Below are 54,430 nucleotides of genomic sequence, written 5' to 3'. Positions count from 1 at the left end.
TTAGCATGAGTAGTTTTACAGGCAAAGCCGAAACGGATGATAACCACCTACTGAAGTAGGTGGTTTAGGGCTGAAAATAAAAAAACGCCGCATAATGCGACGTTTTTTCTAAACAAATGAGAGGCTTATGCAGCGTCTTCTTGCTCGCTATCTTCTTCAACAGCTTCAAGCTTCTTTGCTTTTTTTGGTGCAGGTTTACGTTTTGCACCCAGAGCGTAAAGCACTTCTTCTTTGTTTTGCGCAAGGAACATTGCAAGATCTTCTTGCTTACCTTCGTCTTCTAGAAGTTCACTTTTACCCAGCAGTGAGAATAACTCGTCTGCCATATCCAGCATTTTGTCGTATGCGTCAGCTTCCGCTTTAGAGGTAAAAGTCATTTTCTCTTCTCCATTGCGTTCTACCACGTACTTGACGATTACAGCCATGGTTGGTCCCCTAATTTGGTGTATTGATACTGGCTTTTTATACAGTTTTTGACCAATCAAGTCTAGCGACAAGCCTCAGAATGAGAGACACGTACAACTAACTGACTAGCATTTAAACTATCTTGGTTTCACTTTGCGGATTTGTCCGCCAAAGGAAGGTTTGTTGGTCGCTCCCAATCTTGGCAAAATTCGATAAACGTTTTGAGCAATGGGCTTTGATATTTCTCTTTATGAACCAGTAACCAGAAGCGACGTTTCATATCTAAAGGCATGTCGAGCAGTTTTACGCGGCCGTCACGAATAGCAGGTTCTGCAGACAAACGTGATAAGCAACCTAAGCCTAACCCTGCCGATACTGAGTTGATCAGCGCTTCGGTGGTATTGAGCTGAAAAGCTTCATGCCAATGTTCCAAGCGCGGCGCGACAACGCGCATAAAAAATTCGCGTGAACCAGATCCTGCCTCTCGCAATATCCATTCACTGTTTTCTAGCTCGGTTAAGTTTACTGGCCCTTCGTGCGCGGCTGGGTAATCGGGCGCGCAAATCACGCACATTTCATCTTCGCTAAACTGGGTAGACTGCAATTCAGGGTGAAGTGTTTTGCCCTCAATGAGGGCTATGTCTAACTCGTAATCGGTCAGCATGTCGCAGATTTGTGCGGAGTTAGAAATGAACAGGCTTTGAGAACGATGGTTCGTTTGCTGACGAAATTCGCTAAGCAAATAGGGCGCGACTTGGTTGCCAATGGTGTCGCTGGCACCAATGCGAAGTTGGCCCGATAGCGCTTGGTCACCATCGAAAATGCTCTCGATGTCTTTGGCTCGGTTGAGTAACTCATCCGCCAGTGGTAGCAGTTTTTGACCTTCTTGGTTCAAAATCAGTCGGTTATTAACACGATCAAACAAGTGATGGCCGATCTGTTTTTCTAATTCTGAGAGTGCCATGCTCACTGCGGCTTTCGATAAAAAGAGACTATCAGAAGCTGCTGTGAGCGTTTTGTGCTGCGTGATCGTCGTAAACACTTTCAGTTGTTTAAGAGAAATGTGACTTGCCATACCCCACCGTTAAGTAATTCTGAACGTTTGTTTTAAATAATTAGATATATCGGAACGAAGTGCAAGCGTATTATACGTCCCATCAAGAGTGAGTCTGGTTGAGGTCATTATGATTCAAAGAACAAAAGCAAAAGTAATGGGAGCACCAACTCCAATGGCGGGTTTGGCTCTTGGTATTGCAAGCTTGGGCTGGAGTTGGGAGAACTTCGCCGAATTACATGGCTACGGACAGTGGATTAGTGCGGGTATCGCGAGCATATTATTGGCTATATTGGCAACCAAGTTTTTGCTACATAATCATCTATTGAGACAAGATCTTGCTCATCCGGTTGTGGGCAGCGTGGTTCCGACATTTGCGATGGGAACCATGGTGGTTTCAAATTCTCTCGGCCATTTTTACCCATTAGCTGGCGATGCGCTTTGGCTGATTGCGGTGGTTTTGCACATCGTGTTCTTGGTGAGCTTTGTTTACCATCGCGCCAAAGATTTTGAATTGCACCACATGGTTCCTAGTTGGTTTGTACCGCCTGTGGGTATTATCGTTGCGGATGTGTCTTTCTCTGGCAACCCGATGTTAGCACCAGTGGCACAAGGTGCATTGATGTTTGGTATGGTGGCGTACGCGATCATGTTGCCGATGATGATTTACCGTTTCATGTTCACCCATGAAATTCCGGATGCAGCGAAACCAACAATGGCAATCATGGCAGCGCCAGCAAGTCTATCATTGGCAGGGTACTTAACGGTCACTGCGACACCATCACCAGTGATCATCGCTATGCTATTTGGTATCGCGGTATTGATGACAGCCATCATTTACCTCGCATTCTTTAAATTGCTTAGACTGCCATTTAGCCCAGGCTATGCGGCGTTCACTTTCCCGATGGTGATCGGTGCGACGGCGCTGTTTAAAATGGCGAATTGGATGGAGTTGCAAGGATTGGCTGCGCACTATGTTCAACAAGTGCGAGGCTTAGCTGGTCTTGAGTTGATTGTGGCAACATTTGTTGTCTCTTATGTGGCTTTACAATACATCAACAACTTATTGATTCAGCCACGCTTGATGCACGCTCATCACGCTTAAATAGCAGATAGGAAAAAGCCTCTTGGTCTTACAACCAAGAGGCTTTTTTATTTCAATCGGCGTCGATGTTGGACACTAGCCTTTTTTGTAAAATCGCGACATCTCATCCAGAGAATGACGAATGATATCGACAGGAACTTTCTGTTCTTTCTCGACTTTTAACTGGCGATTCAGTTGCTGAGAGTGCCCGCCAGGGTTTACCACAAGCATCAGTTCTTTGCCGACCAATGCATAGTTGTAGTAGCTGCCTGCAATATACCAATCGCGAGAGGCAGAGCTATCAAACAAGTTATGACCAACGCTGTATGAACTCGTTGTGCCTTGAACGTCAAACAGCGTATTCATCATGGTTGGCACGACGTCAAAATGGGTCGTGCGGTAATCAACTTGCTCTGGCTGACGATTTGGCATGTACACGTAAAGAGGCACATGTACTTGAACGTCACTGTAGTTACCCGTGTGGCCCCAATAGTTCATCTTATGGTCATTAAACTCTTCACCATGATCTGATGAAATCACCACAATGGTATTGTCTAAGTCGACGTTTTTCAGCACATCACCAATCAAGCTATCGATGTAGTACAACGAGTTTTTGTATCGATTATGGTAAAGCGAAGCGTCAAAATCGTTGTTGAGCAAAATGTGGTCAACGCGTTCCCAGTATGGTTTGAATTTCGCAAATTCAGGTTCGGGAAATACTGTGCCGTGGGCGGCATCGTAGAACAGAAAACCAAAGTACGGCTTGTCGCTATCCTGCTTTTGGAACTCGATGAACTTGTCTGTTATCTGCTGATCGCGCTCGACAGCTGTTTCCCCAGTTTGTTTCAGGGTCAAGTCCGACACTTTTTTGAATACCGTGCGAGAAAGTGGCGGGCTGGTGAGCGGTGCCGAGCCAAAAATGCCCATGCGGTAGCCTTCTGCTTGCAGCGTATCCATAAAAACAGGAGAGCGTTGACTTGCGTAAAAGCTTTCCCAGTAGGTTGCTGGCAAGCTGTAAAACAGGCTGAAAATACCCGCTTGAGTTGAGTTGCCGCCGCTCATATGTTGTGTGAAATTTACCGTTTTTTCGGCGAACTTGCTGACATTTGGCATGATTTCCGGCGTCGCATCACTGTAGCGCCACGCGTCAACCAAGATAAACAAAACATTGGGCTGTTTCTCTTTGCTTTGCACTTGAATCGGCGCAAGCGGGTAGTTGAGTGAGCTACGTTCAATGTTGGTTAACTCTACGCGGTTCTTCGATGCAATGTTCTCATCCACTAGGTCGTGTTTGTAAATAAATTTACGAGCCGTCAGCGGGTAGTAAAGTGGCCAGTTATTCGAAAACTGACTGACTTCATCGTCGTAAAGTGCGTTTTTGTACGCATGAATCATCTGCGTGCTAAGCAATACAGCAAACCAAACGCTGATCAAAACGAACTTAGCTCGGCTTTGTGCCAGTTTATTACTTACCCAAACGGTACAGGCGAGCCCGATCACCAGAACGGCAACTTCACTGACGAAGATAAGCCAACTCATCCAAGAAATATCGAAGACATCACCGCCACCTTCGAAAAACATACGGATTAATAGGGCGTTGATGTGAAGTTTGTATTGCTGAAAAACGAGGATATCGACTTTAAACATGATCAATAGACAGATCGCGATAGCGATCACGATACCTTTGAATGCTCGAGTCGGTAGAAAAGAGAGCAATAAACTCAACAACATAAATGGAAGAGCGATCAAGCCCAGCCAGCCATATTGAGTCGAAACCAAATAGTAACCTTGCAACAAGGTTAGCGGTTCATTCTGATTGTTAGACAACACAAAAGGATAACAAGCGATCGACAGGTACACTGCAAAGCAAGCAAAAAAAGCAATCAGCCAAGCGCTGTTGGAAGACAGTTTGCGAAACATACTTTTTGTTTGTTTATAAATTATGGGTAGAGGGAGTATAAAACAGTGTTTTTTATTATGGAACAGTTGCGACGAATGTCACATTTTGTATGGAAGTGTCAGACTTGATTGACATGTGAAAATTCAGAAGATTCATACTCTATTTGAGTGATATATAACCTTTTGTTTTTTCCGAACGCGAGATCACTGCGGGTTTAAATGGGGCTGTGCTAAGCTAGCTAACAGTTTCAATCGGCGCTCGGTATTCCCAATTTGTTTACTGTTTATCACTCCAACCAAGTTGACGTTCTTAAATCACTCCTTGTCGAACTGATTCGAATCAGTCCGCTGGAAAACCCGTTCGAAAAAGAACAAATTCTGGTTCAAAGTCCGGGCATGTCCCAGTGGCTAAAAATGGAATTGGCCAAAGAGTTTGGTGTTGCCGCGAACATTGATTTTCCGCTCCCTGCTACTTTCATTTGGGAAATGTTTACGCAGGTGTTGCCAGACGTGCCAAAACGCAGTGCGTTTAACAAAGAAGCGATGACTTGGAAGTTGATGCATCTGCTGCCGGGGCTTCTCAACCAAGAGGTGTTTTCGCCGTTAGCGCAGTACCTCAAAGATGACAGTGACCACTCTAAGCTGTATCAGCTGGCTGAGAAAATTGCCGATATTTTCGATGGTTACTTGGTGTATCGTCCGGAATGGATCGCAAGTTGGGAAGCTGGGCAGAGTGTGCCAGAGCTGGAAGATGAGCATCCGTGGCAGCCGATCTTATGGCAAGCGTTGTATGATCACACTGTGTCGTTAGGGCAGTCTCCATATCACCGTGCCAATCTTTATGAGCACTTTATCGACACATTAGCGAGTTTTAACGGCAATTTTGACCATTTACCCAAGCGTTTGTTTGTTTTTGGTATTTCTTCGTTGCCGCCTCGCTATATGGATGCGCTAAAAGCAATTGGTGAACACATCGACGTGCATCTGATGTTCACCAACCCGTGTCGTTATTACTGGGGTGAAGTTCGAGATCGCAAATATCTGGCTCGTTTGGCGGCGAAACATCGTCAGCACGTTGTGTGGCAGGACGATCACTCGGAAGTGCAAGGTGAAACTGAGCAACTGAAAGGATCACTGGAAGATAATGTGATCGATGAGCTGCACACCGATGTGGTCGGAAACAGTCTGTTGGCATCCATGGGTAAACTCGGGCGCGACAATATGTATCTGTTGTCTCAGCTGGAATCTCATGAAATTGAAGCCTTTGTTGATGTTGAGCGCGACAGTCTGCTCCATCAATTGCAAGCGGATATTCTCAATCTTGAAGAACATCAAGATGACCAACAGATTGAAAACAGTCATCACAAACAAGTGGTTAGCTTGGGTGATAAATCACTGAGCCTACACGCTTGTCACAGCCCGATGCGTGAAGTGGAAGTGCTGCATGATCAACTATTGGCGATGTTCGACGCTGACCCAACGTTAAAACCGCGCGATATTATCGTGATGGTCGCGGACATCAACGCTTACAGCCCTGCGATTCAGGCGGTCTTTGGTAACGCACCGGGTGAGCGTTTTATTCCCTATTCGATTTCTGACCGAACCGCCGATCAAGAGAGCCCAATTCTGGCCGCATTTATGCAGTTGGTGAACTTACCCAATACGCGCTGTTTGGCATCAGAACTACTCGAACTTCTGGAAACTCCAGCGATATTAAAGCGTTTTGAACTCAGCGAAGATGATTTCTTACAAGCCAAACAATGGGTTGAAGAATCGGGAATTCGCTGGGGGTTGGATGCCAATACCGGACGCGAATTTGAACTGCCGGAAACTCGTCAAAACACATGGCAATTTGGTATTCAACGAATGTTGCTTGGCTACGCGATGCCAGAATCCGCTGGTTTGTTTGAAACCGAGCAAGGCAGTTTGTCTCCGTACAACGAAGTGCAAGGCATGGGCGCAGAGCTGGCGGGCAAGTTGGCACACTTTATCCAACAAATTAGCACTTATCGAAGCAAACTTTCTCATGTTCAAACTATCGATGGTTGGCGAGAGACTTTGGTTTCACTGCTGGATGACTTCTTCTCTGTTGAGTTAGAAGGCGAAATGGCGCTCAAATCCATTCGCGATACGCTCAGCCAACTCAAAGAGCAATTAGCTGATGCCGCATTTGATGATGCGTTATCGCCGTCGATCATCAGCCAATACCTTCAAAACAAATTATCTGGCACACGAGTCAGCCAGCGCTTCCTTGCTGGTCAAGTGAACTTTTGTACTCTGATGCCGATGCGCTCTATTCCGTTTAGAACCGTTTGTCTACTGGGGATGAATGACGGCGTGTACCCACGCTCCATGCCGCCAGAAGGCTTTGACTTGATGACGGGAAGAACCAAGCTGGGCGACCGTTCGCGCCGAGATGATGACCGTTACCTATTCCTCGAAGCGATGTTGTCTGCACAGCAAACGCTCTACATCAGTTATGTTGGCCGTTCAATCCAAGACAACACCGAGCGAGTGCCTTCGGTTCTGGTTTCTGAGCTGATGGAATACTGTCACCAAAACTATTGTTTAAGTGGTGATGAAGCGTTGCCCGTTGATGAGTCTGGCGACAACTTATTAAATGCGTTGGTGAATACCCACGCCATGGTGCCGTTTAGCCCAAGGGCGTTCCAAGGCATGCACGCCAGCTACGCGAAAGAGTGGATTCCGGCGGCATTGACTCAAAGTAGTCAATCGCAAGGCTATGTTCGTCGTGATTTTAATCGGGCATTAGACGACTATCTGTTAGGAGCGACGTTCCCACTTGAGCTCGACTTAGTAGAGTTGCAACGTTTCTGGCGTTTACCAGTGCAGTATTTTTTCAATCGTCGTTTAAAAGTAATCTTTGAACCGCCACTACCGGTGATGGAAGACGACGAACCCTTTGTTTTAGGTGGTTTGGAAAGCTATCAAATGCGTGATGAGCTGTTAGAAACCTTGCTTGAAACGACATTGATGCAGCCAGAGAAAAAAACAGAGGTGCTTAAACACTTTATGAGTCAACAGCGCGCGCAAGGCAAACTGCCGGTGGGGGCGTTTGGTGATATCGAGTTTGAAACCAACCGAGTTCAGGCGGAAGAGCTGGTGGATAAACTGGCGTTTTTATCTGGTGCGCCTCAAGACGATTTGGAAATCGACCTGACGTTTGATTCCTTGTTTGAGCGAAATGAAGGCGAAGAGAAAAACGTTCGCCTAACAGGTTGGCTAACTCAATGCTACCAATCCGGTTTGATTCGCTATCGAAGCGGTAAGATTCGCTCGCAGGATTACCTTGCTGCGTGGATCGATCACCTTGCCATGTCGGCGTCGGGTCATGCTAAGAAAACCCACATCATTGGTTACGATCGTAAAGAAGGCGCGCTGCATTTGATCTACCCAGAAATTGCCGATGCTCAGTATGCCAAACAGCTACTGACTGAATTAGTTCGCTTACTCTTCGAAGGCATGACTAAGCCTTTGCCTTATTTCCCGAAAACGGCGTTGGCTTGTGTTGAAGCGGGCTTTAGTCGCGGTCAGTGGGTAGATGACGAAGAGAAATCTTTGAAGAAAATGGCTGACGCATTCAATGATGGCTTCATGAGCCCGGGCGAAGGCAATAATGCGTACATCTCTCGAATTTGGCCTGCTTGGAATGATGAGTTGGCCTCAGAAGTTCGTTTGCTGACAGCATTAGTTTTGCAAGGTGCGCGCTTAGCGGTTCAAGACGCTGATGACGTAAAAGCGTAATAAAGACAGTTGGATAAAGAGAAGGAAGAGTAGGGTGGCCGCCAGAAAATCATTATTTTTTGTAGGGCGTTCGCTGTACGGCCACAAGGTCAGAGGGACCATGATACTTTTGTTTAATTCATTTGAGTTGTGCCGCCAAAAGGTTTGGCTTATCTCGTGGGGCGCATACTAACGGTACGTCTTATGGATAACCGTGAGAAAGATCTCACAAAGCTCTAAATTATCCAACTTGTTAAACATATTAATAGAATTTTTAACTATAGATCACATTTATTAGGTGATACGTCCTAGTAAATAATCCGGAGAGATTCAGCGTTATGGATCAAATGTCAGGTGCAGAGTGTCCTCTACATACATTAGACCGCACAGAGCAACCTCAACCAACGCCACTAGAACCGATGACGTTTCCTCTGCATGGTGCGAGGTTAATCGAGGCATCAGCAGGTACAGGTAAAACCTTCACTATTGCAGGTTTATATCTGCGCCTTTTGCTTGGTCACGGCAGCGCGGAAACTCGACATCGCGTACCGCTTACGGTCGACCAAATTCTGGTCGTAACCTTTACCGAAGCGGCAACTGCGGAATTACGCGATCGTATCAGGGCAAGAATCCATGATGCGCGAATCGCGTTTGCGCGTGGACAGAGTTCCGATCCGGTGATCCAACCTTTGCTTAATGAGTTTGACGATCACAAGCAAGCCGCAGAAATTTTATTGCAGGCAGAGCGTCAGATGGACGAGGCGGCAGTCTACACCATTCACGGTTTTTGCCAACGTATGCTAACGCAAAATGCGTTTGAATCTGGCAGCCGATTTAATAACGAGTTTGTGACCGATGAAAGTCACCTAAAAGCGCAAGTTGTAGCCGATTACTGGCGCCGCAATTTCTACCCGTTGCCATTTACTTTGGCTGGAGAAATTCGCCAGCTATGGGGCTCTCCATCTGCGTTGTTGTCTGACATCAGCAATTACTTAACTGGTGCGCCGTTAAGCCTTTCTGTTCCGGCAATGAAAGGCAGTTTGGCTGATCTTCATACTGAAAATCTGAAAAAAATTGATGAATTAAAAGCACAGTGGCGAGAAAGCCAAGATGACTTCTTCACGCTGATTTCAGATTCAGATATTAACAAACGTAGCTATACCAAAAAGTCTCTGCCGACGTGGTTGGAGGCGGTAAACGCTTGGGCGGCAACGGAAACTACAGGTTACGATTATCCAGACAAGCTGGAGAAATTCGCGCAAAACGTCTTGTTGGAAAAAACACCGAAAGGCAGTGCGCCGCAGCATGCGGTATTTGAAGCCATTGAAACATTTCTTGCCAATCCAATCAGCTTAAAAGCGCCACTGCTTGCTCATGCGATTGAACATTGTCGTGTGATGCTGGCCAACGCGAAAAATCAAAAACAGTGGCTCTCTTTCGATGATTTGCTGACGCAACTTTCTGCTTCTATCGATACGGACGAAAGCGAGCTTTTAGCGGCGCGTATTCGTACTTTGTACCCTGTCGCAATGATTGACGAGTTCCAAGATACCGACCCGCTTCAATACAGTATTTTCAGCCGTATTTATCTGAACAACCCGGAATGTGGTTTGTTTATGATCGGTGACCCCAAGCAGGCGATTTATGGCTTTCGTGGCGCAGACATTTTCACCTATATCAAAGCGCGTAACCAAGTAAGTGCCCACTACACGTTAGGAACCAACTGGCGTTCTAGCGCAGATATGGTGCAGGCGGTAAACCAAGTATTTGCTTTGCCAGACAGCCCATTTATCTATGATTCGGACATCCCGTTCTCACCCGTTAAGTACAGTCCCAATGCCGAAAAACGCATTTGGACTATGGGTGGTCAAAAGCAACCCGCGCTGACTTATTGGTTGCAAGAAGCGGACGATAAGCCGCTACCAAAAGGCGAGTATCTGACTCGAATGGCAGAGGCGACCGCAAGCCAAATCCAAGCTATTTTGACGCAGGCTCAACAGGGGCAAGCGTGTCTGGTGAATGGCGAAAAACAGAAAGCGGTTCAAGCGGGCGATATCGCGGTGTTGGTTCGAACAGGTAGTGAAGGTCGAATGATCAAACAAGCGTTGGCAGACCAAGGCATTGCCAGCGTGTACCTGTCTAACCGAGACAGTGTGTTTACCAGTTCGGTGGCGCAGGATCTACAGCGTCTGCTGCAAGCGGTGCTGGCTCCAGAAAATGACCGTGCACTGCGTGCAAGTCTTGCCTCTGAGCTGTTTGCCCTCGATGCAGCAAGTTTGGATGCGCTTAATAACGATGAAGTGGTGTGGGAAAACGCTGTTAACGAATTCAAAGAATATCGCAAACTTTGGGTTCAACGTGGTGTGCTGCCGATGTTGCGCGCTGTGATCAGCAAACGCCATATTGCCGAGCGATTACTAGAAGAAGGCGCGAGTTCACAGGGTGAGAATGGTGAGCGAGTACTTACCGATTTAATGCACATTGGTGAACTGCTTCAACAAGCCAGTAATGAACTGGATAGCGACCACGGTCTGCTGCGTTGGCTCGCTCAGTCTATCAGTGATGCGGAAAACGGTTTGGGTGGCAGTGATGACCAAATCCAACGTTTAGAATCGGAACGTAACTTAGTGCAGATCGTAACTATTCACAAATCAAAAGGCTTGGAGTATGACCTTGTATTTCTGCCGTTTGTGTTCAGCTATCGAGAAGCCAGCGAAGCAAAATATTACGATGCAGCCAATGACCGCACGGTACTGGATATCACTGGCAACGATGCGTCCATGAAGCAAGCGGACAAAGAGCGTTTGGCGGAAGACTTACGCTTGATATACGTGGCACTAACGCGTGCTGTGTATGCGTGTTTTATTGGAGCCTCGCCTTTGCGCAATGGTCGTTCGACCAAAGAGCCAACTGGCGTACACCGCAGTGCGATTGGCTATTTGATTCAGAATGGTCAAGAAGGTGGCATCAACGATTTGCACCAAGGTTTAACAAAGCAACAAGACGAGCTTGATTGTGTCGTCGTGGCCGATCCGCCGCAGAAACTCGAAGAGAAGTACGTAGCGCCACAAGAAGAAGTACACGATCTTAGTGCGAAAGAACTGCAAAACCCTATCGACAGAAACTGGCGCATCACCAGTTACTCTGGCTTGGTCAAGCAAGGCTCTCATCACGCCGAGCATGATGCCACGATTGAGATTACGGGTTTTGATATCGACTCATCTGAAGAGCAAGACGAAGCGGATTTGGTGGAGCCAGAGCGCTCTATTTTTACCTTCCCTCGTGGTGCGCGTCCGGGTACGTTCCTGCACAGCTTGTTTGAGGAAGTTGAATTTACTCAGCCAGCCACTACGGAAGAGAATACACAAATCATCCTTGGCTTGATGGAAAGCGAACAGCTCGATGAAGAGTGGCTACCTATTTTACAGCAATTGATTGATACCGTACTCGCAACGCCGTTGGATGGTAAGTCTTTGCTGCTGAATCAAAAAGCACCGTCGCAACGTTTGGTGGAGATGGAATTTTTGTTGCCGATTGAAGTTTTGTCTGCACCGGCGTTAAACCGAGTCATTCAACGTCACGATCCGTTGTCGGCGAAAGCGGGGGATTTAGGTTTCCAAACCGTGCAAGGCATGCTCAAAGGTTTTATCGACTTGGTGTTTGAACATCAAGGTAAATACTACGTGCTTGACTGGAAATCGAATCATCTTGGCGACGATGTGACGCACTATCATGGTGAGGCTCTGAAATCGGCGATGGCAGATCACCGCTACGATTTGCAGTACCAGATTTATGCGTTAGCCCTGCATCGTTTCCTACGCAGCCGATTGGCCAATTATGATTATGAACAGCACTTTGGTGGCGTGTATTACTTGTTCTTGCGCGGCATGGATGGGCAGAGTGACCACGGCATTTTTGCCGCGAAACCAACTTTCAAGTTCTTACAAGAGATGGATCGTTTGATTGATGGTCAAGTACTTGAAACGCGCTCAACTCAAGCCGGGCAGATGGAGCTACTTTAATGACGACAAATCACAATCTTCATTCTGACCAAGATAGCCTATTGGTAGTGTTGGAACGCTTGGCGCACAAAGGTGCTATTCGTCAGCTCGACTACCAATTCGCCTGTTTTATTGATTCTCAAACGCATGATGAACAGTCGGACAGCCAAGCACTGGCGTTTATCGCGGGTGTTGTCAGTAGTGAGCTTGGCAAAGGACATATCTGTCTGCCTCTGTTCGATGCACAAGGGCAATCTACGGATTTAGCCAGTAAGCTAGGGCTGTTTGGTGAGTCGGCATTGGTGCTCAACACACAGTTGCAAGGCATAGACTGGATTCAAGTATTAAAAAATTCCACCGTGGTCGGCGCGCAAGGAGAAGCCTTGCCGCTGATGTTCGATGGCGAGCGTCTGTATCTGCACCGCTATTGGCATTATGAAGTGACACTGGCGGAAAAGCTCAATCAGTTGGGCGCCGCAGTTAACTTGCAACCACAAGAGTTTGCGCGATTATCCGAGTTGCTCAACCATTTGTTTGCACGCCAATACCATTTTCTGTTTAACGCGTTAGGCAAAGCAGTAGAAGCGGGAAGCAGCAACCAAGTGTTGCGTCAGCAATTGGTGTGTGACCACCTTGATGTGGTCGCAAGCGAATCGTTGGATTGGTACGCCATTGATTCCGTGCTTAGCAATGCGCGCAAAGTTCAAGATTTGCAAACACTGGATGAACTCGTACCACTCTCAGCTTGTGTGAACTGGCAAAAAGTCGCGGCGGCGGTTGCGTTAACTCGTCGATTTGCTGTGATTTCTGGTGGCCCAGGTACGGGTAAAACGACGACAGTAACCAAATTGCTTGCTGCTTTGATTGAACAGGCGACGCACGAGAAAAATCTAACCATCAAGCTGGTGGCCCCGACGGGGAAAGCGGCGGCGCGATTAACCGAGTCCATTGGTAAAGCAGTGCAAGAACTGCCAGTTTCTCCGGAGCTAAAAGCCAAAATTCCGACTGAATCGAGCACCTTGCATCGATTGCTTGGCGCGATTCCTAATAGCGCAGAATTTCGTCACAACAAGCAAAATCCACTGCATTTGGATATTTTAGTTATCGACGAAGCGTCGATGGTCGATTTACCGCTGATGTACAAAGTGGTCGATGCCTTACCGAAACATGCGCGGCTGATTTTGTTAGGTGATAAAGACCAACTTGCCTCAGTTGAAGCAGGGGCAGTGTTGGGTGATATCTGTTCGTTCCATGCATTGGGTTATGGCAAAGAGCAGGCGTCAGCCATCGCAAAACTGACGGGGTTCGATACTTTAGCCCATACGGGTAACAGTGCATCTAGCATTGCTGATAGTTTATGTATGCTGCAAAAGAGCTACCGATTTGATGCTCGCTCAGGCATTGGTCAGTTGGCAAAAGCGGTTAACTCAGGTTCTGCTGCGAGCGTAGATAACGTCTGGGCGCGTGACTTTTCCGATATCGAACATTTCGCACTAAGTAGTCAACATTACAACCAAATGATGCAGACGTTGGTGCAGGAATACGGTCGTTACCTCAAACGCATTGGACAACAGGAAATCGATCCTAAAACCGGAGAGCCAGAGTCGCTAACGCACAAAGCCAAAGTGGTGTTAGATACCTTCAACCAATGCCGACTGCTGTGCGCGATCCGTGAAGGTGACTTTGGTGTTGCTGGGCTAAACCAACGCATCGAGAAAGCGCTCGCGGCGCGCAAGTTCATTCAAGTTCAGGATGAAATTTGGTATCACGGCAGACCCGTCATGGTTACGCGTAATGATCACGGTTTAGGTTTGTATAACGGTGATATTGGTATTTGCATGCGAGATGACACTGAAGAAGAACCGCGTTTGAAAGTCTTTTTTGAGTTACCTGACGGCAGTGTGAAATCGGTCTTACCGAGCCGAGTACCTGAACATGAAACGGCTTACGCCATGACCATCCATAAATCGCAAGGCAGTGAATTTGATTACACCCTGATGATTTTGCCACCAGACTTTAGCCCGATATTAACCCGTGAGTTGATTTACACAGGCATTACCCGCGCGAAAAAGCGTTTAGCTCTTTACGCCGAACTTAATGTTCTGAAGCGAGGCATTAAGGTGAAAACCACTCGTGCGAGTGGGTTAGTACAGCGGCTTACCAACTGATTATGGACTTAGTTTACAGTCAGTTTTACCTTTGTTACATGTCAAACTTGGTGATGAGTTGTGTTTTAACAATTCTCTTTCTGAAAGAAAAGTCATTTCAATTGATGTTTTTGAATCTGAAACGTTAACATTATACGCAGTTATGGGCATAAGGATCTGAATGAAATGAATACAACTTACTTTAACAGCGTTAATAGGTATAGCTACATATATAGTGTTAAGCCTGGTGATACTCTTACGAGAATTATATGGAAGTTTTATCATTTTAAGTTTGGAACAGATGGCTATAATTTTGCTCTTGCTCAAATAAAAAAAGACAACCCTAAAATTTCAGACCCTAATTCGATTAAATCTGGTCAATCTATTTACTTGAGAAAGTTGAACGTTTCAAATACCAAGCAATCTGAGTTTTCTTCTAAAATTGCCATTTCAGATCATGATCAAGCGCAATTTGAATCAACGATGAAATCTATGTCGCAAAACGAAAAGGAAGCATTTTGGGCTCTTTCTTGGCTTGATGATAATTGGGGGCCTGCGAGCGCAGGTATCGGTGCTACTTTTGCGTCCATGGGGGCTTTATTAGGAGATAGTGAAAAAGGAAATGTTGCAGAGCTAAAAAAGCTTGATGGTTTATATAGAGATTATAAATCAGGAACGTTTTCGAAAGGGCAGTATGATTATCGCAGGAAAAAACTATTAGAGAATGTAGCAAAAAATCTTGGACCAACTGAGAAGCTTCTCTTTAATGGTAAGAAAGCTCGAGAGGCTATGAGGATATCTAGAAACGGCGGGGTTATGACTACTGCGGCGCTTAAGAAGAATACAGATAGGTTAGCAAAGTTATCAAAAGTAGCAGCTAAAGGCGGCACTGTATTAACTGCAGTTAATATTGGTATTGCCTGCGATCAGATAGCTAGAGCAGACTCTAACGCAAAGAAAAACGAAATATTGGTGGAAACTGCAGCAAGTACAGTAGTTGGTTTAGCTGGCGGGGCCGTTATATCTCTGGTAGTTATGGCTACTCCAGTTGGTTGGATAGGCGCTATCGCTTTAGGGGTTGTCTCTGCCAGTGCTAGTTATGCGTCTGGTAAAGTTGTTGCTGATAAATACAAAGAGTTATATAGCAATATAGACTTAGTTGGTAAGACCAAGGTCGGTGAAGTTTGCAGTTATTAGAAGTTTCTTTTATTACATTTTTTGTTGCAGGTGCTTTGTTAGTTTTTTGGTACCTGATAGTAGGTATTTTGCTTATTGTTATCACGCCGCAAAAAGTAAAGCACTATGCATATACTAGTGAGCACTATACAGATATTGAGCTTGCTTTAGTTTCTGGATTTCATTTTGGGGCCTTAATACATGGATTAGCTCTTGTTGCCGCAGTTGCATTTCCTAAGTTGGCCAAAAAAAGAAAGCTAACAGATATTCGTAGAGTTTGCCCAAAGTGGTTCATAAGTATTGGGCTAGTGTACTGGACTATTTTAATCTTTATCGTAGTCACTATTTTTGCATCTTTGTTAGCTATGATTTTGTTTTGAATTGATTACGTACGTAAAAGAAGACCGAGCTTATGGCTCGGTCTTCTTTTATGCATGTTTTGCAAACGCGTTGGTAAAAGACACGCTGCGTATTTTGTATTGCTGTTGATAAGCAAGAATAAAATCTCGGATAGCGTCATTTACGGGGAAAACACAGTGGACGTCTAGGCCTTCTAAAAACTGATTGTCAGCCATATCCCAGAAGCTTTGAAGCGAATTACAAATGATTGTTCTCATAACAGTGCTCGTCTCGGCTTATTTAAAGTCAGATTAACAACTGTCCTTGGTGTGCAATACGGAGCTAACTAGTTTTTCAATTGCCCAGTATTTTAGGGTGAAGGCTACATTACATCACCTAGATCCATTCGTATTGGTTAAAAACCAATCACTAGCGAGCAGAGTATAGCCAACCAAATGTATATTTAAAAGATAAAATTGGAACGAAAATCAAGCAATGGTTTGCGTATTTCTAAGTTGGTGTTTATATGATGACCCGCTAGTCCGGAGTAGGGTTTATGTGTGGCCTTACTCCTAAACAAACTCGTTCCTAAACAAGCTCGATGTGCAGGGTTGAGCGTTAATGAACTGAATCCTGCCCTTTGAGGTTAGTTGGTATAGTGGAACGTTAAGTTTCGCTCCCTGATTTAAGGTTAAGCTATAAATCTAACGCTAAGATTTTGGACTTACGCTGGAAGTTATATAACCCTTGTTTGGCTCCAGGCAAATAGTCGACACTGACTTCGTAAAAACCTTGCTCTCTGAACCAATGCAAACTGTGTGTCGTGAGGACAAAAATCTGATCAATGGTTTCGGATTTAGAACGATGTTTCATGTAGTTGAGCAGTAACAAACCTCGGTTGCCATCACGATAGTCAGGGTGAATCGCTACGCAAGCCATCTCAGCTTTGCGCTCTTCTGGGTATGGATAAAGGGCGGCACAGCCAATAATCAAGCCGTCTTTTTCGATGATGGTAAATTTTCCAATCTCTTGCTCTAGCTGCTCTCGAGAGCGCCTAACGAGTACACCTTGTTCTTCTAAAGGACGAATGAGGTCTAAGATACCGCCAATATCGTCAATATTAGCTTGCCTCACTTGTTCAGCACTCGCCATAACAACTTGGGTTCCGATGCCGTCGAAAGAGAACAACTCCTGAATTAAGGCGCCATCTACTTTATAACTGATCAAGTGGCTACGAGGTACTCCGGCACGGCAAGCGGCAATAGAGCCTTTAAGAAAGCGCAGTGTCCCAGTGTTGTAACCTAGGTCAGGAGACGTATTTTCAGAAAGCGTTTTGATGACATGCTCCGCCTCAATTGGTAGTAACTCGGCGACAGCATTGCCGTTGTCATCAATGACACCTTGTTCTGAACAGAAACCAATCAGTTTGTCTGCGCCTAATTTGATCGCCAGTTGTGTCGCGACTTCTTCAGAAAGTAAGTTAAAACACTCGCCAGTCACGGAGCTCGCAATGGGGCCAAGTAGCACAATAGAGCCTTGGTCTAGCGTGCGATTAATCGCGTCGGTGTCAATGCGGCGAATACGTCCACTATGGCAATAGTCCACACCATCATCAACGCCGAGTGGTTGAGCAATGATGTAGTTTCCGCTAACGACATTGAGCTGGGTACCTGCCATCGGAGTATTGTTGAGGCTCATTGATAGGCGCGCAGTAATCGCAAGTTGAAGTTGTCCGGCAGCTTGCATAACAACAGATAAAGCCGATTCATCCGTAATGCGGATATTTTTGTGGTAAGGCGTAGTGAGGTCTTGTTTTTCTAGCAGCTGATTAATTTGAGGACGTGCACCATACACCACCACGACTTTGATTCCGAGGCTGTGCATGAGGGCGATATCATTAATAATGTTGCCAAAATTTTTGTGTGCGACGGCTTCTCCGCCCAGCATGATCACCATGGTTTTTCCGCGGTGAGCATTGACATAAGGTGTTGATTGACGGAATCCTTTTACGAGAGCAGTACTACGAATTTTCACTACAGCCATTCCTTTGTTTAATTATGTTAAAATAATGCCTTTTTATTCACTCGGTGGCAAGGTGAAATTTTGGAATAAAGCACAAACATATTGAGGTAGGTTCTTGGTCCCGTTAAGAGGGAAGGTTACAATGTTGGCGTCTTTCCTCAATACGTGAACCTCATGTCTTCTGCTGTTAATAAGAATGCTGCGATCACTGCTTCAAATCTGTCAAAAACGTCATCTAAATCAATGCTTCGTAAGTGGCTAGAGCGTTCTCTCATGCTTATAGCGATAGTTGGAACCGTTGTCGTGTGCATGCTGTATAGTGATTTGATTACTCGAACCATTAATCCGCCCATTCCCAAATCGACAATTTATGGTCGCTGGGTTGAGCAAGATGTTGCGCCTTATGCTCGTGAAGAATTTGTGTTGAGTGAGCGCGGTGTTACCGTAAATGGTTCTACAGTGGCGACCAGTTTTGAATTCGATGGGGATTCGTTTTCGTATCGAGTTGGTTCAAATGAGCGGCACTTCAATTTTGTGGGTAAGCAGCATGCAGAAATGAAGCTGGATGCCAATGCACATTATCTACCTGTATTCCGTTTAGAGGGGCGTGCAAGGATTGCGGTAAGATAGTCGTTTTTATCTTTGTCTGTTAAGCAGAGATCTCTTGCGTCTGTGAGTCACATGGATGATCACAATTTCATCTCTCAATCAGTAAATCTTACTTTCAAACATAATCCGGACAATTCCGTAATTCTTCCGCTGCTATCATGTTGCATTAACTGAATGAATTCACAACGAGTAAACGGATTGGCTTAGCGTTGAAACATTTTGTCGTTGCTTTTCAATTGCACCGTATGCATTTGTTTGCCATCCTTTTGCTATTCTCTTTTACGGAAAAGACACGTGTTAAAAAAACTCCTTCCTATTATCTCTTTGAGCCTACTCTTTGGCTGTGCTCAAAAAAATGATCGTGCTCAGCAATATCTTGATGGTGAGTTTCCTCAGATCCTCAATAAAGTGGACGTAGTTGAGTCTAACAAACCACGCGATTTTACTGAATTTAACAAGCAAGCAGAGCAAGTGGTGATAAAGTCACCATCCATGGCGAAGATTTACCAACCGTTATATCAACGATTAAGTGAGTGGGCGCAACAAAGCGGAGACACCAGCGCGTTGAGTGCGTTTGGCATTCAAGCCGCGCAATTGGGTGGTGGTGATAAAAAAGGTAATGTGCTGTTTACCGGATACTTTTCTCCCGTGATGGAGCTGCGTCATACACCAAACGACATTTTTAAGTACCCAGTTTATGGCAAGCCAAACTGCTCATCAGATTGTCCGACTCGCGCGGAGATCTACAACGGGGCATTAGATGGCCAAGGTTTAGTGCTAGGTTATGCACCTAACCGTATTGACCCGTTTATGATGGAAGTGCAGGGCAGTGGCTATGTGCATTTTGAAGATGATGATACGTTGGAGTACTTCGCGTACGCAGGGAAAAATAATAAAGCTTACGTTAGTATTGGCCGCATTTTGATTGAACGTGGTGAAGTGCCGCGTGAAAAAATGTCTCTCAAAGCGATTAAAGAATGGGTAATGGACAACGACGACGCAACAGTACGCGAGTTGTTGGAGCAAAACCCTTCTTACGTCTTCTTTGCGCCAAAAGTGGAAGCGCCAGTAACGGGATCGGCTGGTATTCCTTTGTTGCCAATGGCCGCGGTCGCGGGTGACCGTTCTATCTTACCAATGGGGACTCCAATCTTGGCGGAAGTGCCACTGCTGAATGCCGATGGTACGTGGAGTGGTGCGCATCAACTGCGAATGCTGATCGTTTTAGACACTGGTGGTGCTGTAAAACAGAACCATTTGGATCTGTATCATGGCATTGGTGCGAGAGCAGGAACGGAAGCAGGGCACTACAAGCATTTTGGTCGAGTTTGGAAACTTGGGCTGGAAAACTCACCAACTCAAGCGCCTTGGGCTTTGCCGCCAGAAAAGCTACAATAGCCATCCAAGAAAGAGGAACCGCCTCTTATCTAGACATTTCATCAAAGAGTGCGTATAAATCGCACTCTTTGTTTTTCTATCGATCATCTGGACTTCAATATGCGTGAACTCGATACCCCAGCATCTGACAGCTACAATCAACGCTTTGGCGGCACTCGTCGTCTTTATGGCAACAGTGAAGTGGACATTCTTCGCGCTGCACACGTTTGTGTTATTGGTATTGGTGGCGTGGGTTCATGGGCGGTCGAAGCGCTGGCCCGTACTGGGATCGGTGAGTTGACTCTGATTGATATGGATGATGTTTGTGTCACGAATATTAACCGCCAAATTCATGCGATGACGGGCACCGTTGGCCAAAGCAAAATTGAAGTGATGGCCGAGCGTGTCAAATTGATCAACCCAGAGTGTAAAGTCAATCTGATTGATGATTTCATCACGCCAGACAATCAACATGAGTACTTAAGCAAAGAGTTTGATTACGTGCTAGATGCGATTGACAGCGTAAAAGCGAAGGCGTCTTTGTTGGCGTATTGCCGCAGCAACAAGATCAAAGTGATCACCACGGGGGGCGCTGGTGGTCAGGTTGACCCAACGCAGATCATGGTCGCTGACTTAACGAAAACGATCCAAGATCCTCTAGCGAAGAAAATCAAAGACACCTTGCGTCGTCATCATAACTTCCCTAAGAATCCGGCTCGTAAGTTTGGTATTGATTGCGTGTTTTCAACCGAGCAGCTGAAGTATCCTCAAGCAGACGGTTCAGTGTGTGGTGTGAAGTCGACAGCGGAAGGCCCAAAACGTATGGATTGTGCTAGCGGTTTTGGTGCGGCGACTGTTGTAACTGCAACGTTTGGCTTTGTCGCGGTATCGCGAATCGTTGAGAAGTTGATTTCAAAATATAAGAAGTAAACTAGAAGAAGAGCGCATCATGACAGATTTTCCCGTTTCTCCATTTGGTACAGATATCACCAGCGAAGACATTGTAGCGACTATGCAGCAATTTCAAGGCTGGGAAGATCGCTACCGTCAGGTTATTCAGTGGGGTAAAAAGCTGCCACAAATGCCAGAAGAGCTGAAATCAGAACAAGTTACCGTTTCGGGTTGTGAAAGCTTGGTGTGGTTAGTGAGCAAAGAGCAAGATGGCGTTTGGCATTTTTGTGCGGACTCCGATGCGCGTATCGTCCGTGGATTGATTGCCTTGGTAATGGCAGCTTATGACGGTAAAACGGCCGATCAAATTCAAGCATTTGATATTGATGCTTATTTTGATCAGCTGGGGCTTGTCTCCCATTTAAGCCCGTCACGTGGTAATGGCTTGAAAGCTATTGTAGAGCAGATTAAGCAAATCGCCGTGTAACGAGTCATTTTCCCAACTCTTAAAAAACGCCGAATAGCCTAACTGTTTGGCGTTTTTTGTATCTGAGTTGAGATATTTTTTGCATATGGATAAAAAGTATGCAAATGGTCGACTATTTTAGCGTTAATTAACCATTCTATTGATCCTGGTTCATTATATTGCCCACTTGGTTTTTATAAACTCAATTGTATTTAAAATTTGTCTATATTAGATAATAGACATATGCCCCATTCGCTCCTATTCCCCAATGTGGAAACACACTTGGAAGCGATTGGGTTACTTAGATACAAATGCTAGGAACCTCCCTATATGCAATTCACCTTGGAACATGCGCAAGACGTGTTATCCGGAATGCCAGACCCCACTTTTATTCTGAGTGAAGATGGTATCTATATTGATGTTTTTGGAGGAACAGATAAAAAAGCCTATCACGATGGAAGTAATTTGATAGGTGAGACGCTGCACAGCGTACTCGAGAAAGATAAAGCTGACTGGTTTATCGAACAGATAAATCGGTCACTGAAACAAGACAGTATTGTGACGATCGAGTACAAGATGTGCGCCGACAGCATTCAGGGAATAGATGCTAACAGTGGGCCAAGAGGCGACCTATACTACGAAGGCAAGATCTGCCCACTCGCTATAAAATACCGGGGTCGTCGCGTTGTCCTTATTCTTACACGCAACATCTCCAATCGCCACCGAGTTGAAACCCTTCTTCGCCATCAAAGCCAAATAGATGCTCTCACCAATATCTACAACCGACGTGTTTTTTTCGAAAAGCTCACAGAAGAGGTCATTAAAGCTCAAGAGCCGAACTATCACTCCGCGTTGTTATTGTTTGATTTGGACTTTTTTAAAGTCATTAATGATAAACGTGGTCATGATGCGGGAGATTATGTCTTAGAGACGTTAGCTGATTTGGTTTCTCACTTACTCGTCAAAGATGAAATTTTCGCAAGAGTCGGAGGGGAGGAGTTTGCGATTATTTTGCCAGAAACTTCTCTGTCGGCGGCGAAAGAGGTAGGAGAGGAAGTACGTTCCCACATTCAAAATTGTCAGTTCGAATTTGAAAAGATTGAAATTCCGGTCACGGTGAGTGTAGGCGTGGTGGAAATAGGCAGAAATGAAACCACCAAACGTTTGTATGCGCATGCAGATAAAGCGCTTTATGCTGCGAAAAGAAATGGCAGAAATTGCGTGGCGACTCTGGATAGGCAGATGGAGTAACCTTGTTGGTTACTCCAAATCAAACCGTTGGCGTTATAGCATGTCGACGGCTTTTTCTACGGCGGCGATGAGTCTTTCCACATCGTTCGTCGTGTTATAAATACCAAAAGAGACGCGTACCGTGCCTTTCACATTTAGCGCATCCATCAATGGGTGAGCGCAGTGGTGTCCTGCTCGTACCGCAATGCCTTGTTGATCGAGCAGCGTCGCAATATCTTGGTGATGAACGCCGTCCATGACGAACGTCAGTACAGAGGCATTCGGTTGATAGCCTAGAATATGAATGTCATCCAAAGCGCTTAGTGCTTGGTAGGCCTTATCCTGAAGCGCATGGAGATGAGTCTCTACTTCGTGATGGTCAAAACCTTGGTACCACTCAATGGCTTTCGCTAGAGCAATCGCGCCCGCAACGTTTGGTGTGCCCGCTTCAAATTTTCCAGGAAGTGCAGAAAACGTCGTTTTTTCGAAAGAAACGCGTTCAACCATTTTACCGCCGCCGTGCCATGGTGGCATGGCTTCCAAAAGTTCAAGCTTGCCGTATAAAACCCCAATGCCTGCTGGTGCATAAAGTTTGTGACCTGAGAAAACGTAGAAATCGATATCTGATGTCGATAAATCAAGTTGCTCATGTACGATGCCTTGCGCGCCATCAACTACAACAACCGCGCCAACGTTGTGCGCCAGTTCAGTGATTTTTTCGATAGGTTGGCGTGTGCCTGTTACGTTGGTTATTTGTGCGCAAGCAACAAGTTTACAGCGGTCAGACAGAAGCGCCTCAAATGCACTGATGTCGAACTGGCAATCTGATGTCATCGGAACTTTAATGACTTTAGCACCCGTTTGCTCTGCCACGATTTGCCAGGGCACGATGTTGGCGTGGTGCTCCATCTCGCTAATCAAGATCTCATCACCTGGTTGTAACGTGCTACGGGCGTAGGTTTGAGCAATTAAGTTCAGTGCTTCGGTTGCGCCCCGTGTCCAAATGATCTCTTTAGAGCTGTTTGCACCAATAAAGCTTGCCACTCGTTCTCGTGCCGCTTCAAATTGGCTGGTGGCATTAGCCGTTAAACTATGGCTGCCACGGTGAACATTGGCATTTTGCGCACTGTAGTAATGACTGATGACATTAATCACACATTGCGGTTTTTGCGTTGTCGCTGCGCTATCTAGATACACTAAGGGCGTATCGTTGACGGATTGGTTTAGAGCAGGAAATTGCTCGCGTACAGCATTTACGTCAAACATTATTCTTCACCAAGCTTGTGGTAGTGCAGAGTAGGCAGAGGGATCATTGGTTCAGCAACTGACCATGCGTGTTTTTTACCTGAGAGTTGAATGATTACTTCCATCGCGAACTCTAAAGCTGTACCCGGACCTTGACTGGTGATCAGGTTGTGGTTGATATCAAAGGTCACGCGTTTGCTGCGCCACTTCTCTTCCGGGATATGTGACTGAAAGCTCGGGTGACAGGTCATCAGTGATTGTGGGAAAAGATCATGGTGTTGCAATACCAACGCCGGTGCTGCGCAGATAGCAGCGACCAATTTTCCCTCGTAGATGTGCTGCTTAAGGATTTCTATCATCACCGTGCTATCACGAAAAATTTCTGCACCACCAACACCACCAGAAAGCGCTATGGCGTCAAACTCATCATCAGCGATATCGACTAGCTTACAATCGGCAGTTAGTGTGACTCCGCGAGAAGCTTTCATCGTCAATGAGCCATCAAAAGCAGCACTCGCTACTGTAACGTCATAACCCGCGCGAACCATCATGTCGATAACGGTGACGGCTTCCATTTCTTCGGTGCCCGGAGCGATTGGCACTAAGATTTTCTTACTCATTGTTCTGTCCAGCTTTGTTCTATTTGTTTGATGCGTTGGTAAAGTTTTAAATTCTCAGGCGTATTGATGCGATGTTTCTCGGCAGCCTTTAACAAGTGTCCGGTTATAAAATCAATTTCCGTTCGACGCTGATGGAATACGTCTTGTCTCATTGAAGAATAGTTCTCAGCTGTGGCGTTCACCACTTGCATTACCGTATCGAAAAGAGAGCGAAACTCGATAGCAATACCTTCTTTACTCATTACTTCAACCAGTTCTTGAGTGATGCTTTCGAGTTGTATCTTAAACTCGGGCTGCGCAAGCTCACCATTCTTACACTGGTGAATCGCAGTCAGTGGGTTAATCGCGCAGTTGATCGCTAACTTAGTCCATAACGCAGATTGGATGTGTGGATTCCAAATGGCCTCTGGAAGGGCATGATGCATAACATCTTGCAGAAAAGCGCACTGCATTCCTTTGTCATTATAACCACCCACTTGCGTTGTTCCGTGACCGGTATGCAGTACGTGTTGGTTATCTGGTTTGTATGCGCCGTGCGTCGTTGTGGCGAGCACGATAGGATTGTTTGGCAGAGCCTTCTCCACGCCAGAGGCGGTACCCATACCATTGTGCATCAGCATGATAATCGTGTCTGCGTTGATATGAGGCAGTAAAGGCTGAATGGCGTCTTCCATTTGCCAAGCTTTTACCGTGATCAAAATGAGATCTGCTTTATTTACGGAGGAAATATCTTGATTACTGAATACGATTGCGGGTGTGTCATCCAACTGAAGTGATTGTTGGCTTTCAGAACTTCTTCCCCACAATGAAACATTGTGCCCGGCAAGCTTAAATTTTGTTGCCCAGAGTGAGCCCACCGCACCTGGACCGAGGATAAGGATATTCACCAAACGCTCTCATTAAAAAGGTTTGCTGCAAGGATAATGAGGGAAAAAAGGAAAGCAAATAAAAATGGCGCCGAAAGGCGCCATTTTTGAGCAAACTTAGTGGTTCAATTAGAACTTGTAAGTTACAGCAAGGTAGTGGCCAAAGCCAGTTGACTTGAACCCATCAGTATCTTTGATACCGTACACGTCTTTGTAACCTTTTAGACCGTAACCCACTGCGAAGCGGTCTGAGTGCCAGTAGATACCGTTGAACATTGCACCACCGTTTGACGCGGTTGAACCAAACTTGTTACCAGCATCATCATCCATACCGAATTGGTAATCGATGTAGCCTTGGTAAGAAATGAATGAACCGTTCTCGAAGAAGTAGAATGGTTTGAACCAGTTAGTCGAGATTTGGAAACCGTTCCAATCCTTTTTGTTGCCGTCGTAAGTGCCGTATAGGTTAACACCAACTTTACCAAACCAAGGAACCATTACGTCAGAACCTAGACCGATTTTTTGAGAGTTAACACCAGAGTTACCACCCCACTCGATTAGAGTTGCAACGTATAGCTCTTGAACTGGACCGAAAGATAGGTCTTTACCAGTTACCGCATCTAGAGACATACGTGGAGCGAATTTCATAAAGATCTTCTCTGCGCCAGCTTTGTCGCTACCTGGATCAGAAGTTAGGTTGAATACATCAACGTAGCCGTAAAGGTCGAAGATACCAGAGCGGCCGCCGAATTCCATTTCTAGGTAGTCGTGTGAAGACTCACCTGGAAGCTCGTCAAATGCACCCATTAGGTTAAATTGCATCCACTTGTAATCGTTTTTGTGAATATCGCCGTCAGAGTAATCTGCCGCCATAACTGGAGCTGAAGTAGCCGCTAGAAGGCTAAGAGCTAAAAGTGATTTACGCATAAGGGGACTCTCTATGTTTGTAATGATTCAGAACACGCAATCTGTGCTGCGCTTTCCAATTGGCGGGAATAATAGCGATAAAAATCCCAAATGAAAGTGATAAAGGGTGCAAAATGAAACGTTTTTGGTGAGTTGCATCACGAAATTATCTTTATTTACGGAACTTTTTGTTTGTTGCATTTTATTGCAATAAATATGTGATTTGGATCGTTTGCGTGAGCGATTTTATGACTTTTTAAGCCAGTCGATTAACCAACATAAATCGTTAGTGATCGGAGTGATAAGGGATTCGTATGTATCCGTGAATCAAAGAGGACGTTTGAATGAAAGAAGTCATGTTATTCCCACTCACTTCAGTTGTACTCCCTGAAGGTAAAATGAATCTGCGCATTTTTGAGCCACGATATAAGCGAATGGTAAAGGAATGCAGCCTACAAAATGTGGGTTTTGGAGTTTGCCTAGTAGGAAGTGAAGGTGACCCTAAAGACGTGGGTAACGTTTCATCTATCGGAACTTTGGTCAGGATCGTTGATTTTGAAACACTCAGTGATGGTCTTCTTGGTATTACAGTCGCTGGTGAGAAACGCTTTGTTGTCAAACGAGTTCGTGCAGATGCGGACGGCTTACGCCATGCAGAGGTCGAATGGTTAGACAATTGGCAACATCCAGACAACTCACCAGATTTCTTCTATTTAAGCCAGCAGTTATCCCATGTTTATGAAGAGTTTCCTCAACTTGGAAACCTCTACCAGCATCGTTTTTACGATGACTCAGCTTGGGTGACCCAGCGCTGGCTTGAATTACTTCCTTTAGACTGCAATCTGTTCGAACAGCTCGTTGGCGCAGAGAACTGCATTCCTGCGTTGCAATTTCTGACAGAAGCCATAGAAGCCCCGACTAACAAAGAGGCAAGGATATGAAAGGATTTGGCAGAGCTGCGCTAACTATGGTGGCGGCATTAGGACTGGCGGCGTGTGGCTCCGACAGTGACACTATCGAGTATTCCAATTTACAAGCAGTGCACGCGTCTTCTGATGCGCCGCTTGCAAATGTGTGGATCAACGATAAACCATCATTAACGAATGTTGATTATGGTGTGGGATCTGGCTACGTTAAATTGCGAGAGGGGATGAATTCGATTCAGGTCGATGTTCAGCTCCCAGGTAATGAAACCGCGACCGTAATACCTAAAACAGAACTAGATCTTGATTCCGACCTCAATTATAACGTGTTCGTTGTTGGCGATGCCGATGGTTCGCCAAACCCAGTTGAGCCTTTAGTTGTGACTCGCAGCGCCGATTCAATGGCTGATGCCAATAGTCTAGATGTTCAAGTTGTTCATGCAGCTTCAGGCGTTCCTGCTGTTGATCTTTATGTCACTGAGCCAGGTGTTGCTCTTGCTAGCGCGACTCCAATAACTAACCTTGCTTACAAAGCTTCTACCGACGTATTGAACATCCCAGCTGGTGAGTATCAAGTTCGACTTGCCGTAGGAGACAGCGTTGCTTTTGACTCCGGTACAGTACCTCTTGCGGCTAATTCCAACTTGACGATTGCCGCTATCGGCACAGGAGACTCGAATAGCACGTCACCTGTCAAACTCTTGGTGTTGGACGGTTCGGGCTCTTCTATAATTGAAGATATGGGCAGCCAAGCTGAAGTAAGAGTCGGACACCTTGTCGATGGAGCGCCAGTCGTCGATGTTAACGTTAACGGGGCGGCCTTCGCTCCTCTTGCCGACTTAGCGTTCAAAGAGATTCGTGGTTATTTGGATCTTGCTGCTGGCGCTTACGATATTGACGTTTACGTGGATGGCACAACAACCAATCCTATTATCGATGTTGACGGATTAATGGTTGCGGGCGGAAAGGATTACAGTGTTTACGCAGTCGGTGTTGTTAGCCCAGCGATTGATATCGAACCTCTGGTTGTTGAAGACATGAGACGTGCAGTGGCAACTAGCGCGACGCTGAATGTGACACACGCGGCGGCTAATCCTATAGCGGAAATGGTGGATATTTACCTCACTACGAGTGCAGGAATAGATGGAAGTGATCCAACCATCGCTAATTTTGCGTATAAAAATAGCGTACAAGGATTATATGTCGCTGAAGGTACATATTATGTAACGGTAACAGTGGCTGGTAACCCAAGTATTGTTGCGGTTGACTCAGCACCAGTCAATGTAATGAACGGTGTTGTGTACCAAGTCGTTGCCATTGATGATGGGAACAACGGTGGTTTCAACTTGTTGGTCGATGACGTGACCGATTAGGACGAATGGGAGGAGGAAACTCCTCCCACAAATTAAGGCCGATTATGATGAGTGATAGCCCGAAAAAACTGGGGCGCAGTGATTGGAACGATTACATGGATAAAGTGAAGGATCGAGACAAAGATGCGTTCGCTTTTGTATTCCGTTTTTACGCACCCAAGCTGAAGCAATTCGCTTACAAACATGTTGGTAATGAGCAAGTTGCTATGGAGATGGTGCAAGAGACCATGGCGACAGTTTGGCAGAAAGCGCACCTCTATGATGGTGAAAAGAGCGCGTTATCGACTTGGATATATACCATAATCCGAAACCTTTGTTTTGATCTGCTGAGAAAACAGAAAGGTAAGGAATTACACATTCATTCTGATGACATTTGGCCGTCAGAGTATTATCCACCTGATCTTGTTGATCACTATTCACCAGAACAAGATATGTTGAAAGAACAGGTGGTTAAGTTTTTAGATATATTACCGAAAAACCAGAGAGATGTTTTACAAGCGGTATATCTTGAAGAGTTACCTCATCAACAGGTCGCGGAATTATTTGATATACCCCTCGGTACCGTAAAATCCAGGCTGAGGCTTGCAGTAGAAAAGCTAAGGCATTCAATGCATACGGAGCAACTATGAACAAACACCCAGATAACAGCTTGTTAGAAGCATACGCTTCGGGAAGCATTGATGCAGTTTCTGGTCTTGTGGTCGCAACCCATTTAGAAACATGCACCAAGTGCCGAGCTTATGTGAACCAAGTCGAAGCAAGTCAAGCGAACATCGTAAGTGACATACCTTCTGAGTATGTTTCTGAATTTGACGACATGTTTAATGACATCATCAATGCGGAGCCAGCGACTGATAATATCGTGATCCGCGACTCTGCTGCTGTTAATGTGGCAGGAAAAAGTTTCGCTCTTCCTAAAACTCTAGCGCGTTTCTCTGACCTCGTAGGGTCATGGAGAAGTTACGGAGGCAAGGTTTTCAGTGCTCAGATTGACCTAGGGGAAGACGCTCGTGTCAGCTTAATGTACATCGGGGAAGATGTGCAAATTCCTCAACATACGCACAAAGGCCTGGAGTCTACATTGATCCTACATGGTGGATTTAGTGACGAGGATGGCCAATATGAAGAAGGCGATTTGATGATTAGAGACGCATCAGTGAAGCACAGCCCTTACACTAAGGCCGGAGAAGACTGCTTGTGTTTAACCGTATTGACTGAGCCGATGATCTTTACTCAAGGCGTGGCACGTATATTTAATATGTTTGGTAAAGGGTTATACCCATAGACCTCTTATCTTATATCTCGCAAAACAAAAACCACCGAATTCGGTGGTTTTTTATATGTTTCGTTAATGTTTGTGACGTGCTTTTTCCAATAGAGCATCAAAGTAATGTCGTAGCGAGTACAACATAATCAAGCTTGGCACGACCATGACAGCGGTAAGCACGAAGAATGTGCTCCAATCATTAAGATAATCCACTAGCTCGCCACTGAAAGAAGCAAGAGTCGTCCGTCCGAAGTTTCCTAGAGAAGCAAGCAACGCATACTGAGTTGCCGAAAATGCTTGTCCGGTTAGAATCGTCAAAAATGAAACAAAAGCGACAGTTGAGAAAGCAGTCGTAAAGTTATCGACAATAATCGTGGCTAAGTACAAGTGCTCGTTTGGGCCTACCGAAGCAATCCAAGCAAACATCAAGTTACTGGCAGACATAGCAATACCACCGATCATTAATCCACGTACAATACCAAACCTAACGTTGAACATGCTTCCGACAAAAGTAAAGAAGATGGTGGCTCCCCAACCAATCAGTTTGGAGTAATAGCCAATTTGTTCATTGCTAAAACCAATATCTTTGTAGAACGCGATCGACATCCTGCCCAAAAACGCTTCGCCAATTTTAAATAGGAAAACGAACAGCAACAGAGTAATCGCGACACGGACACCATTGCGATTAAAGAAATCAAGGAAAGGTTCCACAACAGTCACGGTAAACCAAGCTACGACTTTCGAACCAACCACTTCTTTGTGGCGTTGTTCAGCGGCAGACTGAAGTTGTTCGCGTTGAGTCTTAGGTTCACCGACTAAAATCGTAAAGACCATTAGAATGCCGACTATCACCGCCATCCCGTAATACACACCATTCCAACCGACACTGTCAGCATTAACAAACGCTAAATAACCCGGTAGTGAATAACCTGTCCACCAGCCAATGACCGCCATTGCAGAAGCTTGAGGCAGTTTAGACTCTTCTGACTTTGGGAAAGTATCAATACGAAAAGCATCAATTGCGATGTCTTGTGTCGCTGAAGCCGTTGCAATACACAAGGCGAGTAGTGACGCAAACACCAAGTTTTCCGCTGGATTAACACCGGCAATAAATAGGGTAGCGACGAGTACGATACTTTGACAAAAGAAAATCCAGCTACGTCTTTGCCCCAGCAGTCTAAAGAGGACTGGCAGCTTCACGCGGTCAACCAGAGGTGCCCACAGAAAGTTGATCGCATAGACCGCAAAAACGCTACCAAAATAGCCAATTGCGGAGAGGGTCAAGCCGGCATCTTTTAGCCAACCTGACATGTTTGAACCGATAAGAACCCACGGAAAGCCGCTAGAGCAGCCCAGCATGAAAACCCACATGAGTCGTTTATCGAGGTAACTTTTTACCGTTTCCAACCAAGTGATGGAAGGTAATGAAGACATAAATCAATCCAATAAAATGAAGCCGTTGAAAGAGAAAGCCCTTCGATTATTCAAAGGGCTTATCGTTTTGGCTATTTAAGTAGTGTAGCTTTGGTGATGACGATTTGCGTCTCTGGTACATCACGCATTCGGCCTACCGTCGTGGTCGGCTGCTGAGCCATTTTCTGGATAACGTCGAACCCCTCAGTAACCTCACCAAATACAGCATAACCTGGTGGTCGAGCGCCATAGTTGAGAAAGTCATTGTCGACTAAGTTGACGAAAAACTGACGAGTTGCAGAGTTTGGTGCATTGGTTCGTGCCATGGCGATGGTAGCACGGTCATTGTTTAGACCATTATTTCCTTCGTTTTTGATTGGCGCGTATGTTTTCACCATCTGCATATCTTGGTTAAAGCCGCCACCTTGTGCCATGAAGCCTGGGATAATACGATGAAAAATAGTACCCTCGTAGCTCCCATCTTCTACATATTTTAGAAAATTAGCGACAGTGATAGGTGCTTTCTCTTCGTTTAACTCAACCGTAAATGAACCAAGTGTCGTTTCAAACGCTACTTTTGGTCCAGCCCAAACGCTGCAGCTGAGTAGTGCTAAGGACAGAATCGCTTTGCGTAACATTAGAAACGCTCCTGCATGTATTGACGAAGCTCAGGGTCATTGGCAATCTCTTTAAGCGTCAATGTCACCACATCATTCAATGTCTCTTCAATATCGGCATCAGAAGCACTCAATGTGCCAGATCGCTTTGCTGTACCTGTATAAGTTTTGACTAGCTTGCCCTCAGGTGTCTCTGCTGTGATTTCCAGCACAACTTTAGCATCCATCTCATTTTCCATCACCGAATGCTTCACGTTGACCAACGCTTCTTGAACGCTCAATTCAATCGCGTTGTTGCTGTTTAGATCCGCATGGAAACCTTGAGATGAGAATTGCTTCTCTAATGCTTCTTCTAACGCAATACGTAAATTCTGTTTAGCATGAAGAGGAAGAATGTTCGAACGGCCGTTATCCACCAACGCCACGTACTGCGCTGCACGTACATCTTTGCTGGTCAAACTGTAAGTCTTGCCTTGAACAATTGGATTGGTGCTCAATGTGCTTTCTGGCATCAGGTTCAGCTGAGGTTGTTGAGGGGCTGAACACGCAGCAAGCAACGCAACCGAAGCCGCAAGTACCAATTTTCTCATTTTATTATTCCTTTTAACTATTTTGCTAAAGCTTATTTTGCGCTTAATTTAGCAGGATTTTTTGTAGCCTGTAAAATCACAAACTTATTGTTGGAAGCGATAAGTTTCACATTTTTATCGCCAAACAGACGTTTGAGTTTTGCGTCGTACCCGAGGTGACGATTTCCGATAACCAGTAAACGGCCATTTTCACTTAATACTTGTTTAGCATCGCAGAACATTTGCCAAGCAATATGATCGGTGATTGCCTGTTGTTGATGAAACGGTGGATTACACATAACCATAGAGCTGCTGCTGTGTTTAAAACCGTCCAAGCAATTGTTCGCTATGCACTGTATGTCTCTATTTTCACCAAGGTTGTCGCGTAGGTTCTGTTTTGCCGACTCAAGCGCCATAAAGCTTTCATCAACACATGTTAGCCGAGCATTTGGATTCAACTGACCAAATTTAACAGACAGAACACCATTGCCGCAGCCGAGGTCGATGACATTGTCTATTGAAGGGTCTTGAGGCAGGTGCTGCAGCATAAAGCGTGCACCTAAATCTAAACTTTCTCCTGAATAGACATTTGGCATGTTCTTGAGTTCGATATCTTCGCCATCAACGCGCCAAGTCGTGAAAGGCATTACTTCAATCGTAGGCTCAACTGTTGCTTGAGAAAACACCAATCTGTGCTTTTTCCAGGCCAAAGATGTTTTTGTTTCGCCTAAGTATTTTTCAAACAGTTTTAGCGTCGAAGTATGAATGTCTTTCGCTTTATTGACTGCAATGACGGGGCAGGAAGCCGGTAGCGCCTTTCTTAATTGGCTTAGTATCCACACTAGATGGCGGTTACTTTTGGGCAGTTGCAGCAAGACGAGATCAATATTGGCAGGAACGAGGTCCATCGTGGTGGCAAACGCTACTTTATTGCACTGGTTTTGCTCGAGATTTTGCTGTGCACCTTTATGTGAGATGAATGAATCACTCATTAGCGTTACATGGTGCTTTTCCGAAAACCAGCAGGAGAGGGCACCAAAGCTGTCATTAATCACGAGGATGTTTTGATTGTCTGGCAAAGCAAGCTCTTCAACATGATTAATAAGATACTCATCACCGGCATCCCACGCTTGTAGCGTTTCGTTACTACGTTTTGGGAAACGATGAAGTGTTAAGCTTCGCTCGTGAAGGTTCAGTTCGGTTTTCATAGCTAAATGTAAGTTGATTTAGAAATTAAGTGTTATTGTCGCAAATGATGACGTGTCGAGATACAAAAAGCTGTCAAATTTTACGAGTTCAGTGATGGCTGCTCTTTAGACATGTTCGTGGAGTCAAGCGCCTTGAGACAATATGTCTACAAAGTGCGTCAATAATGAGAGTGACGTTTGAGTGATGCATGTCTGCTTTACTTAGGTATATACTTATGGAATTCGCATCAATGAGGAACGAATATGATCCAAGAAATCATAGAGAAGAAACTACACAGTGAGCTGCAACCCAGCTATCTCAAAGTCATTAATGAGAGCTACATGCATAATGTGCCACCAGGCTCAGAGAGTCATTTCAAAGTGATTGTTGTGAGTGATTCGTTCGCGGGACAGCGTTTGATTGGGCGCCATCGTCAAGTTCATCAAATTTTGGCAGATGAACTGGACAACCACATTCATGCATTAGCTATTCATACATATACTGATGAAGAGTGGAAGCGTGAACAAGATGGCGCCCCTGATAGCCCGATGTGTATGGGTGGTGGTCACTAAAAACGCAAGATATAAAGGTGCAGAGAAAGGTGGCTTAAGGCCATCTTTTTTCGTTTTACATTCTTTAGGGACGTTAACGTGGCACAAATTCTGGTTAAAAAATGTGTTAACAGTGTTTCAACAAATGAATGGAAATTGCAGAATATTTCAGGCGATGAATATCACTTTTCCATAAGATATGTATGGAATATGGCATTTGTGCGATGGGTCAAAGTTATGACTATTCTTTGACCTTTTAGACCTGATTCTACCGAAATAACCCCTCTATTCTAATGATTGATCATGGCATCAAGTTCCTAAAAAATGCTAGACTACGGCACCTGATAAATCTCGCGTATTCCTTGTGACGAGATTTTTAATAGGATGTTGCGATTTTGATGTTTAAAACAACATCAAAACCGGACACTGATGTCGTGTCTAAAAGTTACGCAATCAAAAGAATCTTTTTCCCGATAAAAGTAGTGCAAGTGCGTATGATTACAATAAAGAAGGGCTTGGATCTTCCTATCGCAGGAACTCCATCCCAGGTGATTAATGATGGTAAGACCATCAAAAAAGTCGCCTTGCTTGGCGAAGAGTACGTTGGCATGCGACCTACCATGCATGTCCGCGTTGGTGATGAAGTGAAAAAAGCGCAAGTTCTTTTTGAAGATAAAAAGAACCCAGGCGTGAAATTTACTGCACCAGCAGCCGGTAAAGTGATCGAAGTTAACCGTGGCGCTAAACGTGTCCTTCAATCTGTAGTGATTGAAGTGGCAGGTGAAGAGCAGGTGACATTTGATAAGTTCGAAGCCGCTCAACTTTCAGGTCTAGATCGTGAAGTGATCAAGACTCAGTTGGTTGACTCTGGCTTATGGACCGCTTTACGTACTCGTCCGTTTAGCAAGGTTCCTGCAATCGAGTCTTCTACTAAGGCTATTTTCGTAACTGCAATGGATACTAATCCACTAGCAGCTAAGCCTGAGTTGATCATTAATGAGCAACAAGAAGCATTCATTGCTGGTCTAGACATTCTTTCAGCCCTGACAGAAGGCAAGGTTTACGTATGTAAATCTGGCACTAGCTTGCCACGCTCTTCACAGTCTAACGTAGAAGAACACGTCTTCGATGGCCCTCACCCAGCAGGTCTTGCTGGCACCCACATGCATTTCCTATACCCAGTAAATGCAGAGAATGTGGCATGGAGCATCAACTACCAAGACGTTATCGCGTTCGGTAAGCTGTTCCTAACTGGTGAGCTATGCACAGATCGTGTTGTGTCTCTAGCTGGCCCAGTTGTGAATAACCCTCGTCTAGTTCGTACCGTAATGGGTGCAAGCTTAGATGACCTAACAGATAACGAGCTGATGCCTGGCGAAGTTCGTGTGATCTCTGGTTCAGTACTAACAGGTACACATGCAACTGGTCCACACGCATACCTTGGCCGTTACCATCAACAGGTTTCTGTATTACGTGAAGGCCGTGAAAAAGAACTATTTGGCTGGGCAATGCCTGGTAAGAATAAGTTCTCGGTAACTCGCTCTTTCCTTGGTCACGTATTCAAAGGTCAGTTGTTCAATATGACAACGACGACTAATGGTAGTGATCGTTCAATGGTTCCAATTGGCAACTACGAACGCGTAATGCCTCTAGATATGGAGCCTACTTTGCTGCTTCGTGATCTATGTGCCGGCGACACAGACAGTGCTCAAGCACTGGGTGCGCTTGAACTGGATGAAGAAGATCTAGCATTGTGTACCTTTGTATGTCCAGGTAAGTACGAGTACGGTACGTTACTTCGTGAATGCCTAGATACTATCGAGAAGGAAGGGTAATTTTCATGGCTCTTAAAAAGTTTCTTGAAGACATCGAGCATCATTTTGAGCCTGGTGGCAAACACGAAAAATGGTTTGCCCTGTACGAAGCTGTAGCAACAGTTTTTTACACCCCAGGTATCGTAACAAATAAAAGCTCGCACGTTCGTGATAGCGTTGACCTAAAACGTATCATGATCATGGTTTGGTTTGCGGTATTCCCAGCAATGTTCTGGGGTATGTACAACGCAGGTGGCCAAGCTATTGCAGCACTTAACCACATGTACGCTGGTGACCAACTAGCGACAGTTATCGCAGGTAACTGGCACTACTGGCTAACAGAAATGCTTGGCGGCACTATCGGTGCGGAAGCGGGTGTTGGCAGTAAGATGCTACTAGGTGCGACTTACTTCCTGCCAATCTACGCAACAGTATTTATTGTTGGTGGCTTCTGGGAAGTGTTGTTCTGTATGGTGCGTAAACACGAAGTTAACGAAGGTTTCTTTGTAACTTCTATCTTATTCGCACTTATCGTTCCACCAACGCTACCTCTATGGCAAGCGGCGCTAGGTATCACATTTGGTGTTGTTGTAGCAAAAGAGATCTTCGGTGGTACAGGTCGTAACTTCCTTAACCCTGCACTTGCAGGTCGTGCATTTCTATTCTTCGCTTACCCAGCGCAAATTTCGGGTGACGTAGTATGGACTGCAGCTGACGGCTTCTCTGGTGCTACTGCTCTTAGCCAATGGGCTCAAGGTGGTAACGGTGCTCTAGTTAACACAGTAACTGGCGCTCCTATCACTTGGATGGACGCGTTCATCGGTAACATCCCTGGTTCAATTGGTGAAGTATCGACTCTAGCTCTAATGATCGGTGCAGCGATGATCGTTTACATGCGAATCGCTTCATGGCGCATCATTGCGGGTGTGATGATCGGTATGATCGCAGTATCGACTCTGTTTAACGTGATCGGTTCTGACACTAATCCAATGTTTAATATGCCATGGCACTGGCACCTAGTTCTAGGTGGTTTTGCATTCGGTATGTTCTTCATGGCAACGGACCCAGTATCAGCGTCATTTACTAGCAAAGGTAAATGGTGGTACGGCATCCTGATTGGTGCAATGTGTGTGATGATCCGTGTAGTTAACCCAGCGTACCCAGAAGGTATGATGCTGGCGATTCTATTCGCGAACCTATTCGCACCTCTGTTCGACCATGTAGTGATTGAGAAGAACATCAAGCGGAGACTAGCACGCTATGGCAAGTAATAACGACAGCATTAAAAAGACGCTGGGTGTTGTTATCGGGTTGAGCCTTGTTTGTTCAATCATCGTATCAACAGCAGCAGTAGGTCTGCGTGATAAGCAAAAAGCTAACGCTGTCCTAGATAAGCAATCAAAGATCGTTGAAGTTGCAGGCATTGACGCAAACGGTAAGAAAGTACCAGAGCTATTTGCTGAGTACATCGAACCTCGTCTAGTAGACCTTGAAACAGGTAACTTTACTGAGGGTAATGCATCTACGTACGATCAACGTGAAGCATCAAAAGATGCAGAACGTTCAATCGCATTGACACCAGAAGAAGACGTAGCTGATATCCGTCGTCGCGCGAATACAGCAGTGGTGTACCTTGTAAAAGATCAAGATGAAGTCCAAAAAGTTATCCTGCCTATGCACGGTAAAGGACTATGGTCGATGATGTATGCCTTTGTAGCCGTTGAAACTGATGGTAATACTGTGTCTGCTATTACTTACTACGAGCAAGGTGAAACTCCTGGACTTGGTGGTGAAGTAGAGAACCCTTCATGGCGCGATCAATTCATTGGCAAGAAATTGTACAATGAAGATCACCAGCCAGCGATTAAGGTCGTGAAAGGCGGCGCACCGCAAGGTTCTGAGCACGGTGTTGATGGCCTATCAGGAGCGACGCTCACTAGTAATGGTGTTCAACACACATTTGACTTCTGGTTAGGTGATATGGGCTTTGGTCCTTTCCTAGCAAAAGTTCGTGACGGAGAACTTAACTAATGTCTAGTGCACAAAACGTTAAAAAGAGCATTCTAGCGCCAGTATTGGATAACAACCCAATCGCGCTACAAGTTCTTGGTGTATGTTCTGCTCTTGCAGTAACAACTAAACTAGAAACAGCTTTTGTAATGACACTAGCGGTAACATTTGTAACTGCGTTGTCTAACTTCTCTGTTTCATTGATCCGTAACCACATTCCTAACAGTGTGCGTATCATTGTTCAGATGGCAATCATCGCATCGTTAGTAATCGTGGTAGACCAAGTGCTAAAAGCTTACCTATACGATATCTCTAAACAGCTATCTGTATTCGTTGGTCTGATTATCACTAACTGTATCGTAATGGGTCGTGCTGAAGCATTCGCAATGAAGTCTGCGCCAGTACCATCTCTTATTGACGGTATTGGTAACGGTCTAGGTTACGGCTTCGTTCTTATCACTGTAGGTTTCTTCCGTGAGCTATTTGGCTCAGGCAAACTATTTGGTCTAGAAGTTCTACCTCTAGTGAGCAACGGTGGTTGGTACCAGCCTAACGGCCTAATGCTACTAGCACCATCAGCATTCTTCCTAATCGGCTTCCTTATCTGGGTAATCCGTATTCTGAAACCAGAACAAGTAGAAGCGAAGGAGTAAGGACGTCATGGAACATTACATTAGTCTGTTAGTTAAATCGATTTTCATCGAAAACATGGCTCTGTCTTTCTTCCTAGGTATGTGTACTTTCCTTGCCGTATCTAAGAAGGTTAAGACCTCTTTCGGCCTAGGTGTTGCAGTTGTGGTAGTTCTGACTATCGCTGTTCCTGTGAACAACCTGGTATACAACCTAGTTCTGAGAGAGAACGCGTTAGTTGAGGGCGTGGACCTTAGCTTCCTAAACTTCATCACCTTTATCGGTGTAATTGCAGCACTTGTACAGATTCTAGAGATGGTCCTAGATCGTTTCTTCCCACCTTTGTACAACGCGCTAGGCATCTTCCTACCGCTGATCACAGTAAACTGTGCAATCTTCGGTGGTGTATCTTTCATGGTACAACGTGACTACAACTTTGCTGAATCGATCGTTTACGGTTTCGGCTCTGGTGTGGGCTGGATGCTAGCAATCGTTGCTCTTGCAGGTATCCGTGAGAAGATGAAGTACTCTGACGTACCTCCAGGTCTACGTGGTCTTGGTATCACATTTATCACTGTAGGTCTTATGGCGTTAGGCTTTATGTCTTTCTCTGGTGTTCAACTGTAAGTCGGGTAAACCGCAACAATTAAGGAATAGTCAATGGACATTATTCTTGGTGTAGTGATGTTTACTCTGATCGTACTTGCACTAGTACTAGTGATTCTTTTCGCTAAGTCTAAGCTTGTACCAACAGGTGACATTACAATTTCTGTGAACGATGACCCTTCTCTGGCGATCGTTACACAACCAGGTGGTAAGCTACTGAGTGCTCTAGCAGGTGCTGGCGTATTCGTATCTTCTGCTTGTGGTGGCGGTGGCTCATGTGGTCAGTGTCGCGTAAAAGTTAAATCAGGTGGTGGCGACATCCTACCAACCGAGCTTGACCATATTACTAAAGGTGAAGCGCGTGAAGGTGAGCGTCTAGCGTGTCAGGTTGCAATGAAAACTGACATGGATATCGAGCTTCCTGAAGAAATCTTCGGCGTTAAGAAGTGGGAATGTACTGTTATCTCTAACGATAACAAAGCGACATTCATCAAAGAGCTTAAGCTACAAATTCCAGATGGCGAATCAGTACCTTTCCGTGCTGGTGGTTACATCCAGATTGAAGCTCCTGCTCACCACGTGAAATACGCAGACTACGATATTCCTGAGGAATACCGTGAAGACTGGGAGAAGTTCAACCTTTTCCGTTACGAGTCTAAAGTTAATGAAGAGACCATTCGTGCATACTCTATGGCTAACTACCCAGAAGAGCACGGTATCATCATGCTTAACGTTCGTATCGCAACTCCGCCGCCGAACAACCCAGACGTACCACCAGGCATCATGTCTTCGTACATCTGGTCTCTAAAAGAAGGCGACAAGTGTACTATTTCTGGTCCATTTGGTGAGTTCTTTGCGAAAGATACAGATGCAGAAATGGTATTCGTTGGTGGTGGTGCTGGTATGGCTCCAATGCGCTCACACATCTTCGACCAACTTAAGCGTCTGCACTCTAAGCGTAAGATGTCTTTCTGGTATGGCGCACGTTCTAAGCGTGAAATGTTCTACGTAGAAGATTTCGATATGCTACAAGCTGAGAATGACAACTTCGTATGGCACTGTGCACTGTCTGATCCACTTCCAGAAGATAACTGGGATGGTTACACTGGCTTTATTCACAACGTTCTTTACGAGAACTACCTACGTGATCACGAAGCGCCAGAAGACTGTGAATACTACATGTGTGGTCCACCTATGATGAACGCTGCTGTAATCGGCATGCTGAAAGATCTAGGTGTAGAGGATGAAAACATCCTACTAGATGACTTCGGTGGTTAATTCCTCCAAGTGATTGAATCTATGGCTAGCTCTCCAAGAGCTAGCCATTATTTTTTATAGACATAAAACTGATATTCAACAGTTGATATAGGTAATCGGATTGAAAGGATTGGTCCTATTTCCCATATCAATTCAACAACATTGGGAGTTAACAAGTGAAAAAGTGGCTTGTTGCATTCGCTTCTCTATTGATTTTGGTTGGCTGTGAGCAGCCTGCAGATCAAATTCATTTAAGTGGCCCTACCATGGGGACTTCTTACAACATCAAGTATATCGAGCAAGATGGTATTCCAACGCCAAAAGCGATGCAGACAGAAATTGATCGCTTATTGGAAGAGGTTAATGACCAAATGTCGACCTATCGTGACGACTCAGAGTTAAGTCGTTTTAATCAGCATCAAACGAGCGAGCCATTTACAGTTTCGACACAAACAGCAACGGTAGTGAAAGAAGCAATTCGCCTTAACGGTCTTACTTTAGGTGCATTGGATGTGACGGTCGGCCCTCTAGTTAACCTGTGGGGGTTTGGTCCAGAAGCTCGTCCAGATGTAGTTCCAACCGATGAAGAACTCGCTTCTCGCAAAGCAAATACCGGTATTCACCACCTATCTGTTGATGGTAATACACTGTCCAAAGATCTTCCTAACTTGTACGTCGACCTATCGACGATTGCGAAAGGTTGGGGGGTTGACGTGGTTGCTGACTACCTTCAATCTGAAGGGGTACAGAACTTTATGGTCGAAGTCGGTGGTGAAATGCGTCTCAAAGGTGTCAATCGTGAAGGTGTGCCTTGGCGTATCGCAATTGAAAAACCGACCGTTGATGAACGTTCAATTCAAGAAATTATTGAACCAGGCGACATGGCAATTGCAACAAGTGGTGACTATCGTAATTACTTTGAGAGTAATGGTGTGAGATACTCTCATATTATTAACCCACGAACAGGCAAACCAATTCATCATAAAGTGGTGTCTGTAACGGTATTAGATAAATCGTCGATGACTGCTGATGGTCTTGCAACTGGTCTTATGGTGCTAGGTGAAGACAAAGGCATGGCAATTGCGAACGAAAATAATATTCCTGTTTTCATGATTGTGAAAACGGAAGATGGTTTTAAAGAGTTGGCTTCGGAAGCATACAAGCCATTCATGAAGAAATAACAACAGAAGTGAGCATGTTTTTATGAATACATTTCTAATTACCTTTGCTGTGTTTGTCGCGGTAATCACTGCAATGGCTGTCGGATACATTTTCCAAAAGAAAGTCGTGAAAGGTAGCTGCGGTGGCCTAGGGGCAGTTGGCATCGAAAAAGTGTGTAATTGTCCAGAACCCTGCGATGCGCGTAAAAAACGTGAAGCGCGCGAGGCTGCGCGTGCTGAGAAATTGGCGGCGTGGGAAAAAGATAGAATTGCTTAGTATTGGTTAATCGTACTAAGAAAGTGATAAAGCTCAGCGTTCTGCTGAGCTTTATTTTTAGGTAGCTAACCAAAACTCAGATGTCCGAGAAAGAGCCTAATACCATGTTTTGTTGTTTCTTTCTCTCATGTTACAGAGCAAGACCACACCGATAGTCATTAGGACGAAGAAATGATTTGGTTACGTCCGTTCTCTTTGGCCATGTAAAGTCGCTCATCCGCCACTTTTATTTGTTGTTCCAGCTCCCCCTCGATGTTGCTTACACCAATACTCGCGGTCACAAGAATGTTTTTGTCCAAATAAGTTATTGGCGTTTTTTCTATGCGCTGTCTCATTTGTTCTAAGCGTGTTAGAAAGCCGTCATAGTCGCCACTGGCTTGAATACAAAACTCCTCGCCACCAAGCCTAGCGACAATATCATTTGGAAAATAGATTTTTAGAATATTCGCTATCATGACTAGCACTGCATCGCCGCCCTCATGTCCGTATGTATCATTTACTTGCTTAAAGAAATCGATATCAAGCATCGCGATGTTTCTTTGAGCGTTTTCTACATGGGGCTGCTCAAACAGAAAGCGGCGGTTCCATAAGCCCGTTAGCGCATCTTGATTTGCCATTTTAAACAGTTCAGATGTTGCGTCTTTGATATCTAACAGTTGGTGAATACGGCAAAAAAATTCTTCTTGATTAAATGGCTTGTATAAAAAGTCATTGGCCCCTGCTTTTAGAAACCTAGCCGTCATGGTCTTAGAGTTACTACCCGACAAGCCGAGAATGGCTAATTGATTTTTATCCCACTTCCGACGTAATTCACGCACCATAGTAATGCCATCTTTAACGGGCATATCATGGTCGGTTAAAACGAGAGTGATATCTGGATTTTGCTCGACAAGCTCTAGGGCTTTTTGCCCATTGTCAGCTTCCAACGTCTGAATATATTGATGCTCCAAAAGTTGGGCAATGTGTCTTCTTACGGTGTGTGAATCATCAACGACTAAACATTTGTGTTGTTGATTGTTGGTTAGTCGCTTGAGGAGTGGTAATAGATAGGAAACGGACGCCATGCTGTCTTTCAAAATATAGTCGAGGACACCTTTTGCAAGCATCTTTTCGCGAGTGTCTTCTTGAAATCGAGCCGTTAAAACAATGACACGATGACCATGTTCCAAAACGAGGTCAATAATCTCGCCATCTTGAGCATCCGGTAAACAATAGTCTAAAACCGCACAGAAGAGGTCCTGTGCTGAAGATAACAAGTTCTTTGCCTCCGCGTAGCTTTCCGCTGCGATGACCTCATAACCAGCTTGGCTTATTGTTTGGCAAAGAAAGTTTTTAAATGCACGACTATCTTCAACAACCAGAATCTTATTACTCAAGCGCAGTCCCCAAAATTAATTGTTTAAAATCAATGATAACTAAAATTAAACTTATCGCCATCAAAAAAACACATGTCAACCAAAAGTAGAACAACTACTCAAATGTTTGACACGCATCCGTTAACATCACATCATTATTCCTGTCTTAGTTATATAATTATGTTTAGCTAACGTAGGGAGAAAGTAGTATGGAAATGCATCAACATGGTATGGCTGAGCTATTTCAACAACTGGGCCTCGGTAGCTCTCCTCAAGAAATGAAAGATTTTATTAATCAACATCGACACAAAAGAGATTCTGCGCCTTTACATGAAGCTAGCTTTTGGACGATGTCACAGGCGAACTTTCTAAAACAAGCCATCGAAGAAGATGCAGATTGGGCCGAATTAGTCGATCAATTGGACGTAATGCTTCGAGATTGACGTTCGCTTAAACACGCCCATTTCTCTTCAGGTAGATTTGATTTATACTGTTTTTTTGAACAGTGCTTTGATGGCTATGTCAGATCGAATTAGAAAAATTATTCATGTCGATATGGATTGTTTTTATGCTGCCGTAGAGATGAGAGATAACCCCAGTTACCGTGGCATTGCACTCGCTGTTGGCGGACATGAAAAGCAGCGTGGAGTGATTAGCACCTGTAATTATGATGCGCGTAAATATGGTGTTCGCAGTGCAATGTCAACGGCGCGCGCGCTGCAACTCTGTCCTCATTTGTTGGTTGTGCCCGGTAGAATGCATGTATATAAGCAAGTCTCTCAGCAGATTCGTGCTATTTTTGAGCGTTATACGCCTATCATTGAACCTCTCTCATTGGATGAAGCATACCTCGATGTCACGGACTCGACAGCTTGCCGTGGCTCCGCTACGTTGATCGCAGAGTCAATTCGCCGCGATATCTGGAGTGAACTTGGGTTGACGGCATCGGCGGGCATTGCTCCGATAAAGTTTCTTGCCAAGGTCGCGTCAGACATGAACAAGCCCAACGGTCAGTTTGTGATTCCGCCAGAGAAAGTCCAAGAGGTTATCGATAGTCTTCCGCTAGAGAACATTCCTGGTGTGGGGAAGGTGAGTCTTGAGAAGCTCCACCAAGCCGGTTTTTATCGATGTGAGGACATTAAAAACAGTGACTATCGAGAGTTGTTGAGGCAGTTTGGTCGTCAGGGTGCCTCCTTATGGCAGCGAAGCCATGGAATTGATAATCGAGAAGTCGTTGTTGAGCGCGAGAGAAAGTCCGTCGGTGTGGAAAGGACATTCAGCCAGAACATCGCAACCTATGATGAATGTTGGCAAGTGATTGAGGAGAAACTTTATCCTGAACTCGAGAAACGTTTAGAGCGTGCAAGCCCAGATAAGTCGATTATTAAACAAGGTATTAAAGTCAAATTTGCCGACTTTCAACTGACAACAATTGAGCACATCCATCCGCAATTAGAGCTTGAGGACTTCAAGATCTTGCTAAGAGATATTCTTAAACGCCAAAATGGACGGGAAATTCGCCTTTTAGGCTTGAACGTGATGCTCAAGCCCGAAGACCAAGCGCGTCAATTGAGCTTTTTTTAGGCCCTTACCGTTTCTACCTGCGTTAATACCTGCTCAAAACTTACATTTGCCATTGCACCATAACCTGCTAGCTTTGAGGCTTTTAGCTGGCTAATCAAAGGAGTGCTGATTCCGCACAAGAAGCGAGCAACGGCATCATTACTGATGGCCGATGGGGAAAGCTGAATAAACTCCCGCGCCCATATCGATACTTGAGATTGTTCAATATCTTCAGGTTCTGGTGCTGTGAATGTGGCGACGTGACCACGACACACGGAGCAGTGACCACATTGCTTTGGTGCATCGTGATCCGCAAAGTAGTTCGCCAATTGTGAGCTCAAACAGTGCTCGGACTGGAACAAGTGCAGCATGGTGTGGATTCTTTCGATATCTTTGCTTTCTTTGGATTGGAACAGTTCATACAGTTGTTGGATTAAAACATCCGAGCTCTGTTTGGTTGGCATAACTGAGTACACGTCCGTCAGTTGTTTGCTCTCTAGTTCTATCCAGCCGTTCTGGTGAAAATAGTCGAGCGCTGCGACAACTCGGCTGCGTTCCGATTGATAGTTCATCCATAGCGCTTCTAGATCAACTTGGCACCACACTTTGGCTTTTTGTGAGCAGGAAAAAATAGCCTCCACAAATTGACGTCGCTCGCCTTGAAATTGATTCACAATAAATTGCTGATCGTGCAAAAACTTAAACCGATATTCCGCAAAGTAACTGTACTTTGCTTCAATGACGTTATGTAGCTCCAAATAAACCAACAAGGTTTTGAGTGGCAATTGGCGGATATTACTTTCACGCGACAAACGCAGTGGCACTACCTCCCATTGTGGAGCATGTTCTTTCGCTTGCTCGACTACATAGTTAATTGACGTAAATTCTGGTGTGTCACCATAGACAAAATTCTCCAACACCGTTAGGCCGGACGTATTGCCTAGCAGAATGCACTCCGAGCGTTGCCCGTCCCTGCCTGCACGTCCAATCTCTTGTGCGTAGTTCTCGATTGATTTGGGTAAGTCGAAGTGAATGACGCGTCGAATATCAGATTTATCGACCCCCATACCAAATGCAATCGTTGCAACAATACAGTCAATTTGGCCATCCATGAACTGCTGTTGGATTTGTTCACGAACGTCGCTTTTCATGCCAGCGTGGTATGCGTGAGCGTTAATGCCAATATGGATTAATGACTTTGCTACTCGTTCTGCTGTTTGCTGCTGCGTCACGTATACGATGGTCGGAAGCTTAGGTGAAGAGGCGATGATCTCACTGAGCTGTTCTTGTTTCTTTGTTTCCTCACACGGGATCACCGAGATATCCAGATTAGAGCGGTAGAAGCCTGTAACGGTAATATGTTCACTGGAAATATCGAACTTTTTTTGCATGTCTTCAATAACTGCAGGCGTTGCCGTTGCGGTGAGAAGTAAAGACTGTGGGATGTTCAGTTCACGTTGATATTGCGGTAGTTTGAGATAATCTGGACGAAAGTTATGCCCCCATTCGGAAATACAGTGCGCTTCATCAATGACCATCAAAGAAATCGGTACTTGGCGAATGAATTCACGAAAACGCTCATTTTTTAGTCGCTCAACAGAAATCATCAAGATTTTGATTTGTCCATTCTTCACGCCAGCCATGACCTGTTGTGCTTCTTCTCTACTTTGACTGCTATCGATAGAAGCGGCCGCGATTCCTTTACTTTGTAAAAAGCTCAGTTGATCCTTCATTAACGCCAACAACGGAGAGATCACCAACGTAAGGTTGGGTAATATGGTTGCAGGTAGTTGATAACAGAGTGACTTCCCCGAGCCTGTAGGAAAGATTGCCGCAGCAGAGTAACCATTCATAACGGCTTCAATAACGGGTTGCTGACCTTGGCGTAATGAGTCAAAACCAAATACAGATTGAAGTGTTTGATGCAGCGAGTCACTTTGCATAATAGGGAAACCTTTCTTTGATGGTAAACTTGGCTACATTAACACACCCCGAATACTAAACGCGCGTCCTAAAAGTATGAACAAAGCTGACTTAGTCCAAATTATCATCCAACATCTGGAAGAAAAACTTCAAGTTGCCCATTCATCGGCTCAGCGAGCTATCGATGCCGCCACAGATGAAGAAACTGTTCCCGAGCACAAGTACGATACATTGGCACTTGAAGCCGCGTATCTTGCTCATGGACAAGCCATGCGAATTCAAGATAGTGAAGAGGAGTTGCGTCAATATCGTTCTTTAGTGACTCGTAACTTTAAGAATGCGCCTGTTGGTGTTGGTGCTTACGTTGTTCTCGCAGATGAGAATTTGATCGAAAAGCACTTCTTTGTAGGCCCTTGCTCTGGTGGTTTGACTGTTCAATATCAGACTCTGGAAGTCTTTGTCTTAACAGCCAAATCTCCTCTGGGTCGAGCGTTGTTCGGGAAAGAAGAGGGTGATGAGGTTGACGTGAAAATAGGAGATAAAACAACTTGTTACGAAGTCGTGACGATTTGCTGACATCTCATGTATCACTCAGTGTTATGTTTAACACGAGTAATGTTAAATAAAAGAGAATGACATGAAAAAGCTTTTTACACTCTCATTGCTGATGGTCAGTGCTACTGGTTATGCAGCGCAGTGTCGTGTGGACATCAATAATGAAGTCCGTATGGATGGGCAAAGCTTGGAAATTCGCCAAACGACAGGTGATAAAGCTGTCGTGGATGAGGATAACAACCTCTTCATCAAAGGTGAGCTAATTGAACTCAATGCCGACCAAAAAGCGGCAATTGAAGACTATCGCGAAAAAATGAACGCGTATATTCCACAAGCAAAGCAATTGGCGAGTGATGGTTTAGCGCTTGCGAATGATATTATTGATGATGTTGCGGAAAGCCTCGATGCACCTGGTGCGTTTGATAATGTAAAAGTCGCAGTAAAGGACTTTTTCGCAGATGTTGAATCACGTTACTACAAAGATGGTGATTTCATCCTGCCTGCGGAAAGTTTTGAGTCCATGACACAAGGGTGGACTGAAGACTTTGCAAAAGCACAAGAGATCTTCAATAAAGAGTTTTTAGCCAGTTCGTTGGATGCTTTATCGAAAAAAATGAAGGAAGAGGGAGGGATAAACCTCACTGCATTATCAGAGAGTATGGCTGAACTCAGCGCGAAAGTAGAAGAGCGTTTAGCCGAGCATTCGAAAGAGGTAGAACAACAAGCAGAAGACTTGTGCGATTCGCTGGATGACATGGCAGGGCAAGAAAACGATCTGTTGAAGAAAATCCCTGAGCTAAAAGATTACCGAGTATTTACGATTTAATTACTCATTAAAAAGCAAAAACTCGATGAGATAAAGAAAGAGAGCACTATTGTGCTCTCTTTGCGTTTTACTCGCTTATTCTTTGATAGCTTATTGCGCATTCATCTCGGTGAGCTTATCGCCGACAGGTTTTGAGAAGTTAAAGCCATCATGCTGATCCCAGTTGATAGACCATGTCATTACTCCTGCATAATTCGGGTAATGGTACGCTGGTTTAACGGTGCCACATGAAGTGCCTTTGGTTAAACAATCTAGTGCGTTGATAATATTCTGTGTTGGAGCCTGCCCTGAATTTGCCGAGCTAGGACCTGAAGGTAAACCGATTGCGACTTGATCATCGCGCAATGGTGCAAATTGAGTGCCGTCGGCCAACTCAAAACCTTCGATAAGCATTTTAGATTGCGCTACCATCATATCCACAGAGCCTTCTGGTGCACTGCCTGGCAGGTATGGGTTTGGCAAACCGCCGTTGTTATATAACTGGACGTGAAGCAAGTCGAGCGTGCTGCGTGTCTCGTTTATCACAGGAATGTAAGCTCCCCAAATACCGCTGTAAGCCACATAGCCGCCTTGAACATAAGGGTGCTCAGGCGCCATGGTTAGGTACATATCTCCACCCATGTTTTGCTCTATTTGAAGCAAAGCACGACCAAGGCGAGCTTGAATTTGCGAGCCATGAACTAAGTTAGAACCACTCTCTAAATCCACATCTAGACCATCAAAGCCCCACTCAGCGATAAGACCTGTTAGGCTAGAGACAAAGTTGGCTTCATCTTGGTCGGTATTCAGCGTAATCGTGCCTTCTGCGCCGCCAAGAGAGAGAACAAACTTCTTACCTTTAGCTTGAAGCGCTGCCATGTCCTGCTTGAATTGTGTTGGATCGAGTGCTGGACAATCGCTGTAAATATCGCCTGAATATAGATTAAAGTGCACAGTGCCATCACTGTTGCGATCATTTTCAGCAAAGGCAATATCAATCACATCCCAAGCATCTGCCATATCTGCTAGACGAATTGGACAGCCCGCACCATTTACAAAATTGTGCCAGTAACCGATGAGTTTATGGCGTTTCTCTACTTGCTCAACCACCGTTATTGCTGCGGCGTCAGACAGTGCATTGCTTCCTGACAAATCCACAGCTTGGGCGCTAACTGTAAAGTTACCAAGTGCAGTTGGTGTCCAGTTGGCTGTGTAAGGTGCTGTGGTATCGGTTGCAACAATAGAGCCGTTGATCATGAAATCAACGTGTTTAATGCCTGAAGTTAAAGACGTTGCATCGGCGCTTAATGCGAGACTTTTGCCTAATCCGACGGTTTGACCGCTGCTTGGTGAAGTCAGAGAGACGACCAAATCTTTATCGCTGACTTCCACACCAACCAGGGACTCTGACGTGTTGTTATCATTATCGGTTGCGACGGCTTTAAGCTGGTTAGCGCCAATAAGTGTGGCGTTCCAAGTAACGGAATATGGTGCTTGAGTGGTGACCCCTAAGCTGGTGTTGTTCGCAAAAAACTCAACTTGCGTGACTGTGCCATCAGCATCGCTTGCGTTTGCCGTGATTTCGTTATTGCTGCCAGCGAGCACGACTTGTCCATCCGTTGGTGCCGTAATGGTAACTTGCGGTGGTGTCGAACAAGCACCTAGGCCACTCCAAGCATCTTGCCAGTATAGCCCTTCACCAGGCTCGTAAGCCCATGTCGCATCCGAGGAGCACCAACCAGCAACATCACAACGATATTTTTGGTTGAAGTGAGAAATCAGGTCGCCAGCTTGATAACTTGTGCCTGCCACATAAGGTACTGCATCTGCACATCCGCCCGTTCCGGTTTCTGAATTACTAATAACCAGCGCTACTTCTTGGCTCATCGTTGCGAGGTTTGTATCATCAGTCGCTTGTGCTTTGAACGAGTATGTACCTGGACTAGCGGTCCATTGATATTCGTAAGGTGCGCTAGTATCAATGGCGACAGATTGATTGTTTACGAAGAACTCAACTTGTGTGACCACACCATCAATATCGTCAGCTTGAGCGGCTACGGTTAGGTTATCGCCTACATTAAGCACTTCTGTGCCTACTGGGCTTGTCAATGAAATGCTTGGTGGCGGTAATTCGACTTGTGGTTGAACTTGGATAGAAATCGTCGTGGTGCTAACAGCTCCCTCATTATCTGTCGCAATTGCGGTCAATTGCGAGATCCCTTCAATAGCTGTCCAAGAAGCTTCGAATGGTGCTTGAGTTACCACAGCAACGGTTTGGTTGCCTGCAACAAACTCAATTTGTGTGATTTGGCCATCTTCGTCAGCTGCGTTGGCTAACAAAGTGATCGCACTGCCTTCGGGAATTTGTGCGTTGTTTATTGGAGAGGAGAACGACACCGTTGGTGATAAATTGTTGCTTCCACCATCACATTGCCCTAACGCTTTCCATGCTTCCCAAGATCCTGAGTTGGTCACGGGATCATTGCCTTGCGTCCAATATGCAGCCTCATAAGCGGCTCCTTGCGTTTTTACTAAAGCGCCCGATGTATAAGTCGCAGTGCTGTCCCAGTCGGGTAAACTTTGACAGTTATAGGCTTGAGCTTGGTAGCTGGCGCTGAGTGCTACAACCATCGCTCCGTGAAGTAGGGTGACCTTCATTTTCCTCTCCTTGAATCATGGGTATAAATGAGAACAGAGTAATAACTAGCTGATAAATAGACATTAGGGGGAAAAAGCGAAGCACAATATTCTGCTTTTCGACACAGTATCACGAGGAACAGTTCGTCCCTTACACCAGAGCTCATTATTTTTCGGCTCACTTCACGGCAGAAGGATTGGTAAAATTCAGCCACGTAAAACGAACAACAGTCGCGAGGCTTTTGAGCGATGAATATGAGATGTACGTTAAAATTTACAAGCTGAATGACTACAAATTGTTTCAACTGTCGAGGATTTAACCGAGGTGCTCTTGTTGAATAGTGAATATTGCTATAGTGTACTAGTTAGCTAGTTCAATGATATTTTTGTGTGAGTAGTATGACACAGCAAACCTCTTCTCAGCCTCGCGAGCATTTTGGCTCTCGTCTCGGGTTCATCTTAGCTGCCGCAGGTGCCGCAGTTGGCCTTGGCAATATTTGGGGCTTCCCAACTCAAGCAGCCAGTAATGGTGGCGGTGCTTTCCTGTTAGTTTATTTGGTGATGATTCTTATCGTCGCATTTCCGATGCTGGTGGTTGAAATGGCGATTGGTCGCCATGGTCAAGCCAACCCTGTAGACAGTATGCGTGCAATCACAGATAACCCTGCCGGTAAAAAGCTCGGCGGCATTGTGGGTTGGATTGGTTTAAGCGTACCAAGCGCTGTCTTAGCGTTTTATTCAATTGTTGGTGGTTGGTTGATCTGCTTTTTACTGGGTGCAATCACAGATCTAATGGGGTTAGAAGCTGCAACTCAATGGCTAAAGGGCTTTAGTGTTGAACGTAACTTGTTCGGAACCATTACTTTTTATGTACTGACGATTCTCATCGTACAAGGTGGCGTAAAACAAGGTATTGAGAAGTGGTCCACACGTTTGATGCCAGCATTGTTTGTTTTGTTTGCTCTGCTATTTGCTTACATCATGACGCAAAACGGTGCGATGGAAGGTCTGAAACATTACCTAGTGCCGGATTTTGAAAAGGTATGGGACCGCAAGTTGATTCTTGCTGCAATGGGGCAGGGCTTCTTCTCGCTTACGATCGGTGGCTGTTCAATGCTGATTTATGGCTCTTACTTGAGTAAGAAAGAGAACCTACCAAAGATGGCGATGAACGTGACCATGGTAGATACTGCCGTTGCTTTCATTGCAGGATTAGTGGTGATGCCAGCGATGTTTGTGGCAATGCAAAAAGGCGTTCAGATCTATGCAGAAGATGGCTCTCTATTAAGCTCTGATACGTTGGTATTTACCGTATTGCCATTGATGTTTGATAGCTTAGGTTTGCTTGGTCAATTGTTCTCTATTGTGTTCTTCTTATTGCTGACGATTGCGGCGCTAACGTCCTCCATTTCAATGTTAGAGTGTCCAGTGGCTTTAGTGAGTGAGCGCTTCAATACTAAGCGCAGCGCAACGAGCTGGGTTTTAGGTGGTCTCATTGCCTTGTTCAGTGTGGTGATTGTTTATAACTTTGGCGCTCTGTTTGGTATGGTCGCGACGGTTGCTACTCAGTATCTACAACCAACCGCTGCGCTCTTATTCTGCTTATTTGGTGGTTGGGTATGGAATCGCAACTCAAAAATCAAAGAGCTTGAGCAAGGTTGCCCGGAGTTTACGCAAGGTTGGTTTGGTAAGTTATGGCCTGCGTATGTGAAGTTTGTATGTCCAATTCTTGTGGCGACAGTCATCTGGGCTTCATTTGGCTAACCGAGACGCCTATCGAATAAAAGAAAAGGGCTTGATGGTAACTCATCAAGCCCTTTTTCATATTGGTTATTCTCGTTTCGGTTATCCGCCAAGCATGGTGTGGATTAACGGAATTGTCCTGCTTCTGGAAGAAAGTCAAAACCAGCAGAAGCCAGTTTTGTCTCCAGTGCTGTGCGTTCGATATCGAAGAAAGCCACCAGTTTATCTAAGTCACCACCGAAGTCGTCGCGTAGCTTCATATTCACAATGCTCATCAGCATGACAGGATCCATGGATTCAAAGTTCGCTAGATTCATTACTTATCCTCAAAATCTGAAATCAGTAGGTTTGCCGCAGCAAATGCCGCTTTTTCACGCACTTCTTTAGGCAGGGACTCATCCGCTGCAACATCGTTCAGTGCTTTAACTGCACATGAAATTGCTTGGGGAATATAAGCTTGATCGCCACTACCAATCTGAGCATAAAGCTCACGAACCAGTTCACAACAGCCGTATACTTGCATGTTTCTTTCCACTAAATGATAACTTATCTCAATATACACACAGCGGATTTGAAACTCAAAGTACAGAGTTGTTTTGGCTCAAGTTGAAGGTTTGCTTGAGCGAGATTTAATCACTGCATTTGTGCTTCTAACTGCTGAGTGACTTCTGGTGAAAGTTGAAGTTGTTTTGCTAGTTCTTGCAGATACGCTTTTTCCATAAAGTTTTGTTCATCAGCGACGATCAAAGACGCTAGGTAAATTTCTGACGCTTGTTGAGGAGAGGTCGCCTGATTAGCAATTTCAGCAGGATCAAGCGGTTTGTTTAACTCTTGCTGAACGAGGTGACAAACGTGCTCATCTGCGCCCATATCCGCGAGAGCTTGTTCAATGCGAGCCATTTCCTCTTCATCAACGTGACCATCAGCTTTTGCAGCTCCAATCATTGCTTTTAAAATTAAGACACTGTGTTTGCTGTCATCGGGGTCAAAGGTTTCTTGAACACCTTGACCGGATTGCTTGGCTTGCCAGTCGTTATACACTTTGTAGGCCAAGGCTCCAAGCGCAGCTGCGCCACCGACTTTTAATGCGCTTGACCCTATTTTTTTAGTCATTTTTTTACTTTTCTTTGAGCCCATCAACATACCGATGAGGCCTCCGCCTACAGCACCTGCTCCTAGCGTTTTTAGGCTACTTGAATTTGATGAGGATTTGATGTTGTTGGTTTGTTTGCCCAATGCATCTGCACCTTGCTTAAGTAAATCTGATTTGAGTGCTTGGTTTAGAAGACTTTTTAAATCCATAACTGACCTCCTTTAGATGATGAAATCAGTTTAATAGCAAGAAGCTGAACCAAAGATTAACAAAGTGAATAGTTCGAAAAAGGTGGAGGGGGGCGTTGAGCTGTAATAAAAAGGGCTGACCGAAGCCAACCCTTTTTAACTATTTGAAACTACTTCAAATGCGAACTCGTCTAGTGCTTACTTTAGTTGAGCTTTTACGTGCTCAACAATGTCAGTCATTGCGACTGCTGTTTTCTCACCAGTAGCACGGTTCTTGTATTCGAAGTTGCCTTCTTTCATTGAGCGGTCACCGATAATAATGGTATGCGGTACACCAATAAGCTCCATGTCAGAGAACATTACGCCTGGGCGTTCTTTACGGTCGTCAAATAGCACTTCGATGCCCATTGCTGTTAGCTCAGCGTACAATTTCTCAGCGGCTTCTTTCACTTCTTCTGACTTGTGCATGTTCATTGGAACGATCGCGACCTGGAATGGTGCGATTGCATCTGGCCAGATGATGCCGTATTTGTCGTGGTTTTGTTCAATAGCAGCCGCTACTACGCGAGTGATACCGATACCGTAACAACCCATTTCTAGGATGACGTTCTTACCATCAGGACCCAGTACACCACAGTTCATCGCTGCGGAGTAAGCGTTACCTAGTTGGAAGATATGGCCAACTTCGATACCACGCTTAAGCTGGATAATGCCCTTGCCACATGGGCTTGGGTCACCTTCCACAACGTTACGTAGGTCTTCAACTTGGCCAAGCTCTACATCACGACCCCAGTTAATACCGAAGTAGTGTTTGCCATCGATGTTCGCGCCC

At 45.1% G+C, this 54,430-nt stretch carries 49 protein-coding genes (1 of these 49 running past the window's edge); 29 read left to right on the top strand and 20 right to left on the bottom strand.

What is annotated here, in order from left to right; translation table 11 throughout:
- Positions 1-125: 125 nt before the first annotated feature.
- Both R7P69_RS19525 and R7P69_RS19520 read right to left on the bottom strand, forming a co-directional pair.
- Positions 126-425: a YebG family protein gene (locus tag R7P69_RS19525; RefSeq protein WP_005380208.1), complete on the bottom strand. Its 300-nt coding sequence runs from the start codon at positions 423-425 to the stop codon at positions 126-128.
- A gap of 128 nt (positions 426-553) precedes the next feature.
- Positions 554-1,480: a LysR substrate-binding domain-containing protein gene (locus R7P69_RS19520; protein ID WP_025768221.1), complete on the bottom strand. Its 927-nt coding sequence runs from the start codon at positions 1,478-1,480 to the stop codon at positions 554-556.
- 109 nt (positions 1,481-1,589) lie between these two features.
- Between R7P69_RS19520 and R7P69_RS19515 the strand changes: the two genes are divergently transcribed.
- On the top strand, positions 1,590-2,564 hold the full coding sequence (locus tag R7P69_RS19515; protein ID WP_017636010.1) for a TDT family transporter: 975 nt from the start codon (positions 1,590-1,592) through the stop codon (positions 2,562-2,564).
- A gap of 75 nt (positions 2,565-2,639) precedes the next feature.
- Here R7P69_RS19515 and R7P69_RS19510 read toward each other — a convergent pair whose 3' ends face one another.
- Positions 2,640-4,463 (bottom strand): DUF3413 domain-containing protein, encoded by a 1,824-nt coding sequence (locus tag R7P69_RS19510; protein ID WP_238952092.1) that lies wholly within the window; start codon positions 4,461-4,463, stop codon positions 2,640-2,642.
- Between the two features lie 252 nt (positions 4,464-4,715).
- On the opposite strand from R7P69_RS19510, the gene recC reads away from it, so the two are divergent.
- The 5 genes from recC to R7P69_RS19485 all read left to right on the top strand — a co-directional run bounded on the left by recC (position 4,716) and on the right by R7P69_RS19485 (position 15,890).
- Positions 4,716-8,207 carry an exodeoxyribonuclease V subunit gamma gene (gene recC / locus R7P69_RS19505; protein ID WP_318121652.1) on the top strand — a complete coding sequence of 1,164 codons (3,492 nt, stop codon included), beginning with the start codon at positions 4,716-4,718 and terminating at the stop codon, positions 8,205-8,207.
- 326 nt (positions 8,208-8,533) lie between these two features.
- A complete protein-coding gene (recB, locus tag R7P69_RS19500; protein ID WP_238952361.1) occupies positions 8,534-12,208 on the top strand; it encodes an exodeoxyribonuclease V subunit beta in 3,675 nt (1,224 codons plus the stop codon).
- Positions 12,208-14,355, top strand: coding sequence for an exodeoxyribonuclease V subunit alpha (gene recD / locus R7P69_RS19495; protein WP_238952091.1), 2,148 nt, complete (start codon positions 12,208-12,210; stop codon positions 14,353-14,355). Before recB ends, recD begins: the two co-directional genes overlap by 1 nt.
- Positions 14,356-14,520: 165 nt before the next feature.
- Positions 14,521-15,531 (top strand): LysM peptidoglycan-binding domain-containing protein, encoded by a 1,011-nt coding sequence (locus tag R7P69_RS19490; protein ID WP_054574840.1) that lies wholly within the window; start codon positions 14,521-14,523, stop codon positions 15,529-15,531.
- Positions 15,519-15,890, top strand: coding sequence for a hypothetical protein (locus R7P69_RS19485; protein WP_031780957.1), 372 nt, complete (start codon positions 15,519-15,521; stop codon positions 15,888-15,890). The genes R7P69_RS19490 and R7P69_RS19485 overlap by 13 nt, the downstream gene beginning before the upstream one ends.
- Before the next feature lie 48 nt (positions 15,891-15,938).
- On the opposite strand, the gene R7P69_RS19480 is transcribed toward R7P69_RS19485, so the two are convergent.
- Both R7P69_RS19480 and argA read right to left on the bottom strand, forming a co-directional pair.
- Positions 15,939-16,127 carry a hypothetical protein gene (locus R7P69_RS19480; protein ID WP_005380230.1) on the bottom strand — a complete coding sequence of 63 codons (189 nt, stop codon included), beginning with the start codon at positions 16,125-16,127 and terminating at the stop codon, positions 15,939-15,941.
- A gap of 418 nt (positions 16,128-16,545) precedes the next feature.
- Positions 16,546-17,883: an amino-acid N-acetyltransferase gene (gene argA, locus R7P69_RS19475; RefSeq protein ID WP_005380232.1), complete on the bottom strand. Its 1,338-nt coding sequence runs from the start codon at positions 17,881-17,883 to the stop codon at positions 16,546-16,548.
- A 162-nt stretch (positions 17,884-18,045) separates the two neighbouring features.
- On the opposite strand from argA, the gene R7P69_RS19470 reads away from it, so the two are divergent.
- The 5 genes from R7P69_RS19470 (at position 18,046) to R7P69_RS19450 (ending at position 22,465) form a co-directional block, all read left to right on the top strand.
- A complete protein-coding gene (locus R7P69_RS19470; protein ID WP_005380234.1) occupies positions 18,046-18,501 on the top strand; it encodes a DUF2850 domain-containing protein in 456 nt (151 codons plus the stop codon).
- Between the two features lie 273 nt (positions 18,502-18,774).
- Positions 18,775-19,878: a murein transglycosylase A gene (mltA, locus tag R7P69_RS19465; RefSeq protein ID WP_005380239.1), complete on the top strand. Its 1,104-nt coding sequence runs from the start codon at positions 18,775-18,777 to the stop codon at positions 19,876-19,878.
- A 99-nt stretch (positions 19,879-19,977) separates the two neighbouring features.
- Entirely contained in the window at positions 19,978-20,787 is an 810-nt protein-coding gene (tcdA, locus tag R7P69_RS19460; RefSeq protein ID WP_005380241.1) for a tRNA cyclic N6-threonylcarbamoyladenosine(37) synthase TcdA, read from the top strand.
- Between the two features lie 19 nt (positions 20,788-20,806).
- Entirely contained in the window at positions 20,807-21,235 is a 429-nt protein-coding gene (gene csdE / locus R7P69_RS19455) for a cysteine desulfurase sulfur acceptor subunit CsdE (protein WP_005380244.1), read from the top strand.
- Between the two features lie 309 nt (positions 21,236-21,544).
- Positions 21,545-22,465: a GGDEF domain-containing protein gene (locus tag R7P69_RS19450; protein ID WP_005380246.1), complete on the top strand. Its 921-nt coding sequence runs from the start codon at positions 21,545-21,547 to the stop codon at positions 22,463-22,465.
- 33 nt (positions 22,466-22,498) lie between these two features.
- Here R7P69_RS19450 and csdA read toward each other — a convergent pair whose 3' ends face one another.
- The 4 genes from csdA to R7P69_RS19430 form a co-directional block, all read right to left on the bottom strand.
- A complete protein-coding gene (gene csdA, locus R7P69_RS19445; protein ID WP_054574842.1) occupies positions 22,499-23,710 on the bottom strand; it encodes a cysteine desulfurase CsdA in 1,212 nt (403 codons plus the stop codon).
- Entirely contained in the window at positions 23,710-24,309 is a 600-nt protein-coding gene (locus R7P69_RS19440; RefSeq protein ID WP_006742560.1) for a DJ-1 family glyoxalase III, read from the bottom strand. The genes csdA and R7P69_RS19440 overlap by 1 nt, the downstream gene beginning before the upstream one ends.
- Entirely contained in the window at positions 24,306-25,196 is an 891-nt protein-coding gene (gene panE / locus R7P69_RS19435; protein WP_053349833.1) for a 2-dehydropantoate 2-reductase, read from the bottom strand. The genes R7P69_RS19440 and panE overlap by 4 nt, the downstream gene beginning before the upstream one ends.
- A gap of 108 nt (positions 25,197-25,304) precedes the next feature.
- Positions 25,305-26,102: an outer membrane protein OmpK gene (locus R7P69_RS19430; protein ID WP_005385292.1), complete on the bottom strand. Its 798-nt coding sequence runs from the start codon at positions 26,100-26,102 to the stop codon at positions 25,305-25,307.
- A gap of 323 nt (positions 26,103-26,425) precedes the next feature.
- Between R7P69_RS19430 and R7P69_RS19425 the strand changes: the two genes are divergently transcribed.
- Genes R7P69_RS19425 through R7P69_RS19410 form a run of 4 tightly spaced genes read left to right on the top strand, consistent with a single transcriptional unit; the run spans position 26,426 to position 29,662 of the window.
- A complete protein-coding gene (locus R7P69_RS19425; RefSeq protein ID WP_005380253.1) occupies positions 26,426-27,022 on the top strand; it encodes an LON peptidase substrate-binding domain-containing protein in 597 nt (198 codons plus the stop codon).
- A complete protein-coding gene (locus tag R7P69_RS19420; RefSeq protein ID WP_053349832.1) occupies positions 27,019-28,377 on the top strand; it encodes a DUF4397 domain-containing protein in 1,359 nt (452 codons plus the stop codon). Before R7P69_RS19425 ends, R7P69_RS19420 begins: the two co-directional genes overlap by 4 nt.
- 44 nt (positions 28,378-28,421) lie before the next feature.
- The gene (locus R7P69_RS19415) at positions 28,422-29,006 is read left to right on the top strand and encodes an RNA polymerase sigma factor (protein WP_017636022.1); all 585 of its coding nucleotides are present in this window, start codon (positions 28,422-28,424) and stop codon (positions 29,004-29,006) included.
- On the top strand, positions 29,003-29,662 hold the full coding sequence (locus R7P69_RS19410; RefSeq protein ID WP_005380256.1) for a ChrR family anti-sigma-E factor: 660 nt from the start codon (positions 29,003-29,005) through the stop codon (positions 29,660-29,662). The genes R7P69_RS19415 and R7P69_RS19410 overlap by 4 nt, the downstream gene beginning before the upstream one ends.
- Positions 29,663-29,725: 63 nt before the next feature.
- Here the strand turns inward: R7P69_RS19410 and R7P69_RS19405 are convergent, their stop codons facing one another.
- From R7P69_RS19405 to R7P69_RS19390, 4 genes are all read right to left on the bottom strand, one after another.
- Positions 29,726-31,078: an AmpG family muropeptide MFS transporter gene (locus R7P69_RS19405; protein WP_005380257.1), complete on the bottom strand. Its 1,353-nt coding sequence runs from the start codon at positions 31,076-31,078 to the stop codon at positions 29,726-29,728.
- A 71-nt stretch (positions 31,079-31,149) separates the two neighbouring features.
- Positions 31,150-31,695, bottom strand: coding sequence for a peptidylprolyl isomerase (locus R7P69_RS19400; protein WP_005380258.1), 546 nt, complete (start codon positions 31,693-31,695; stop codon positions 31,150-31,152).
- Positions 31,695-32,264, bottom strand: a complete 570-nt coding sequence (locus tag R7P69_RS19395; protein WP_005380259.1) for a YajG family lipoprotein — start codon at positions 32,262-32,264, stop codon at positions 31,695-31,697. The genes R7P69_RS19400 and R7P69_RS19395 overlap by 1 nt, the downstream gene beginning before the upstream one ends.
- Before the next feature lie 32 nt (positions 32,265-32,296).
- A complete protein-coding gene (locus tag R7P69_RS19390; RefSeq protein ID WP_005380260.1) occupies positions 32,297-33,451 on the bottom strand; it encodes a methyltransferase in 1,155 nt (384 codons plus the stop codon).
- Positions 33,452-33,694: 243 nt separating this feature from the next.
- Here R7P69_RS19390 and bolA point away from each other — a divergent pair, with 243 nt between their 5' ends.
- The 9 genes from bolA to nqrM all read left to right on the top strand — a co-directional run bounded on the left by bolA (position 33,695) and on the right by nqrM (position 41,736).
- Positions 33,695-34,003 carry a transcriptional regulator BolA gene (bolA, locus tag R7P69_RS19385; protein WP_005380262.1) on the top strand — a complete coding sequence of 103 codons (309 nt, stop codon included), beginning with the start codon at positions 33,695-33,697 and terminating at the stop codon, positions 34,001-34,003.
- Between the two features lie 473 nt (positions 34,004-34,476).
- Positions 34,477-35,817 (top strand): Na(+)-translocating NADH-quinone reductase subunit A, encoded by a 1,341-nt coding sequence (locus tag R7P69_RS19380; RefSeq protein ID WP_005380264.1) that lies wholly within the window; start codon positions 34,477-34,479, stop codon positions 35,815-35,817.
- Between the two features lie 5 nt (positions 35,818-35,822).
- The gene (locus R7P69_RS19375; protein ID WP_005380265.1) at positions 35,823-37,067 is read left to right on the top strand and encodes an NADH:ubiquinone reductase (Na(+)-transporting) subunit B; all 1,245 of its coding nucleotides are present in this window, start codon (positions 35,823-35,825) and stop codon (positions 37,065-37,067) included.
- Positions 37,057-37,827 carry a Na(+)-translocating NADH-quinone reductase subunit C gene (locus R7P69_RS19370; protein ID WP_005380267.1) on the top strand — a complete coding sequence of 257 codons (771 nt, stop codon included), beginning with the start codon at positions 37,057-37,059 and terminating at the stop codon, positions 37,825-37,827. Before R7P69_RS19375 ends, R7P69_RS19370 begins: the two co-directional genes overlap by 11 nt.
- Positions 37,827-38,459, top strand: a complete 633-nt coding sequence (locus R7P69_RS19365; protein ID WP_005380269.1) for an NADH:ubiquinone reductase (Na(+)-transporting) subunit D — start codon at positions 37,827-37,829, stop codon at positions 38,457-38,459. Before R7P69_RS19370 ends, R7P69_RS19365 begins: the two co-directional genes overlap by 1 nt.
- Positions 38,460-38,466: 7 nt before the next feature.
- Entirely contained in the window at positions 38,467-39,063 is a 597-nt protein-coding gene (gene nqrE / locus R7P69_RS19360) for an NADH:ubiquinone reductase (Na(+)-transporting) subunit E (RefSeq protein WP_005380270.1), read from the top strand.
- Between the two features lie 33 nt (positions 39,064-39,096).
- The gene (gene nqrF / locus R7P69_RS19355; protein WP_005380271.1) at positions 39,097-40,320 is read left to right on the top strand and encodes an NADH:ubiquinone reductase (Na(+)-transporting) subunit F; all 1,224 of its coding nucleotides are present in this window, start codon (positions 39,097-39,099) and stop codon (positions 40,318-40,320) included.
- A gap of 155 nt (positions 40,321-40,475) precedes the next feature.
- Positions 40,476-41,480, top strand: a complete 1,005-nt coding sequence (locus tag R7P69_RS19350) for an FAD:protein FMN transferase (RefSeq protein ID WP_238952090.1) — start codon at positions 40,476-40,478, stop codon at positions 41,478-41,480.
- A 22-nt stretch (positions 41,481-41,502) separates the two neighbouring features.
- Positions 41,503-41,736, top strand: a complete 234-nt coding sequence (gene nqrM, locus R7P69_RS19345) for a (Na+)-NQR maturation NqrM (RefSeq protein WP_005380273.1) — start codon at positions 41,503-41,505, stop codon at positions 41,734-41,736.
- Positions 41,737-41,894: 158 nt separating this feature from the next.
- On the opposite strand, the gene R7P69_RS19340 is transcribed toward nqrM, so the two are convergent.
- Complete coding sequence (locus R7P69_RS19340; protein WP_042521393.1) at positions 41,895-43,112, bottom strand: diguanylate cyclase; 1,218 nt, start codon at positions 43,110-43,112, stop codon at positions 41,895-41,897.
- Between the two features lie 188 nt (positions 43,113-43,300).
- Here R7P69_RS19340 and R7P69_RS19335 point away from each other — a divergent pair, with 188 nt between their 5' ends.
- Positions 43,301-43,534 carry a DUF2789 domain-containing protein gene (locus tag R7P69_RS19335; protein WP_005380277.1) on the top strand — a complete coding sequence of 78 codons (234 nt, stop codon included), beginning with the start codon at positions 43,301-43,303 and terminating at the stop codon, positions 43,532-43,534.
- A 76-nt stretch (positions 43,535-43,610) separates the two neighbouring features.
- Positions 43,611-44,675 (top strand): DNA polymerase IV, encoded by a 1,065-nt coding sequence (dinB, locus tag R7P69_RS19330; RefSeq protein ID WP_025768236.1) that lies wholly within the window; start codon positions 43,611-43,613, stop codon positions 44,673-44,675.
- Here dinB and R7P69_RS19325 read toward each other — a convergent pair.
- Entirely contained in the window at positions 44,672-46,597 is a 1,926-nt protein-coding gene (locus R7P69_RS19325; RefSeq protein WP_005380279.1) for an ATP-dependent DNA helicase RecQ, read from the bottom strand. The two genes, dinB and R7P69_RS19325, sit on opposite strands and share 4 nt — an antisense overlap.
- Before the next feature lie 76 nt (positions 46,598-46,673).
- Here R7P69_RS19325 and R7P69_RS19320 point away from each other — a divergent pair, with 76 nt between their 5' ends.
- Together R7P69_RS19320 and R7P69_RS19315 are read left to right on the top strand one after the other, a co-directional pair.
- Positions 46,674-47,153, top strand: coding sequence for a GreA/GreB family elongation factor (locus R7P69_RS19320; RefSeq protein ID WP_005380280.1), 480 nt, complete (start codon positions 46,674-46,676; stop codon positions 47,151-47,153).
- A 61-nt stretch (positions 47,154-47,214) separates the two neighbouring features.
- Positions 47,215-47,958 (top strand): YggN family protein, encoded by a 744-nt coding sequence (locus tag R7P69_RS19315; RefSeq protein WP_005380283.1) that lies wholly within the window; start codon positions 47,215-47,217, stop codon positions 47,956-47,958.
- Positions 47,959-48,048: 90 nt separating this feature from the next.
- On the opposite strand, the gene R7P69_RS19310 is transcribed toward R7P69_RS19315, so the two are convergent.
- Positions 48,049-50,595: an Ig-like domain-containing protein gene (locus R7P69_RS19310; RefSeq protein WP_238952089.1), complete on the bottom strand. Its 2,547-nt coding sequence runs from the start codon at positions 50,593-50,595 to the stop codon at positions 48,049-48,051.
- A 378-nt stretch (positions 50,596-50,973) separates the two neighbouring features.
- Here R7P69_RS19310 and R7P69_RS19305 point away from each other — a divergent pair, with 378 nt between their 5' ends.
- A complete protein-coding gene (locus tag R7P69_RS19305; protein WP_005391763.1) occupies positions 50,974-52,338 on the top strand; it encodes a sodium-dependent transporter in 1,365 nt (454 codons plus the stop codon).
- Positions 52,339-52,442: 104 nt separating this feature from the next.
- On the opposite strand, the gene R7P69_RS19300 is transcribed toward R7P69_RS19305, so the two are convergent.
- The 4 genes from R7P69_RS19300 to R7P69_RS19285 form a co-directional block, all read right to left on the bottom strand.
- A complete protein-coding gene (locus R7P69_RS19300; RefSeq protein ID WP_005380289.1) occupies positions 52,443-52,634 on the bottom strand; it encodes a DUF4250 domain-containing protein in 192 nt (63 codons plus the stop codon).
- On the bottom strand, positions 52,634-52,840 hold the full coding sequence (locus R7P69_RS19295; protein WP_005391765.1) for a YaeP family protein: 207 nt from the start codon (positions 52,838-52,840) through the stop codon (positions 52,634-52,636). Before R7P69_RS19295 ends, R7P69_RS19300 begins: the two co-directional genes overlap by 1 nt.
- A 110-nt stretch (positions 52,841-52,950) precedes the next feature.
- Positions 52,951-53,619: a tellurite resistance TerB family protein gene (locus R7P69_RS19290; protein WP_238952088.1), complete on the bottom strand. Its 669-nt coding sequence runs from the start codon at positions 53,617-53,619 to the stop codon at positions 52,951-52,953.
- A gap of 177 nt (positions 53,620-53,796) precedes the next feature.
- Positions 53,797-54,430, bottom strand: partial view of a proline--tRNA ligase gene (locus R7P69_RS19285; protein ID WP_005380292.1) — the 3' end only. 1,082 nt of this gene lie beyond the right edge of the window; the window shows 634 of its 1,716 coding nt (coding positions 1,083-1,716); its start codon lies off the right edge, out of view; it ends in the stop codon at positions 53,797-53,799.

Origin of the sequence: Vibrio sp. 661, assembly GCF_033339315.1 — a bacterium.
GTDB lineage: Bacteria > Pseudomonadota > Gammaproteobacteria > Enterobacterales > Vibrionaceae > Vibrio > Vibrio alginolyticus.
Note: the sequence above shows the minus strand (reverse complement) of the source record. Positions and strands in the feature narration are given on the sequence as shown.

What these genes read in the sequence shown, in the direction of transcription:
- R7P69_RS19400 (WP_005380258.1), bottom strand. Translation starts at nt 31,695, where the DNA reads ATGTTACGCAAAGCGATTCTGTCCTTAGCACTACTCAGCTGCAGCGTT.
- R7P69_RS19425 (WP_005380253.1), top strand. Translation starts at nt 26,426, where the DNA reads ATGAAAGAAGTCATGTTATTCCCACTCACTTCAGTTGTACTCCCTGAA.
- R7P69_RS19310 (WP_238952089.1), bottom strand. Translation starts at nt 50,595, where the DNA reads ATGAAGGTCACCCTACTTCACGGAGCGATGGTTGTAGCACTCAGCGCC.
- R7P69_RS19375 (WP_005380265.1), top strand. Translation starts at nt 35,823, where the DNA reads ATGGCTCTTAAAAAGTTTCTTGAAGACATCGAGCATCATTTTGAGCCT.
- R7P69_RS19525 (WP_005380208.1), bottom strand. Translation starts at nt 425, where the DNA reads ATGGCTGTAATCGTCAAGTACGTGGTAGAACGCAATGGAGAAGAGAAA.
- R7P69_RS19510 (WP_238952092.1), bottom strand. Translation starts at nt 4,463, where the DNA reads ATGTTTCGCAAACTGTCTTCCAACAGCGCTTGGCTGATTGCTTTTTTT.
- R7P69_RS19515 (WP_017636010.1), top strand. Translation starts at nt 1,590, where the DNA reads ATGATTCAAAGAACAAAAGCAAAAGTAATGGGAGCACCAACTCCAATG.
- R7P69_RS19440 (WP_006742560.1), bottom strand. Translation starts at nt 24,309, where the DNA reads ATGAGTAAGAAAATCTTAGTGCCAATCGCTCCGGGCACCGAAGAAATG.
- R7P69_RS19415 (WP_017636022.1), top strand. Translation starts at nt 28,422, where the DNA reads ATGATGAGTGATAGCCCGAAAAAACTGGGGCGCAGTGATTGGAACGAT.
- R7P69_RS19300 (WP_005380289.1), bottom strand. Translation starts at nt 52,634, where the DNA reads ATGAATCTAGCGAACTTTGAATCCATGGATCCTGTCATGCTGATGAGC.
- R7P69_RS19520 (WP_025768221.1), bottom strand. Translation starts at nt 1,480, where the DNA reads ATGGCAAGTCACATTTCTCTTAAACAACTGAAAGTGTTTACGACGATC.
- R7P69_RS19430 (WP_005385292.1), bottom strand. Translation starts at nt 26,102, where the DNA reads ATGCGTAAATCACTTTTAGCTCTTAGCCTTCTAGCGGCTACTTCAGCT.
- R7P69_RS19480 (WP_005380230.1), bottom strand. Translation starts at nt 16,127, where the DNA reads ATGAGAACAATCATTTGTAATTCGCTTCAAAGCTTCTGGGATATGGCT.
- R7P69_RS19395 (WP_005380259.1), bottom strand. Translation starts at nt 32,264, where the DNA reads ATGAGAAAATTGGTACTTGCGGCTTCGGTTGCGTTGCTTGCTGCGTGT.
- R7P69_RS19490 (WP_054574840.1), top strand. Translation starts at nt 14,521, where the DNA reads ATGAATACAACTTACTTTAACAGCGTTAATAGGTATAGCTACATATAT.
- R7P69_RS19410 (WP_005380256.1), top strand. Translation starts at nt 29,003, where the DNA reads ATGAACAAACACCCAGATAACAGCTTGTTAGAAGCATACGCTTCGGGA.
- R7P69_RS19405 (WP_005380257.1), bottom strand. Translation starts at nt 31,078, where the DNA reads ATGTCTTCATTACCTTCCATCACTTGGTTGGAAACGGTAAAAAGTTAC.
- R7P69_RS19420 (WP_053349832.1), top strand. Translation starts at nt 27,019, where the DNA reads ATGAAAGGATTTGGCAGAGCTGCGCTAACTATGGTGGCGGCATTAGGA.
- R7P69_RS19370 (WP_005380267.1), top strand. Translation starts at nt 37,057, where the DNA reads ATGGCAAGTAATAACGACAGCATTAAAAAGACGCTGGGTGTTGTTATC.
- nqrF (WP_005380271.1), top strand. Translation starts at nt 39,097, where the DNA reads ATGGACATTATTCTTGGTGTAGTGATGTTTACTCTGATCGTACTTGCA.
- R7P69_RS19450 (WP_005380246.1), top strand. Translation starts at nt 21,545, where the DNA reads ATGCAATTCACCTTGGAACATGCGCAAGACGTGTTATCCGGAATGCCA.
- R7P69_RS19290 (WP_238952088.1), bottom strand. Translation starts at nt 53,619, where the DNA reads ATGGATTTAAAAAGTCTTCTAAACCAAGCACTCAAATCAGATTTACTT.
- R7P69_RS19380 (WP_005380264.1), top strand. Translation starts at nt 34,477, where the DNA reads ATGATTACAATAAAGAAGGGCTTGGATCTTCCTATCGCAGGAACTCCA.
- R7P69_RS19315 (WP_005380283.1), top strand. Translation starts at nt 47,215, where the DNA reads ATGAAAAAGCTTTTTACACTCTCATTGCTGATGGTCAGTGCTACTGGT.
- recB (WP_238952361.1), top strand. Translation starts at nt 8,534, where the DNA reads ATGTCAGGTGCAGAGTGTCCTCTACATACATTAGACCGCACAGAGCAA.
- R7P69_RS19365 (WP_005380269.1), top strand. Translation starts at nt 37,827, where the DNA reads ATGTCTAGTGCACAAAACGTTAAAAAGAGCATTCTAGCGCCAGTATTG.
- R7P69_RS19325 (WP_005380279.1), bottom strand. Translation starts at nt 46,597, where the DNA reads ATGCAAAGTGACTCGCTGCATCAAACACTTCAATCTGTATTTGGTTTT.
- dinB (WP_025768236.1), top strand. Translation starts at nt 43,611, where the DNA reads ATGTCAGATCGAATTAGAAAAATTATTCATGTCGATATGGATTGTTTT.
- csdE (WP_005380244.1), top strand. Translation starts at nt 20,807, where the DNA reads ATGACAGATTTTCCCGTTTCTCCATTTGGTACAGATATCACCAGCGAA.
- R7P69_RS19305 (WP_005391763.1), top strand. Translation starts at nt 50,974, where the DNA reads ATGACACAGCAAACCTCTTCTCAGCCTCGCGAGCATTTTGGCTCTCGT.
- R7P69_RS19335 (WP_005380277.1), top strand. Translation starts at nt 43,301, where the DNA reads ATGGAAATGCATCAACATGGTATGGCTGAGCTATTTCAACAACTGGGC.
- R7P69_RS19295 (WP_005391765.1), bottom strand. Translation starts at nt 52,840, where the DNA reads ATGCAAGTATACGGCTGTTGTGAACTGGTTCGTGAGCTTTATGCTCAG.
- csdA (WP_054574842.1), bottom strand. Translation starts at nt 23,710, where the DNA reads ATGTTTGACGTAAATGCTGTACGCGAGCAATTTCCTGCTCTAAACCAA.
- R7P69_RS19320 (WP_005380280.1), top strand. Translation starts at nt 46,674, where the DNA reads ATGAACAAAGCTGACTTAGTCCAAATTATCATCCAACATCTGGAAGAA.
- nqrM (WP_005380273.1), top strand. Translation starts at nt 41,503, where the DNA reads ATGAATACATTTCTAATTACCTTTGCTGTGTTTGTCGCGGTAATCACT.
- bolA (WP_005380262.1), top strand. Translation starts at nt 33,695, where the DNA reads ATGATCCAAGAAATCATAGAGAAGAAACTACACAGTGAGCTGCAACCC.
- tcdA (WP_005380241.1), top strand. Translation starts at nt 19,978, where the DNA reads ATGCGTGAACTCGATACCCCAGCATCTGACAGCTACAATCAACGCTTT.
- R7P69_RS19470 (WP_005380234.1), top strand. Translation starts at nt 18,046, where the DNA reads ATGTCTTCTGCTGTTAATAAGAATGCTGCGATCACTGCTTCAAATCTG.
- R7P69_RS19390 (WP_005380260.1), bottom strand. Translation starts at nt 33,451, where the DNA reads ATGAAAACCGAACTGAACCTTCACGAGCGAAGCTTAACACTTCATCGT.
- recD (WP_238952091.1), top strand. Translation starts at nt 12,208, where the DNA reads ATGACGACAAATCACAATCTTCATTCTGACCAAGATAGCCTATTGGTA.
- nqrE (WP_005380270.1), top strand. Translation starts at nt 38,467, where the DNA reads ATGGAACATTACATTAGTCTGTTAGTTAAATCGATTTTCATCGAAAAC.